Origin of the sequence: Streptomyces sp. NPDC002232 (assembly GCF_042890295.1) — a bacterium.
In the GTDB taxonomy this organism is placed as follows: Bacteria; Actinomycetota; Actinomycetes; order Streptomycetales; family Streptomycetaceae; genus Streptomyces.
In genome coordinates this window covers 393,993-451,663 of the sequence record NZ_JBIARV010000004.1, presented here as the reverse complement: position 1 = coordinate 451,663, position 57,671 = coordinate 393,993, and the positions used below count along the sequence as shown (strand labels likewise).

Sequence of the window (57,671 nt, the reverse complement as noted above, 5' to 3'; positions counted from 1 at the left end):
GGAGCCGGCCGCCCCGGCGGGGAGCGCCCTCGGCGGGGTTCTCGGCGTCCGGGGCGGTGGCGCCGGGGCCGCAGGCGGCGGTGAGGGAGAGGGCGGTGGCGCCGGTGGCGATGAGGAAGCCTCGGCGGGCGAGGCGGGAGCGGTCGGTGTTCATGCGGGGGTGTCTCCGTCACTGGGGTGGGGCGTGAGCCGGGCGACGAGGTGGAGGCGGTCGGCACGCGTGGTGCCGTGCGGGGCCTCGCCCTCGGTCCACGGCGGTGCGGTGCGGGGGCCGGGTCCGTCGTGCAGCGCGAGGACCTCGAATCCGGCGGTGGTGAGGAAGTACCGGATCTCCTGCGGGAAGAGGAGCCGCCAGGCCGAGTGCTGCTCCTGCGGGAGGGAGCCGTCGTCGGCGGTCCAGGTCCTTCGGCGGCGCAGGAGTTGTGCGCCGTGGTCGATCCACAGGGTGGTATGGGACGTGTACGTGGTGCCGCGCCGGGTGAAGGTCGCCGTGCGCGGGGCGTCGAGGAGTTCGGTGGTGCCGAGGAAGAAGGCCCCGTTGCGCATCTCCGCGACGAGCAGCCCACCGGGGGTGAGGTGGGCGCGGCAGCGGGAGAGGAAGGCGCCGAGGTCTTCGTTGGTGTGGCAGTAGAGCAGGGCGCTGTCCAGGCAGAGGATCGCGTCGAAGGGGGCGCCGAGGTCGAAGTCGCGCATGTCGGCCAGGTGGTAGCGGGGCCCGGGGTGGTGGGTGGCCGCGTGGGTCAGCATGGCCCGGGAGGTGTCGATGCCGGTGACGTCGTGCCCGGCCCGGTGCTGGAGCCAGGCGGCGTCGCGGCCGGTGCCGCAGCCGACGTCGAGCACGCGGGGACCGGAGTGATGGCGGGCCAGCACCTCCCCGGCCCAGCGGGCGGCGAGGCGTTCGGGGTCGGGGAAGCGTTCCTCGTAGAGCTCGGGGTGGTCGGTGAGCAGGTTGCCGCCGGGGGTGGCTGTCATCGGGTCTCCCTTCCCAGCCGGTCGGGGCGGGAGGGGACCGTCGGGTCGGGTGGCGCGGAGGTCCGCTCCACGGGCAGGAGGCGTCGCCTCCGGAGATGGGCGACGGCTCCGGCCGAGGCCAGGCCGAGGGCGAGACAGCAGGCGTGGGGCAGCCAGCTGAGGCCGGTGCGGCCCGCGGTGTCCATGGACCAGCCCACGGCCGCGCTGCCGACCGCCGCGGCGGCCCCTGAGACCGCGTAGAAGAGGCCGTAGGAGGTGCCGGTCAGGCTCGCCCGGCCGAAGGCCGGTATCAGCTCCAGCACGAAGGGCTGGGCCACCATCACGCCGAGGTGCAGGAGCAGCGCTCCGGCGAGCACGGGCAGGAGGTGCAGGGGGTGGGCGGTGGAGACGTCCGCCACGAGCATCGGGGGCAGGAACCCGATGCCCATGAGGCCCAGGCCGGTGGCGATCCAGCGGGGCCCGGTCCCCCGGGACTTCAGCGCGCGGGTGACGCGCAGCTGGAACGCCAGGTTGACGACGGTCCCGGCCAGGAAGAGCAGGCCGACCGAGCCGCTCCAGCCGGAGGCGTCGGCGGCCGTGCGGGGCAGCAGCAGGTAGAGCTGGGTCTCCAGGACGTACAGGCCGATCAGGGCGAAGGAGAAGGCCAGGAAGCGGCGGTCGCCCGCGACTTCGCGCCAGTCGCCGAGGACGCGGGTCTCGGGTTTCGGGACCTTCCGGGCGGGCAGAACCACCGACTGGGCGACGGTCAGGACGGCGAACACGCCGGCCGCGGTGACGGCGGCGGCCCGGAAGTCCACGAGCAGCAACAGGGTGCCGAGCAGGGGCCCGAGGAGTGCGCCGGTGGTGGCATAGACGTTGAAGAGGGCGAAGGCCTCGGCCTTGCGGTCGCCGGCCTCCTGGGCGACGTAGGTCCGCACGGCGGGGTTGAAGAGGGCCCCCGCGAGCCCGCTGAGTATCGACGCGGCGATCAGCAGGGGCAGGCTGTCGCCGAGGGCGAAGAGCCCGAATCCCAGCGTGCGCAGGGCGCAGCCCGTGATGATCACTCCGCGTGCGCCCAGCCGGTCGGCGGCCGAGCCGCCCAGCAGGAAGAGGCCCTGCTGGCTGAGGTTGCGCAGGCCGAGGACCGTGCCGGCGACGGCGGCCGAGAGGCCCAGGTCGTCGGTGAGGTGGGTGGCCAGGTACGGGATGAGCAGGTAGAAGCCGGTGTTGACACCGAGCTGGTTGACCAGCAGCAGGCGTACGGCGAGGGGAAAGTCTCGCGTCGCGCGGAGGAGCTTCACGTCCCGACCGCCCTGGGGGTGCGCCGGACTCCCAGCCCGTCCCGGGCCGGGGCGCGGACGGTGCCGTCCGTGCCGCCGATGCCGGTCCACGGGTCGTCGGCGAGCAGCAGGTGTCCGTCGAGGTCGACCCAGCGGGCGCGGTCGGCGAGGTGCACGGCGGGTGCGATGCCGAGGGAGCTGGCGGTGAGGCAGCCGAGCATGAGGTCGGTGCCGCTGCCGCGGAGCGCGTCGTGGATGCGCAGGGCGGCCCGCACTCCGCCGCACTTGGCGAGCTTGACGTTCACTCCGTGGACGAGTCCGGCGAGGGCGACGGCGTCGTCGTGGGAGACGGCGTCCTCGTCGGCGATGACCGGCACCGGGGACTCCTTCGCCACGCGGGCGAGCGCCTCGGGGTGTCCGGGGGCGATGGGCTGTTCCACGGCGGTGACGCCGAGGTCGGCGAAGCGCGGGAGGAGGTCGAGGGCCTGGCGTTCGGTCCAGGCTCCGTTGGGGTCGAGGAGCAGGCTCGCGCGGGGGGCTGCCGTGCGTACGGCTTCCACGCGGGCGAGGTCGTCGGCCGGGTCCGGTGATCCCGCCTTGACCTTGAGGGCGGTGAAGCCGCTCAGGGCGAGCCGGGCCGCCTGGGCGGCGGCCGGTGCGGGGGCGGTGATCCCGATCGTACGGGTGGTCGGTGCGGCCGGTGCGGTGTGCGTGCCCAGCAGCTGGTGGGCGGGCCGGCCGGCGCGCTTGCCGACCAGGTCGAGCAGGGCGGCCTCGACGCCCGCGAGCACACCGGCCGGCAGTGCGGGCAGGCCGGTCGGCGCGCCGGACATGTGCGCGTCCCAGGTGGTCTCGGGGTCGGGAAGGCGTGCGACGGCGGGGCGTGCCTCGGTGAGGTGCCGGATGACGCGAGGGGTGGGGAGGCCGAGGTGGTCGCTGCTGACCACCTCACCGTGGCCGGTCAGCCCGCCGTGTTGGATCGCGATCCGGACGGCGTCGCGGCGGGACATCACCGAGCGGGAGATCCGCAGCGGCTCGGCCAGGACGAGTTCGGTGGTCTGCCAGGTGAGCCTCATGCGGAACCTCCCCGCGTCGGTGCGGGCAGGTGCGGCCGGGGGGCGGCGAGCGGGTCGACGACGGTGCGGCAGCGGGTCCAGCCGACGGCCTCGGCGGCGTGCGGGTGGGCGATCTCCAGCGGGCGCGCGGACGGTTCGGCCCGGTCGAGGCCGTGCGCGTGGCAGAAGTCGTCGTCGTAGACGGTGCCGAGGTAGCGGTGCGGGCCGTCGGGGAAGACCGTCGCGACCACCGCGCCGGCCTCGACCCGGGCGGCCCAGGCGGAGACCAGGGCGACGGCTCCCGTGCTCCAGCCGCCGCTGACGAAGCCGGTGCGGGCGAGCCTGCGGCAGGCGTCGACGGCTTCGGCAGGGCCCACCCAGTGGACCTCGTCGAAGGCCCGGTGAGCGACGTTGCGCGGGTGGATGCTGCTGCCGAGTCCGCGCATGAGGCGGGGGCGAGCGGGCTGTCCGAAGATGGCCGAGCCGACGGAGTCGACGCCGATCACCCTCAGACGGGGCCAGCGACGGCGCAGCGGACCGACCAGACCGGCGCTGTGGCCGCCGGTGCCGACGCTGCACACCAGGACGTCCAGGTGGTCGAGCTGAGCGCAGAGTTCGGTGGCCATGGCGTGGTATCCGGCCGCGTTGTCGGGGTTGTTGTACTGGTCGGGCCAGTAGGCCTCGGGGGTCCGCACCAGGACTTCCCTGAGCCGGGCGATCCTGGCGGCCTGCCAGCCGCCCTCGGCGGCGGGCCGTTCCACCAGTTCCAGCCGCGCGCCGTACGCGCGGAGCAACTGCCGCATGGACGGTTCGAGTTCGCGGTCGGCGACGAGGACGACGGGATGACCGAGGGCCTGTCCGGCGAAGGCCAGGCCGAGGCCCAGGGTTCCGGAGGTGGATTCGACGACGGTGGCGCCCGGGCGGAGCTCGCCGCGCCGCCGGGCGCCGCGCAGCATGGAGACGGCGGACCGCGCCTTCATCCCGCCGGCGCCCAGGCCTTCGAGCTTGGCCCAGAATCCCGGGTGGGCGCAGGGCAGTTCGGTGCGGATCCGGGTGAGGGGGGTACGGCCGACGAGCGCCAGAAGGTCCGGGTTCGCGGCATGGGTCGGCGGACGGTGCGGCAGGGTCGCGAGGGTCACCGGGCGCCTCCGTAGCGGTGGATGACGCCCGGCCCGCCGTCGAGCCAGAAGAAGGGGTACGGCTCGGCCGAGACGGCGGTCACCCCCGCGCCGAGGAAGCGGGGCAGCACGGCGCTACCCGTCTGGGCGAACATGACCAGGGGCTTGCCGGTGGCCGCCGCGTGGTCCAGCAGGGGCTGGAAGGTGCCGTTCCCGAGGGTCATTCCGGAGGCGAGGACAGCATCGCAGTCCGCCAGCTCGGCGAGCGCGTCGGTCCGTACGGGCTCGCCCCATTCGGTGGTGCCGCCCTTGAGGTCGCAGGGCACGTATCCGGTGCCGCGCTCGCGCAGCCGTTCCAGCAGGGAGTTGACCACTCCGACGACCAGGACCCGGCGGATCCCGGTCGCCGGCAGCAGCTCGACCACGGCGCGGGCGCGGGCGCGGGACCGGTGCAGCGAGCTGCCGGCCGGCAGGGCGTGGGGGCGGGCGCCGTGCTCGGGGGTGTGGGGGCGCACCCGGCTCAGGTAGGCGTCGAGCGCGGCGATCCGCACGGCCGCCGTCGGGTGGGCGAGGAGCTCGGCCACCGAGGCTCCGACGCAGTCGTCGAGACCCGAGGCGGGCAGCGTTCCCGGCTCCACGGCGCAGGATCCGACGGCCGCGTCCAGGCGCAGGCTGAGCACCTCGTTGCGGTATCCGCCGTTCCGGCCGGTGTGCCGGACCGCCTGGGCGGTGGTGAAGGCGAGCGCGACGCGTTCCTCGGCCGGGTCGGTTCCGTAACTCCCCGTGCGTACCGCGCGGACGAGCTGGTCGAGGGTGCGCACGGCGGGCTCGCGCAGGGTGGGCGCGGTCATGCGCACACCGCCGCGGAGGGCTCGGCGCCCTGCTCCTCGTAGGCGGGGCGCAGGTGCGCGAGGAGCCGCTCGGCGGCCTCGCGGGCGCCATGGCCCAGGGTGTCGGCCGTCATGACGTGACCGAGGTACTCGTTGTTGCTGGTCGCGGCGCGTACGGCGCGGCCCGGTTCGGCGAGGTGGAGTTCCAGCACCTCGGGCCGGGCCCGGACCTCGTCCGCGCCCTGGATGCCGGTGAGGGTGCCGGTGGTGTCGGGGAGCAGGAAGGCGATGGCGGCGCTGCGCACGCCGGTGGGGCGCGGCGTGAGGTCGGGCACGCGGCCCAGCGCGACGTCGACGCACGCGGCGGCCAGGTCGACGCCCGTGACGTGCCGGACGAGTTCGGTGATGCGGTTGCCGGCCGGACGGGGGTTGACCTCGACCACCTTGGGGCCGTCGGCGGTGAGTTTGATCTCGGTGTGGCAGACCGCCTGGTCCAGGCCGAGGGCCTTCAGCGCGGCCACGGCCGTCTCGACCGCTTCGCGCTCCGCCCACGGCGCGATGCCCGCCGGGAACATGTGGCCGGTCTCGACGAAGGCGGGCGCCCCGCCGATGCTCTTGTCCGTGACGCCGACCACGCCGACGGCGCCGCCGGAGGAGACGGTCTCGACGCTGACCTCGGGGCCGGTGAGCAGTTCTTCGAGGAGGACGGAGGGTGCGCGGTCCTGCCCGCGCGCGTTGACCGGGAACTCGGCCAGCGCCCGGCAGGCGATGCGCAGCTCCCCCTCGTCGCGGACCTCGCGGACCAGCATCCCGGCGCACAGGTCCACGGGCTTGACCACCAGGGGGTAGCCGATCGTCCGGGCGGCGGCCTCGGCCCCGGCCGCGTCCGTACAGAGCGCGAAGCGGGGGCCCGGCACACCGGCCTCGGCCAGGACCCGGCGGGTCAGGTCCTTGCGGCAGGCCCCCTCGACGGCTTCGACGGCCGGCCCGGGCAGTCCCAGCCGGTCGGCGATCCTGGCCACGGCCGGCAGGTAGTAGTCGCAGGAGGAGACGACCCCGTCGAAGGCGAGCAGGGCGTGCAGACGTTCCAGGTGGGGCAGCAGCGCGTCCATGTCGTTGGTGTCCGCGGTGATGACGTTCCGCGCGGCCAGCAGCGGGTGCGGTCCTTCGGACCCGGCGCCGCGCAGGTAGTGGTGCAGGTCCCGGGTGACGAAGGTGAACTCGTGTCCGCCCTCCCCGATGGCCCGGGGCAGCAGCCTGCTCATCGACCCCACCCAGCTCTCGACAACCAGCAGATGCGCCAAGGGACTTCCTTTCACCATGCCGTCACGACGTGGGGCAGATCTGGGAAGCGGGCCGCCCGCCAGGGGCGCCCGCACCGAACAGGGAGGACGTTATCCGAAATCGTTTTCATTTCCAATAGTGGTTCTCACGTACCGAGGGGAGACAGAGAGACGCCGCCCGCAGCCAGGGGCTACCGTCAGAGCGATCCTGGATTTCGCATCACGGTGTGGTGATGCGTCTCGCAGGTCCGCAACCGCGACCGACCAGCCGACCTCGCGGCCGCCCCGCGTGTCGACCACCAAGTCCAGGAGCATCGCAATCTCGCGGATCAACGCTGCAAGCCTCTTGAGCAGGGGCAAGACAGGGCACCCCCTCCCCCGACATGCAACCGCCGGTTGGCGGGGCGGCCGTCGCGTGGTACGAACGGCTCCCCGAACTGACCGCGCGGGCCTGGCAAGAGGGCTGAGACTTCGAGGACAGGATTCAGCGCTGCCGCTGACGGGAAGCGTCATTCCGACCAGTGGCGTTGAAGGATCGGGGGCGTTCGGATGGTCGAGATTCGTGTGAGGTTCGACGGAGAGGCCGTGGACAGCGAGTCACTGGAGGAGTGGCTGCGTGCCGAGCCGCTGCTACAGGGGCGTGTCAGGCGGCCTGCCGTTACCCCTGAGCCGGGAAAAATGGGCTCGCCACTCGGGGAGCTCGTGGTCGGGGCTTTGATCTCGGGAACCGCCGGCTCCGTCATGACCGCGGTGGTGGACAGCATCGCGCGCTGGTTCCGCCGGCCGGGACGACGCAACTCCTCCGCGACCTCCGTCACGGTGGTGCTGGACGATCGGATCGTGACGTTGACCGTCGACGACGCGGGTGACGTGCAGAGGTCGCTCCAGCCGTCCGATCAGAGCGATGACAGTGCGCCGACGTCGACGTCGGACGCCGCCGGTGCTTAGCAGGCTTCCCGACCCGAAGCGATCCACCGCACTGCTGGTCGGTTCCGGCACCTACCGCCTGGGACGGCTGGCGACACGTCAAATACCAGCGACCACCAGAAATCTGGCCGACCTGGCCACAGCGCTGACCGACCCCGTGAACGGCGGCTTCGCTCGCGAGCGATGTGTCATCATCCAGGATCCGAGCGAACACACGGTCCTGACCACACTGGTCAGGCTGTTGGAAGACGCCACTGACACTTTTCTCTTCTATTACTGCGGCCACGGACTGCCCGGAAGACGCGCCACCGAGCTCTTCCTGGGACTTCCGGACACCGACATGGACGCCCCACTCTGGTGGAAGACCGCCCTGAACTATAATGACGTCCGTCGAGTACTGCTGGACCATTGCGTCGCCGCTAATCGGATTTCCATCATCGACTCCTGTTTTTCTGGACGCAGCCTGCGGGAAACCGCCTCGGCAGATATATCGGCCGCGCTCGAGATCAAGGGAACTTACACGCTGTCAGCGGTCGGAGACAACGAGCTCGCCTATGCGCCGGAAAACGGTAGATACACGGCATTCACTGGAGAACTGCTCACGCTGCTCAACGACGGCCTGCCCGGCGGCCCCGAGCTGCTCTCCATGGAGAACCTGCACCGGACCTTGGCGGCACGACTCACATCCGTCGACGTCAACGGACCGCAACAGGGAAACACCGGAACGACCGGTGCCCTGGCGCTGGCGCGGAACCCGACACCCCGGGAGGGCACGCCCGAGGAAACACTCCGCTCACCAGACCCTCCCCCCACGCCGCAGACGCAAGACACCACGCCCCGGCGTCGGGGTGGTTACACGAAGCAGCGGATCGCAACGACCATTCAAGCACTGGACCCCTCGAAGATCCGCGCCGAAATGGCGAGCCAGCTCACACCGAAAGTCATCGCCCGCGCCGTCGACGTCTTTGGGACCGACGAGGACGAGGAGATCATCGCGGTGGGTGTTCAGTGGCCTGAGCGGGGTCTGACGGACCGGCTCCTGGGATGGAACCGCAAAGAGAACGCCATGCCGGGCCTCAATTTCGCATTCACGACTCTGGGCCTTCGCTGTCACGGAAAGCTGTACCCGTATCATCACGTCTCACGCTTCACCGTGCACTTCGAGCCCGGCAACCAGCGAACCGTACCCGTATTCACGACCGGGCGAGTGTATTCCAGGACAGAAGGGACTCCGCCCGCCTGCTACCTCAAAGACCAGGACGGCAATACGCTCTTTCATGTCCAATTCTGGGAGAGATGGTCAGAGTTGATAGCCGCCATCGAATCAATGTGATTCCGACACATGTCGCGTCGCATGTCTGTCCGTCGTGTCTCGCTCACCCGCGGGGACCTGGGCCAGGCTCTACCTGGATGCGGCCCTGGATCCAGGCCTTGAACGCACGCCCGCTCTTCGAGCACTCTTCTCTCTGCTCGCGAGACCGCGGGCGGCGTCGGCGTGCCGGGCGGCAGGTGTCCGGCAGTTGGGAGAGGTCCGCATGACCACGCGCACTCCGCAGGAACTCGCCGTCCCCGTACGAGGGGGCGACCTGGCGGTGGCCCACTGGCCCGGGGAAGGTCCCGCGGTCATCGCCCTGCACGGCATCACGGGCAACAGCCTGTCCTTCGGCGCCGTCGCCGAACGGCTCGACGACGTCGACCTGTACGCCCCGGACCTGCGCGGACGGGCCGGCAGCGCCGACCTCCCGGCTCCGTACGGCATCCCCGCACACGTCGAGGACGTCCTCGCGCTCCTCGATCACCTGGGTCCGCGTCAAGCGCTGCTCCTCGGCCACTCTCTGGGGGCCTTCACCACCGCGGTCGCCGCCGCGCGGCACCCCGACCGCTTCCCGCGCGTGGTCCTCGTCGACGGCGGCCTCGGGTTCCCGATCCCGGGGGGCGCCGACATCGACGAGGTGATCGAGTCGGTCATCGGCCCGGCGATGCGCCGGCTCAGGGCGACTTTCCCGGACCGCGACGCGTACCGCGCGCTCTTCCGTGAGCACCCCGCCTTCGCGGCGCACTGGGGTCCGCACGTCGAGGCCTACGTGGACCGCGACCTGGTCGGCGAGGCCCCCGCGATGCGGAGCAGCTGCGCCCTGGACGCGGTCCGCGCCGACGGCGCGGGCCCCATCGGCGATCCCGAGACGCTGGGCGCCATCCACCGGCCGGAGGTGCGCGGCACCCTGCTGTGGGCGGAGCGGGGCGTGATGGACGAGCCGCAGGGGCTCTACGACGAGGAGCGCCTGGCGGCGGGCGGCCTGCCCCCGGACCGGATCGTCACCCGGCGGGTCGACGGCACCAACCACTACACGATCCTGTTCGCGGAGCACGCGACGGCGGCCGTCGCGGACGCGGTGCGCGCGGAACTGAAGCTGATGTAGCGGAGGAGGGGACGGCACCGCACCGGGGACGGCGCCGCTTTAAGGCCAGGCCGCGCCGAGGCCGGGCCGATTTAGGGCCGGGCCGATTTAGGGCCGGCCCGCGTCAAGGCCGGCCCGCGCCGAGGTCGGGCCGCCGGGGCAGGGGCCGCGTCGGCACCGCGCCGCCGTGGCTGAGTCCGCGCCGGGGCCGGGCCCCGACGCGGCCCCTCAGTCGACCAGCACCCCCGGATTCAGGATGCCCCGCGGGTCGAGCGCGCGCTTGGCGGCGGTCAGTGCGAGGGCGAAGGGCTCCGGGCGCTGGAGGTCGTAGCCCGGCCGGTGGTCACGGCCCACGGCGTGGTGGTGGGTGATGGTGGCCCGGTGACGGTGGAGCACCTCCCCCGCCACCGCCTTCAGCTCGTCCCAGAAGGCGACCTCGTCCCCGGGGCGGCCCGCGGCGAGCACGGTGAAGTAGGGCGCCGCACCGTCCGGATAGACGTGCGTGAGACGGCAGTTGACCGTGGCGGGATGGCCGGAGATCTTGCGCGCGGCCTCGCCGACCGTCCTGCGGACGTCCTCGATCAGGGCGGGGACGCGGTCCCAGGTGGCCGCCGTCTCGAAGGTCTCGGCCACCGCGCCCATCCGCGCCAGGCCGTCCCGCAGATAGGGCATCCGCAGGAACGCCGACCGCCACGCGCGCACCGCCCCGTCACCGGGAGCACCGCTCTCGGACGGTGCGCCCCGGCCTCCGTGGGAGCGTGCCAGGTCGACGGCGTGTGCGAGCCGGGCGTCGACCGGGGCCTCGGCGGACTCGAAGCCCAGGACGAGGACGACCGAGCCGTCCCGCGAGGCACCGGACAGCGCGGCCTCGCCGGAGTCGAGCAACCGGCAGTTGGCCGGGGCGAGGTCGGTCTGCGCGAGGGCGCGGACCGCCCCGAGCGCGGCGCCGAAGTCCTCGAAGGCCAGGGCGGCGGACGCCTTGTGGACCGGGCGGGCCTGGAGCCGCACCCAGGCCTCGGTGATGATCCCGAGCGCGCCCTCCGAGCCGAGGAACATCCGGTCGGGCGAGGGCCCGGCGCCCGAGGCGGGCAGTCGCCAGGACTCCGAGGTCCCGGCCGGGGTGACCACGCGCAGCGACTGGACGAAGTCGTCGATGTGCGTGCGCCCGGTGGCGTAGTGGCCGCCGGCCCGAGTGGCCAGCCAGCCGCCGAGGGTGGAGAACTCGAAGCTCTGCGGGAAGTGCCGGAGCGTCAGTCCGTGCGGACGCAGCTGGTCCTCCAGGCTCGGGCCGAGCGTCCCCGCCTGGATGCGGGCGGCCCTGCCCTCGGAGTCGACCTCCAGCACCCGGTTCATCCTGGTCAGGTCGAGGGAGAGCACCGCCCGGTGGCGGTCGCCCCGGTACTCGACCCCGCCCACGACCGAGGAACCGCCGCCGAACGGCACGACGGCGACGCGGTGCGCGCCCGCCCAGTCCAGGAGGTCGGCCACCTCCCGCTCGTCGGTCGGGTACGCGACCAGGTCCGGGATCCGGCCCGGACGGCCGCGCAGGGCGCGCGCGACGTCCCGGTACGCCTTGCCCATCGCGTGGGCCGCGCGGTCCGCGGGATCGGCGCTGATCAGCGGCGCCAGGCTCGCGGGCGGCCGGACGGCGGGCGCCCCGACGTCCAGATCAGCGACACGGGGTACGGGGAGCGGACGGGCCAGGGTGCCGGGCAGGAGGGCGCCCATCGCCTCGCACTCGGCGTCGTCGGGGTGGGCGTGCTCCCACCCCCAGCCCCACCAGGACCGGAGGGGGACGGTCGGGACCGACTGCGTCGTCGTGCCGGACATGGGCGCTCCAAAGGCGGCGAGTGAATTTACCAAGGGGTAAATTACTTACTGATAATATTCGCGCATGGCAACCCCCCGATCGAAGGCCGGCACCAAGGGCGTCCCCCGGCACCTGCGTCGGCAGCAGATGCTGGAAGCCGCTACCGAGGAGTTCGGAAGCCACGGCTACGCCGCCGCGTCCCTCGCCGCCGTCGCGGAGCGCGTCGGGGTCACCAAGACGCTGCTGCACCAGTACTTCGGCACCAAGGAGGACCTGTACGTGGCGTGCGTGACGCCCGTCGGGGACGGCCTGCTCGACGCGATCCGCACGGCCGTGGGCGAGGAGGGGGCGACGCCCGACACCCCCCTGCGGGTGCTCCGCGGCATCTTCGTCGCGCTGGAGGGGCGCAGGGAGGCGTGGTTCGTCCTCTACGACCGCTCCCTGCCGCCCGGCGGCGCGGGAGCCCGGACCGCGGCCTCCTACTGGGCGGCCGTCGACACGCTCGCGGCGGACGGCACCGCCGCGCTGCTGCGCGCCGCCGGCTCCGACGACCCGCTGGACGCCGACGCGCTCCGCCACGTCTGGACGGACCTGGTGGGCACCCTCGTCCGCTGGTGGATCAAGCATCCCGAGGAGACGCCGGAGGCCATGACCCGGCGCTGCGCCCGTCTCTTCACCGTCGCCGCCGCCCTCGCGGTCGACCCGGCACCCCCGAACTGAACGGGACGTCCGGGCGCCCCCTAGCCGACGCGCGCTCGCGGCGGACCCGCCGCCGCCCGTGCTGAACGGGACGCCCGAGAGTCCCCGAGCCGAACGGGATGTCCTGGCGCCCCCGAGCCGAACAGGACGTCCGGGCGCCCCCGAGCCGACCGGACGGGCCCGGAGGTCACTCCACCGTCCCCCACCACACCCCGCCCCCGGCGGCGGACGCCGCCGGATCCTCGGGCGTGCCCTCGCCGAGGGCGAGGCGGGTGACGATGCGGTAGCGGTCGCCCCGGTAGAGGGAGCGGACGTACTCCACCGGCCGGGCGTCCGCGTCGGAGGTGATCCGGTCGAAGAGGAGGGCGGGCGAGAGGACGGGCACCTCCAGGAGGACCGCCTCCTCCTCGCTGAGCACGGTCGGCTCGATGGACTGGACGGCGTGGGCCGGCCGGATGCCGCGCCGCTCGCGCAGATGGGCGTAGAAGCCGCCCTCCATGTCGGCGGCGGTGAGTCCGGGGACCAGGTCGGCGGGGACGTGCAGCTGCTCCAGGGCGATCGGCGCGCCGTCGACGTGCCGGAGGCGGGTCACGTGCACCAGTTCCGCCGCCGGGGAGATCGCGAGCTTGCGGCCGATCCGCGCCCCCGCCCGGGTGGTGCGGAGTTCGAGCACCGTGCTCGTCCAGCCGCCGGGGCTGCGGGGAGCGCCCGCCGGGTGGTCGTCGGCGACGAGCTCCTGGGTGATCTTGGCGGGGGCGACGAACATGCCCCGGCCGTGCTCCCGTACCAGCAGTCCGGTGGCGACGAGTTCGTCGACGGCGGCGCGCAGCGTGGGCCGGGAGACCTCCAGGGCGGCGCAGAGGGTGCGCTCGGAGGGGATGGCGTCACCGGGACGGCGGCCGTCGATCACCGCAAGCAGGTGCTCCCGCACCCGCGCGCGCTTCAGTTCCATGCCGTCCCCTCACCGGTGCGCCGTCCGCCCGCCGGTCAGTATGCATCCCCTTCGGTCGAGGACGTCACCAGGCCGTCGCGGGTGAAGTCGAGGCGGGAGACGATGCGGTAGCGGTCCCCCCGGTAGACGGAGTGGACGTACTCGACGGGCCGACCGAGGGTGTCGAGGGTGAGGCGCTCGATCAGCAGCGCGGGCGAGAGGACGGGGACGTCCAGGAGTGCGGCCTCGTCCTCGCTGACGACGGTCGGCTCGATCGACTGGGTGGCCTCCTTGACGTGGACCCGGTGGTGCTCCCTGAGGTGGTCGTAGAGGTCGCCCGCCTCGAGTTCCTCCGGGCTGAGCGCGGCGCCCACCAGGTCGGCCGGGATGTGCAGGTGCTCGATGGCCATGGGCGCTCCGTCGACGAGGCGGAGGCGTGCGACGTAGAGGAGCTCGGCGGCGGGCGAGAGGCGGAGCCTGCGGCCGATGCGGGCGCCGGCCCGGACGGTGGCGGACTCCAGGACGGTGCTGGACCAGTCGCCCGAGGCCCTGGGGACGGCGAAGGCCGTCTCCTCGGGGGCGAGTCGCTGGGTGATCTTGGCGGGGGCGACGAACATGCCCCGGCCGTGCTCCCGTACGAGCGCGCCCGTGGCGACGAGTTCGTCGACGGCGGCGCGCAGCGTGGGCCGGGAGACGCCCAGGGCGGCGCAGAGGGTGCGCTCGGAGGGGATGGGGTCGCCGGGCCCGAGGCCTTCGACGAGGCCGAGCAGGTGCTCCCGTACCCGCTCCCGCTTCAGCACCCCGCTGGAGGAGCCGTCCTTCATGCCACCCTCATCTCACTGGTCAACTGGTAAATCCGATACTAGCCGCACCGGTTGACCAGAGAACCCGTGAACGACCCATGTTTCTCAAGGGATTGACGGCCTCCTCCGAGCATGCCACCTTCTGCTCACACACCTGACCACTTGACCAATTGGTCAACCACGCATCGAGGTGCCCGTGAAGACTCGTCCCCTCGCCGGCTCCGTCGCCCTCGCGGCGGCCGCCGCCCTCACCGCCACGGCCTGTGGCGGATCGGGCGACCCGGCAGCCTCCGGCGGCCCGGAGAAGGTCACCGTATGGATCATGAAGGACAGCGTCACCGACGCCTTCCTCGACCGCTTCCGCACCGGCTTCGAAGCGGAGCACAAGGACATCGACCTGGACCTCCAGATCCAGGAGTGGGACGGCATCGGCGAGAAGGTCACGGCCGCCCTCGCCAGCAAGGACGCCCCGGACGTCATCGAGGTGGGCAACACCCAGGTCGCCCAGTACGCGGCGAGCGGCGGCGTCCGCGACCTCACCGACAGGACGGCCGAGCTGAACGGCGCGGACTGGCTGCCGGGACTCGCCGAACCGGGCAAGGTCGACGGCAAGCAGTACGGCATCCCCTGGTACGCCGCCAACCGGGTCGTGATCTACCACAAGGACCTGTTCGCCCGCGCCGGCGTTACCACTCCCCCGAAGACGCAGGCCGAATGGCTCGCGGTCACGGCGAAGCTGAACCGGGGCCGGACCCAGGGCATCTACCTGCCCGGCCAGAACTGGTACACCCTCTCCGGGTTCGTCTGGGAGGAGGGCGGCGACCTCGCCGTCAAGGACGGGTCCGGGTGGAAGGGAGCACTCGACTCCCCGCAGGCGCGCGCAGGCATGGACTTCTACCGGCGGCTCCAGTCCCTGGGCAAGGGTCCCAAGGACTCCGACGAGGCCAAGCCCCCGCAGGCCGAGGTCTTCGCCAAGGGCGAGGTCGCCCAGATCATCGCGGTACCGGGCGGCGCCAAGATCGTCGAGGAGATCAACCCCGCGCTCAAGGGCAAGCTCGGCTTCTTCCCGGTCCCCGGCAAGACCGCGGGCAAGCCCGGCGCGGTCTTCACCGGCGGCTCCGACCTGATCGTGCCGGAGGCGTCGACCCACCCCGAGGCCGCGTACGAGGTGGTCAAGGCGCTGGCCGGCGAGAAGTGGCAGACCGACATGGCCCGGACGATGAGCTACGTCCCCAACCGCACCTCGCTCGCCCGCGTGATCCAGGACGACGAGGGGACGGCCGCGATGGCCGCGGGCGCGGCGCAGGGCCGGGCGACGCCGAACTCCCCGCAGTGGGCGGCCGTCGAGGCCACCAACCCGATCAAGCAGTACATGACGGCGGTGCTCACCGGCACCGACCTCGCGCGGGCGGCCGAGACCGCCTCGCAGAGCATCACCAAGACCCTCGGCTCGTGAGCGGACCCGTGAGCCCGCCCGTGGAACGGCTCGGCGGCACACACGCCCCGGCCCCCGACGGTCGGTCCGAGGGAGGGACCGGCCGATGGACCGGAAGGCGGGCCGGAGGACGGCCCGGGGGACGGCAGGACGGGGCCGGCCGTCCCGCGGGCGGCCGCGGTCCGTCGGGACGGGGCGCCTTCTGGCCCTACCTCCTGGTCGCCCCCACCGTCCTCGGCGGTCTGCTCCTCCTCGGATACCCCTTCGCCCGGAACCTGGTGATCTCCTTCCAGCGGTACGGCCTCGGCGAACTCATCCGCGGCGAGGCCTCGTTCGTCGGGCTCGACAACTACCGGGCCGTGCTCGCGGACCCCGAGTTCTGGGAGGTCGTCCGGCGCACCTTCTGGTGGACCCTGGTCAACGTCGTCCTCATCATGGTGATCGCCACCCTGGTCGCGCTGATGTTGCAGCGGCTCGGCAAGCGGATGCGGATCTTCGTGACGACGGGTCTAGTCCTCGCGTGGGCCAGCCCGGTCATCGCCACCACGACCGTCTTCCAGTGGCTCTTCGCCTCGCGCCTCGGAGTGGTCAACTGGGTGCTCGTCCAGCTCGGGTTCGAGTCCTTCGAGGGCTACTCCTGGCTGGCGAACGGCCCCGCCGCCTTCACCGTCCTGGTCCTTCTGGTGGTCTGGCAGTCGGTGCCCTTCGCCGCGATCACCCTGCACTCGGCGCTGCTGACCGTCCCCGCCGAGCTGTACGAGTCGGCGCGGCTCGACGGCGCCGGCGGCTGGCGGATCTTCCTCTCGGTCACGCTCCCCCTGCTGCGCCCGATCTTCGGGCTCGTCCTCTGCCTGGAGGTCATCTGGGTCTTCCGCTGCTTCGCGCAGATCTGGGCCGTGACCAAGGGCGGCCCGGGCGAGGCGACGACCACCCTGCCGGTCTACGCCTATCGCGTGGCCCAGTCGCTGCACCGCTACGACCTCGGAGCCGCGGTCTCCACGCTCACCGTGCTCCTCCTCGCGGCCGTCCTGATCGCCTACTTCCGCCAGATGCTCCGACAGGAGGCCGACCGGTGACCCCGCGCGCCCTGCGCCGACTCCCCCTCAACACCGCGGCGGCGCTGGTCTTCGTCCTGGCCGTGTTCCCGGTGTACTGGATGGTGCTCACGGCCTTCCGGCCGACCCGCGACATCCAGTCCGAGACCCCGCGGTTCCTGCCCGTATCCGTCACCCTGGAGCATTTCCGGCACGCCGTGGCCGCCGACGGGTTCTGGATGTTCTGGCGCAACAGCCTGCTCGTGACCGCCGGTTGCGTCGTCCTCGCCCTCGTGGTGGCGCTCGCCGCCGCGTTCGCCGTCGCCCGGATGAACTGGCGCGGCCGGCGGGGCTTCATCCTCATGGTGTTCATCGCCCAGGTGGCGCCCTGGGAGGCCCTGCTGATCCCGATGTACGTGATCGCCAGGGACGCCGACCTGCTCGACCGGCTCGCGACCCTCAGCCTCGTCTACTTCATGGTCACCCTGCCCTTCACCATCGTGACCCTCCGCTCCTTCCTCGCCGCGGTCCCGCCCGAACTGGAGGAGGCGGCCCAGGTCGACGGGTGCACCCGCACCGCCGCGTTCCGCCGGGTGACCCTGCCGCTGCTCGCGCCCGGACTGCTCGCGACCTCGCTCTTCGGGTTCATCACCGCCTGGAACGAGTTCGCCTTCGCCAACATGCTCATCATCAAGAACCAGGACGACCGGACCCTGCCCGTCTGGCTGTCGTCCTTCTCGAACGTCTTCGGCACCGACTGGGGCGCCACCATGGCCGCCTCCACACTCTTCGCCCTGCCCGTCCTCGTCCTCTTCCTGGTCCTGCAGGGCCGGGTCGCCGCCGGAATGACCGGCGGAGCCGTGAAGGGATAACCCACCTCGATGCCCCAGCCCCGACTCGTTCCCGAACCCTCCCAACTCCAGCCGCTACCCGGCACGTTCACCTTCGACGCGGCGACCGCCCTCAAGGTCTCGCCGGGCGCCGAGGGCGCCGCGGGACTGCTGCGCACCCTGCTCGGCCCGGCCACCGGCCTGCCGCTGCCCTCCCGCGCGGACGGCTCCGTCGTCCTGGCGCTCGACCGCGCCCTCACCGGTCTCGGCGAGGAGGGATACGGCCTGACCGTCGGCGCCGAGGGCGTCCTGCTGCGGGCCGCCCGGCCCCAGGGACTCCTCGCCGGCGTGCAGACCCTCCGCCAGCTGCTGCCCGTCGAGGCCCTGCGCGCCGAACCCGTGGCGGGCGTCGCCTGGTCGGTGCCCTGCGTGCAGATCACCGACATCCCGCGCTTCCCCTGGCGCGGCTCCATGCTCGACGTCGCGCGGCGCTTCCGCCCCGTCTCGTACCTGCGGCGGTACGTCGACCTCCTCGCCCTCCACAAGCTCAACGTCCTCCACCTCCATCTCACCGACGACCAGGGCTGGCGCATGCCGGTCGCGGCGCTCCCGCGGCTCACCGAGGTCGGCGGGCTGCCGCACGGTGGGGCCTACACCCGGGCGGAACTCACCGGACTGGTGGCGTACGCGGCGGAGCGGGGCGTCACCGTCGTGCCCGAGATCGAGATGCCGGGGCACGTCCGCGCGGCGCTCGCCGCCTACCCCGAGCTGGGCAACCACCCCGGCCGCCGCTATGAGGTCTGGGACCGGTGGGGCGTGTGCGACACGATCCTCGGCGTCCACGACGGCGCCCTCGACTTCTGCCGCACGGTCCTGGACGAGGTCATGGAGGTCTTCCCCTCCCCGTACGTGCACATCGGCGGCGAGGAGTGCCCCGCCACCGAGTGGCACCACGCCCCGGCCGCGCTGCGCAGGGCCGCCGAGGAGGGCCTGCCGGGACCCTCCGCCCTGCACGGCTGGTTCATGGAGCGGATCGGTCGCCATCTGCTCGACGCGGGCAGGCTGCCGCTGAGCTGGACGGAGAACGGCGCGGACCTCCCGTCGTACTTCACCGTCATGCCCTGGCGCGACGCCGACCACGGGCGGACGGCCGTCCGGCGCGGGCACCGCGTCATCATGGCGCCCCATCGCACCACCTACCTCGACTACCCCCAGTCGGCCAGCCCCGCCGAGCCGCCCGGCCAGGCCGGCGAGGTCGTCGACCTGCGGACCGTGCACGGCAACGAACCGGCTCCGGCCGACTGGACCCCCGAGGAGGCCGCCCAGGTCCTCGGCTCCCAGGTGCAGTTGTGGACCGAGTACGTGCCCACTACCGCGCACGCCGAGTACCTGACCTTCCCCCGGCTCTGCGCGCTCGCCGAGGTCGTCTGGACCGGACGCCACGACTGGCCGGGCTTCCAGGAACGCCTGCGGCACCACAGGACACGGCTCGACGCCCTCGGGGTGCCGCGCCGGCTGCCTCCCACGCCCGCGGCGGCGGTCCTCACGCCCGCGCCGTGAGCGCGCGTGCCCACCCCGCGCCCGGACCCGCCCGTGCCGGGCCCCACCCCGCGCACCCCTCCCCGCCTGCTCGTACGCCGGTCCCGTCCGCGCGTACGTCAGCCGCACCACCCGTCCGCACCTCCGCCCCACCCCGTCCCAGGAGAGGAATCACCATGAACGACCCCACCCGGACCAGGAACCTGCGGATCCGAGCCGCGCTCGCCGTCGCCGCGGTGACCGGGCTCGGCGCCACCGCTCTCACCGCCCTCCCGGCCGCCGCCGCCGGTGAGGCCCTCACCGTTCAGTACCGGCAAAGCTCGACTGGCGGCGACCAGGTCGAGCCCTGGCTCAAGGTGGTCAACACGGGCGCGTCGAGCGTGCCGCTGAGCCAGGTCAAGGTCCGCTACTACTTCAAGGCCGACGCGGGAGCCTCGTACACCTACGCCTGCTCCTGGGCCGTGAACGGCTGCGCGAACCTCACCGGCACCTTCGGCACCCTCGCCCACCCCACCGCGACCGCCGACCGCTACCTGGAGGTCGGCTTCACCGCCGGCGCCGGCTCCCTGGCGCCCGGCGCGGACACCGGCGACATGCAGCTGCGCTTCCACCGGTCCAACTGGCAGTCGCTGAACCAGAGCGACGACTACTCGTTCGGTCCGGCCCAGACGACGTACGCCAATTGGTCCAAGGTCACGGCGACCGTGGGCGGCGTGCAGGTCTGGGGCACCGCGCCGGTCGGCAACGAGCCCACCCCGACGCCCACCGACCCCACCACGCCCCCGACCACCCCGCCGCCCACCGGGGCCGCGCTCTTCGACGACTTCGACTACACCGGGCACACGGACCCGGCCCTCGTCGCCCATGGCTGGAGCGTGCGCTCCAACTCCGGCGGCCCCGGCGTGCCCGGCGCCACCTGGGCCCCCGAGAACGTGACCTTCGCCAAGGACGGCACCAACTCGATCATGAACCTGCGGACCTCGACCGCGGGGACCGGCGAGTCCACCCGTCACACCGAGATCCTCACCCGTGCCTCCAAGTTCAAGAACGGGACCTACGCGGCGCGCGTGCGCTTCTCCGACGCGCCGCTCTCGGGCCCGGACGGCGACCACCTCGTCCAGACCTTCTTCACCATCAACGACCTCAAGGCCCCGATGGCCGACGACTACGCGGAGTACGACTTCGAGTACCTGCCCAACGGCGGCTGGGGCGAGCCCGCCAACATCCTCTACACGACCTCGTGGGAGACCTACCGGCCCGACCCCTGGGAGGCCGTCAACCAGCACTCCGAGTCCCGCACGAGCCACGACGGCTGGCACGACCTCGTCCTGACCATCGACGACAGCGCGATCGTCTACTACGTCGACGGCCGGGAGTTCGGCCGGCACGACGCCCGCTACCTTCCCGAGCGCCCCATGTCCATCAACTTCAACCAGTGGCTGATCGACCTGGCCGGCCAGACGTCGACCGCTCCCCGCGCCTACGACCAGAAGGTCGACTACGTCCTGTACGTCAAGGACCAGGTGCTCACACCGGCCCAGGTGGCCGCCAAGGTCGGCGCCTACCGCTCCGCGGGCACCACCTTCGAGGACGGCGTCCCCGCCGCGCAGTGACTCCGGCGGGGCCCGGTCCGCACCGGACCGGGCCCCGCCGCGGGCCGTCCGGAGGCCGGTGGCGGGCGCGCCCGTCACCGGCCGTGCGCCCCCCGTACACGCCGTGCACGGTCGACGCCCCCTCCGCGCCCCCTTCCCGATATGTCCGAATCACCCCCGCCTGGACGTGAAGCACCTCACTCTCCGTAAGCCTTTCCGCATGGAACGGAGGGGCCAGGGCAGGGGGCCGAATCACCGGGCGACCGGCAGGGGGACTCGGAGAACGGAAGGCCAGACACAACGTGACCGCAGCACGACAGACCATTCATGTGGGCGGAGAGTGGCGCGCAGCCCTGTCCGGAGCCACGCGCGAGATCCTCGACCCCGCCGACGCGACGCCCTTCGCCGTCGTGGCCGAGGGCGGCGTCCAGGACACGGACGACGCCGTGGCCGCGGCACGGGCCGCCTTCGACGACGGTTCCTGGCCCCGGACGACGGCCGCCGAGCGCGCCGCCCTGCTGCGACGGGTCGCCGACCTCCTCAAGCGCGACCGCGAGCTGATCGGCGCGCTGGAGAGCCAGGACGCCGGCAAGACGCTGGAGGAGGGCCGCGTCGACGTCGACTGCGTCCGCGACGCCTTCCTCTACTTCGCCGACCTCGTCGCGAACGAGGACGCCGGCGGCCGGATCGTCGACGCCGGGTCCGAGGACATCCGCAGCGTCGTCGTCCACGAGCCGGTCGGGGTCTGCGCCCTGATCACGCCGTGGAACTATCCGCTGCTCCAGGCCAGCTGGAAGATCGCGCCCGCCCTCGCGGCCGGCAACACCTTCGTGATCAAGCCCAGCGAGATCACCCCGCTGAGCACCGTCGTCCTGGTCGAACTGCTCCTGGAGGCCGGACTTCCGCTCGGCGCGGCCAACATCGTCACCGGCCCCGGAGACACCGTCGGCGCGCGGCTCGCCGAGCACCCCGACGTCGACCTCGTCTCCTTCACGGGCGGGCTCGTCAGCGGCACGAAGGTCGCCAGGGCCGCCGCCGACAGCGTGAAGAAGGTCGCGCTCGAACTCGGCGGCAAGAACCCCAACGTCGTCTTCGCCGACGCCTGTGCGACGCCCGAGGACTTCGACACCGCCGTCGACCAGGCGCTCAACGCCGCCTTCATCCACAGCGGCCAGGTCTGCTCGGCCGGCTCCCGGCTCATCGTCGAGGAGTCGCTGCGCGAGCGCTTCGTCACCGAACTCGCCCGTCGCGCCGCGCACATCCGGCTGGGACGCGGCACCGAGGACGGCGTCGAGTGCGGGCCGCTGGTGTCCGCCGCCCAGCTGGCGAGGACCGAGGAGTACGTCGCCTCCGCCCTGGCCGAGGGCGCGGTCCTGCGCGCCGGCGGCGAGCGGCCGGACGGCCCCGGCTACTTCTACCGGCCCACGGTCCTCGACCGGTGCGACCGCGGCATGCGGGTCGTCCGCGAGGAGGTCTTCGGGCCCGTCCTCACCGTCGAGACCTTCCGCACCGAGGCGGAGGCCGTCGCCCTCGCCAACGACACCGAGTACGGGCTCGCCGGAGCGGTGTGGACCTCGGACGAGGAGCGCGCCACCCGGGTCGCGGCCCTGCTGCGCCACGGCACGGTCTGGATCAACGACTTCCACCCCTACCTGCCGCAGGCCGAATGGGGCGGCTTCGGGAAGTCCGGCATCGGCCGTGAACTGGGCCCCAGCGGCCTCGCCGAGTACCGCGAGACGAAGCACGTCTACCGGAACCTCGCCCCGCGCCCCGTGCGCTGGTTCGCGGGCCAGACGCGGAAGGACCAGGCATGAGCGACCAGCACGTGTACGACTACGTCGTCGTCGGCGGCGGCACGGCCGGTTCGGTGATCGCCTCCCGGCTGACCGAGGACCCCGACGTCTCCGTCGCCGTCATCGAGGGCGGACCCAGCGACGTCGGACGGGACGACGTCCTCACCCTGCGGCGCTGGATGGGACTGCTCGGAGGCGAGCTGGACTACGACTACCCCACCACCGAGCAGCCCCGGGGCAACTCGTACATCCGGCACAGCCGCGCCCGGGTGCTGGGCGGATGCTCCTCGCACAACACCCTCATCGCCTTCAAGCCCCTCCCGTCCGACTGGGACGAGTGGGCCGAGGCCGGTGCCGAGGGCTGGGACGCCGCGGCCATGGACCCCTACTTCGCCCGGCTGCGCAACAACATCGTCCCCGTCGACGAGGCCGACCGGAACGCCATCGCGAAGGACTTCGTCGACGCGGCGCGGAGCGCACTCGGAGTGCCGCGCGTGGAGGGCTTCAACCGCGCGCCCTTCGACGAGGGCGTCGGCTTCTTCGACCTCGCCTACCACCCGGAGAACAACAAGCGGTCGTCCGCCTCGGTGGCCTACCTCCACCCGTTCCTGGACCGGCCGAACCTGCACATCGCCCTGGAGACCTGGGCGTTCCGCCTGGAGTTCGAGGGGACCCGCGCGACAGGCGTGCACCTGCGCACCAAGGAGGGCACGGAGCACGTCGTCCGCGCCCGGCGCGAGATCCTCGTGTGCGCGGGCGCCGTGGACACCCCGCGCCTGCTGCTGCACTCCGGGGTGGGTCCGCGCGCCGACCTGGAGAAGCTCGGCATCCCCGTCGTGCACGACCTGCCGGGCGTGGGGGAGAACCTCCTGGACCATCCGGAGTCGGTGATCGTGTGGGAGACCCACGGCCCGATCCCCGAGAACTCGGCGATGGATTCGGACGCGGGTCTGTTCGTCCGCCGGGACCCGGCGGCCGAGGGGCCGGACCTGATGTTCCACTTCTACCAGATCCCGTTCACCGACAACCCCGAGCGGCTGGGCTACGAACGGCCCGCGCACGGCGTGTCGATGACCCCCAACATCCCCAAGCCGCGCAGCCGCGGCCGGCTCTACCTGACGAGCGCCGACCCCGAGGACAAGCCGGCCCTCGACTTCCGCTACTTCACCGACGAGGACGACTACGACGGCAGGACGCTCGTCGACGGGATCCGGATCGCCCGGCGGATCGCGGCGAGCGAGCCGCTGGCCGGATGGCTGAAGCGCGAGGTGTGCCCGGGTCCCGAGGTGACCTCCGACGAGGAGCTCAGCGCCTACGCCCGGCAGGTCGCGCACACCGTCTACCACCCCGCCGGCACCTGCCGGATGGGCGCCGCCGACGACGAACTCGCCGTGGTCGCACCCGATCTGCGGATCCGGGGCCTGGACGGCATCCGCGTCGCCGACGCGTCCGTCTTTCCGACGATGACCGCCGTCAATCCCATGATCGGCGTGCTGATGGTCGGCGAGAAGTGCGCCGACCTGCTGGCAGGGAGGAACCGATGAACACCTCGTACGCTCCGACCCGCACCACCACCTCGGCCGAACCCTCCGAGGGGTCCGTCTTCTCCGTACGCGGCCTGTGGAAGGTCTTCGGCCCGAAGGCCGACCGCGTGCCGGCCGACCCGGAGCTCGCCGGGCTCGACGCCGCCGAGCTGCGCGAGCGGACCGGCTGCACCGCCGCCGTCCGCGACGTCTCCTTCGACGTCGGCAAGGGCGAGGTCTTCGTCGTCATGGGCCTCTCGGGCTCGGGCAAGTCGACCCTCGTGCGCTGCCTGACCAGGCTCATCGAGCCGACCTCGGGCACGATCGCCATCGACGGCGAGGACGTCCTGTCCATGGACTCCGGCCGGCTCCGCGAGCTCCGCCGCCACCGGGCCGCGATGGTCTTCCAGCACTTCGGGCTGCTGCCGCACCGCACGGTGCTCGACAACATCGCCTACGGGCTGGAGATCCAGGGCGTGGGGCGCGGCGAACGCCGCGAGCGGGCGGCGGAGTTCGTCAGCAAGGTCGGTCTGGAGGGCATGGAGCAGCGCCGCCCGGCCCAGCTGTCCGGCGGTCAGCAGCAGCGGGTCGGTCTGGCCCGCGCCCTGGCCGCGGACCCCGAAGTCCTTCTGTTCGACGAGCCGTTCAGCGCGCTGGACCCGCTCATCCGCCGGGACATGCAGGAAGAGGTCGTCCGCCTGCACCGGGAGGAGGGACGCACGATGGTCTTCATCACGCACGACCTGAGCGAGGCGCTCAAGCTCGGCGACCGCATCGCGCTGATGCGCGACGGCCGGATCGCGCAGATCGGCACACCGGAGGAGATCGTGGGCTCCCCCGCCGACGACTACGTCAGGGACTTCGTCCGGGACGTGCCGCGCGAGCAGGTGCTGACCGTCCGCTCGGCGATGCGCCCCGCGCTCGCCGACGAGGCCGGGTCCGGTCCCGCGCTCACCCCGGGCGCCACCGTCCAGGAGGCCATCGAAGCCGTCGCCCGGACGGGCGAGAACGCGCGGGTCGTGGACCACGGCCGCTGCCTCGGCGTGGTGGACCACGCGGGACTGCTGCGGGTGGTCGCCGGCGTCCCCGCCGCACCGGGAGAGGCGGTGGCCTGATGTACTCGCACACCACGTGGCCGCCGCCGTGCGGCACGCCCGGTGACGGCGCCCCCCGGGAACGCCTCACTGGGCACCTCAGCCCCTCCCCCGGCTCCTCGGACCCCGCGCGTCACGCCGGACGCACAGTCGGCGCGGCGGACGGCGGGCGGACGGACCGCACCGCGGCCCGGTCGGCCGACGGGTGGGCGTACGCACACCTCCTCCGCCGGTGCGCGGACGAGAGGCCGTCCCGCGTCCGGTCCGCGCACCCGACGCGGGGCGGGCGGACGGACGATCCTGGCCTTCGCCGGTCCGCCGACCGGACGCGCGGCGCGGGGCGGTGGGTGCGATGACCGTGACCGCTCCTCCCGCCTCCGCCCGCCGCGCCTCCGCCACCTCCGGAACGGCCGCCGCCCGGCCCGGCCTGCGGCACGCACTCACCCGTCACCGGGGCCCGCTGATCGCCGGGGCCACGGCCCTCGCGCTCCTCCTCGGCGCCGTCCTCCTGGGCGGCGGCGGCTGGCCCGGAGCGCTCTCCGTCGACCTGTCCGCTCCGCTCGAACGCGGCAGCGACTGGATCATCGGCAACCGTGACAGTCACCCGCTGTTCCTCTACTTCCTCGGCCACGTGAGCAACGCGGTGGTCCTCGCGGTCCGCGCGGTGTACCTGGTGCTGCTCGCCGTCGGCTGGGCCGGCGTCACCGCCGCCGTGGGCCTGGTGGCCTGGCGGGTCGCCGGAATCAGGCTGGCCCTGGTGTCCGTCGCCGCGTTCGGCCTCTGCGGCCTGCTCGGCATGTGGGTGCCCACCCTCCAGACGCTCGCCCTGATGGTGGTCGCCGTCGCCGCTTCGGTGCTGCTCGGCGGCCTCCTCGGGCTCGCCGCCGGTCTCTCGGACCGCATGCACCGCGTCCTGCGCCCGGTCCTCGACACCATGCAGGTGCTGCCGGCCTTCGCGTACCTGCTGCCGGTCGTCCTCGTCTTCGGCATCGGCGTGCCCGCGGCCGTCCTCGCGACCGTGGTGTACGCCGCCCCGCCCATGGCCCGTCTCACCGCGCTCGGACTGCGCGGCGCGGACGCCGGTGTCATGGAGGCGGTCGCGTCCCTCGGCGCCACCGGCCGGCAGCGGCTGCTGACCGCCCGGCTCCCGCTGGCCCGCCGGGAGCTCCTGCTCGGCGTCAACCAGTCGATCATGATGGCCCTCGGCATGGCCGTGATCGCGTCCGTCATCGGGGCCGGCGGCCTCGGCGACCGCGTCTACCAGGCGCTGGCCTCCGTCGACGTCGGTGCCGCGCTCGCCGCCGGTGTGCCGGTCGTGCTGCTCGCCATCGTCCTGGACCGCGTCACCGCCGCGGCGGGCGAGCGCGTCGGCGCCGCTCCCGGCCGACGGACCGGGCTCGGTCCGGTCCTCGCCCTCGCGGTGACGGCGGCCGTCGCCGTCGCGGGTCGGCTGACCGACCGGCTGTCCTGGCCGGAGTCCTGGACCGTCGACATCGCCGAGCCCGTCAACCGGGCCGTCGACTGGATGACCGCGCACCTCTACTCCGGTGTGCCCGTCGTCGGCGGCACCGCCGACTGGGCCGGGCGGTTCACCACCTGGGTCCTCAACCCCCTGCGCGACGGTCTGCAGTGGCTGCCCTGGTGGGCGGTCCTGGTGACGGTCGCCGCCCTCGCCCTGCTCATCGGCACGTGGCGCACCGCCGCGACGGCCGTGCTCGCCATGGCGGCGATCGGTGTCCTGGGTGTCTGGGACCCGGCCCTCGACACCCTGTCGCAGGTGCTGGCCGCCGTCGCCGTGACGCTGCTGCTCGGCGTCCTCCTGGGCGTCGCCGCCGCCCGCAGCGCCCGCCTGGGGCGGGCCCTGCGCCCGGTGCTCGACGTCTTCCAGACCATGCCTCAGTTCGTGTACCTCATCCCCGTCGTCGCCCTCTTCGGCGTGGGCCGGGCCCCGGCGGTCGCGGCCGCCGTGGTCTACGCGCTGCCCGCCGTCGTACGGATCACCGCGGAGGGGGTGCGCGGGGTGGATCCGTCCGTGATGGAGTCCTCGCGGTCCCTGGGCGCGACCGGGCTCCAGCAGCTCTTCCACGTCCAACTGCCCCTCGCGCGGCCCGCGCTGCTGCTCGCCGTCAACCAGGGCGTGGTCCTGGTGCTCGCCGTGGTCGTCATCGGCGGCCTGGTCGGCGGTGGCGCGCTCGGTTACGACGCGGTCTTCGGTCTCGCCCAGGGCGACCTGGCGACCGGTCTGGTCGCCGGCGCGGCGATCGTCTGCCTCGGCCTGACGCTCGACCGGGTCACCCAGCCGACGGAACGCCGCGCCCACGCCGGAAAGGGGGCCTGAGATGGCTCGCACACGTCTCGCCGCACTCGTCACCGTGGCCGCCCTCGCGGCCGGTCTCACCGGCTGCGGCGCCGCCGACATGACCCGGCAGGCCTCCCCGTACGCCGACGCGAAGGGCTCCCGCACGGTGACCCTGTCCGTGCAGTCGTGGGTGGGCGCCCAGGCCAATGTCGCCGTCGCCCAGTACCTGCTGGAGCACGAGCTCGGCTACCGGGTGGACACCGTCCAGATCGACGAGGTGCCCGCCTGGGACGCCCTGAGCCAGGGCCGGGTCGACGCCATCCTGGAGGACTGGGGCCACCCGGACGAGGAGAAGCGGTACATCGACGACAAGGGGACGATCCGGCGGGGCGGCGACCTCGGGGTGACCGGGCACATCGGCTGGTTCGTGCCGACGTACTTCGCCGAGAAGCACCCGGACGTCACCGACTGGAGGAACCTGAACCGGTACGCCGACGCCTTCCGCACCGCGGAGAGCGGCGGCAAGGGCCAGCTGATGGACGGTTCCCCGTCCTACGTCACGAACGACAAGGCGCTCGTGGAGAGTCTGGACCTCGACTACCAGGTCGTCTTCGCGGGCTCGGAAGCGGCGCAGATCACGCAGATCAAGCAGTTCGCCAAGGAGAAGAAGCCGTTCCTGACCTACTGGTACAAGCCCCAGTGGCTGTTCGAGAAGGTCCCCATGACGGAGGTGAAGCTGCCGCCCTACAAGGAGGGCTGCGACGCCGACCCGAAGAAGGTGGCCTGCGCGTACCCGCACACGCCGCTCCAGAAGTTCCTCAACGCTCGCTTCGCCGAGGGCGGGGGTGACGCGGCCGCGTTCCTGAAGAAGTTCCACTGGACGACCGACATGCAGAACGACGTCGCGCTGATGATCGCCGAGGAGAAGCTGTCGCCGCAGGAGGCGGCCGGCCGGTGGGTGAAGGAGAACGAGTCCACCTGGCGGGCGTGGCTCCCGTCCTGACGACGGGCGGACGGCCCCCGTCGCCCCGGACCGCCCGCCCACTCGCCGTGCGGGCTCCCCGGCCGTGACGCCCCCGAGCGGCCCCGTCTCCCGCCCGCTACGGCGGCGGGGCGGGGCCGCTCGGGCGCGTGCCGGGGTCGCGCCGGGCGAGCAGGTCGGTGATCAGAGCGAGCGGAGGCCACGCGCGGCGGCCCTGGCGTGCGACGGCGTGCGCCCGGAGCTCGACGTGGGGGTCGGCGAGCGGGACCAGACGGACCGCGGGAAAGGTCGGTGTGGCGACCGGCAGCAGTCCCACCCCGAGCCCCGCGGTGATCATCCCCTGGACGAGGTCGAGGCTGTCCGCCCGGTGGGTGATCCGGGGCGTGAACCCGGCCATCGACGCGAGCGTGCGGACGACCGTCTCGTCCGCGGTGTGACGTGAGTTGACGATCCAGTCCTGGTCGCGGAAGCGGGCGAAGACCTCCGGGGCGGCCGCGCCTTCGGGCACGTCGGCGCGCGACGGGACGCCGAGGCCCCAGGGCGCGGTCCACAGGGCAGTGGCGTGGACCGAGGGGTCGGGGGCCGCGGGCGCGAGGTTGTAGTCGTAGGTGAGCGCGAGGTCCGTCTCGTCGGCGGCCAGCAGGGCCAGTGCCTCGGGGGGCTCGTGCTCGCGGACGAGGACGTGCAGCCGGGTGTGGCGGGTGGCCAGCTCGGTGACCAGCGGCAGGAGGTGCAGGCGGACGGCGGTGGCGAAGCCCGCCACCCGCAGGGTCCCGTTCGGCTCGGCGCCGGGGGCCAGGTCCAGACGGGCGGCTTCGACGGCGGCGACGATCACCGCGGCGTGCTCGGCCAGCCGGCGGCCGGCCGGGGTGAGCCGGACCCGTCGCCCGTCCGGCTCGATCAGGTCGACGCCCATCTCCCGGGCGAGGACGCCGAGCTGCTGCGAGACGGTCGAGGTGGTGGTGCCCACCACGTCCGCGACCTCGCGCATCGAGCCGAGCCGGGACAGTTCCATGAGCAGACGCAGGCGCCGTGTCTCCATGGACTCATTGTCCAGGATCGTCGAACGGAACGTTCATGATCGGCACGTGGACACGAATGGTGTAGGGGACATTCACTGGGTCCATGAGTGTGCCGAAGCCTTCCCGCCGCCCCCGTCCGAGTGCCGCCCGGACGGGGTTCCTCATGGCGGTCACGTCCATGTCCACCGTCCAGCTCGGCTCGGCCCTGACCGTGCCGCTGTTCGGCCAGCTGGGCGCGTCGGGCACGGCGGGACTGAGGCTGGGGTGGGCCGGGGTGCTCCTGCTCGTCCTGGTCCGGCCCCGGCGCCGCGACTTCGACCGGCGGGACCTGACGGCCTGCGGCGTGCTCGGCGTGGCGACCGCGGGCATGATGCTCTTCTTCATGCTCGCCCTCTCCCGGCTGCCGCTGGGCACCGCGAGCGCCCTGGAGTTCCTCGGTCCGCTGGCGGTGTCCCTGTACGGGCCCGGGCACGGCCGCAGGGCGTGGACGGCCGCGGCGGCGCTCGGCGTCGTGCTGCTGACCGAGCCCTGGCACGGTCGGCTCGATCTGCTCGGCGTGGGCTACGCGCTCGCCGCCGCGGCCTGCTGGGCGGCGTACATCCTGCTGACCCAGCGCGTCGGCGACCGCGTCACCGGTCTGAAGGGGCTGGCCGTGTCGATGCCCGTCGCGGGCGTCCTCGGTCTGCTCGTCGCCGCGCCGACCCTCGCGGTCCACGTCACCTGGCCGACCCTGTGGATCATGCTGGCCCTGGCCGCGCTGAGCCCCGTGCTCCCCTTCGCCCTGGAGTTCCTCGCCCTGCGCCGCCTGACGACCTCGGCCTTCGGCACCCTGATGAGCCTCGAACCGGCCATCGCCCTGCTCGTCGGCTTCCTCGTGCTCGGCCAGAAGCCCGGCCTGGCGTCGGCCACCGGCATCGTCCTCGTGGTCGTCGCCGGCATCGGAGCCACCCGCACCGGCGCCCGCCCCACGACACCACCGGAGCCCCTCGCGCCGCACGACCCCCGGACGCGCGTCCAGGAACTCTCCTGACACACGCGTCCGGGGGGACCGGCCGGAGACACCCCGCGTCGCCCGCCGGTCGTCGTCCGCGGGGTCAGGGGCGGGCCGTGAGGTAGCCGCCCATGGAGGTGAAGTACTCCGTCGCGGGGAGTTCGCGGCCGTCGTGGGTGCGGACCCGGGTGATCGCGAGGCCGTGGTTGCGGCCGGTGCGGGCGTCCGCTCCGGCGACGACCACCACGCCCTCGCCCTCGCGGTAGAAGATGCGGCCGGGCGTGCCGCCGTAGCGGCCCTCGGACACGACGGCGGAGAGGACCTCCAGGCGCTCGCCCTTGTGGAAGGTGAAGGCGGCCGGGTACGGCGCCGACTGGGCGCGCACCAGGCGCTCCAGGGCGTCGGCGGGCCAGGCCCAGTCGATCCGGATGTCCTCTTCGGCGCGCTTGTGGAAGAAGCTGGCGCGGGACCGGTCCTGGCGGGTGAACTCGGTCTCGCCGGACGCGATCCGGTCCAGGGCGCCGATCGTGACGGGGGCGATCAGGTCGACCGTCTTGTGGAAGAGGTCGGTGGCAGTGTCCGTCGGGCCGACGGCGACGGCGCGCTGGTCCACGATGTCGCCGGCGTCGAGCACCTCGTCCATCATGTGCGCGGTGACGCCGACTTCGGTCTCCCCGTTGATGAGGGCCCAGATCAGCGGCGAGAAGCCGGCGTACTTCGGCAGCAGCGAGTCGTGGACGTTGAGCGTGCCGTGCTTCGGCAGGGTGTAGATGCGCGGCGGGATCCAGGTGCGCCAGTTGTTGGCGACGATGATGTCCGGGTCGGCCTCCTTGAGCCGCTGGAAGAGCTCCTCGTCGTCGGGACGGTTGCGGATGACGACGGGAACGCCGTTCTCCTCGGCGAGTTCGGCGACCGAGTCGCTCCAGATCTTCTCGTAGGCGTGCTCGCTCTTGGGGTGCGTCACGACCATCACGACGTCGTGCTCGGAGTCCAGGAGCGCCTTCAGGGTGCGATGGCCCCAGGTCTGATAACCGAACATGACGACCCGCATGGGGGTTCCTCCTCAGAAGAGCGAAATGACAAGGGCTAAGTAAAGCAAGCCTTACCTAACGACGCAACGCTCCAGATTCTGGGCCTAATTGACCGAAGGATGGCCCATTTGACCGTTTTGTCTTGTCGACAGCCTCGACTGGATCAGGTTAGCTTTACCTAAGTTCCGCTCGGCTGCCGGTCACCGGTGCGCCTGGACTCCCCCTTTTCCCCCACCCGACAGAACGCCCGACAGGCGGCTGTCCCGCACGAACGGGAGTGACATGTCACAGGCTCTTCCTGGCGACGCACCACTGATCCACGACCTGATCGGCATCGGCTTCGGTCCGTCGAACGTCGCGATGGCGATCGCGCTCAGCGAGCACAACGCCCGCGTGGGAAGGCATGAGGCGGTCACCGCCCACTTCTTCGAGCAGCAGCCCGCCTTCGGATGGCACCGCGGCATGCTCATCGACGACGCGACGATGCAGGTGTCCTTCATGAAGGACCTCGTGACGCTGCGGAACCCCACGAGCGAGTACAGCTTCCTCTGCTACCTGCAGAGCAAGGGCCGCCTGATCGACTTCGTCAACCACAAGAACCTGTTCCCGCTCCGGGTGGAGTTCCACGACTACTTCGAGTGGGCCGCGGCGAAGGTCGACGACATGGTGTCGTACGGCCACCAGGTCGTCGCCGTCGAACCCGTCGTGCACGACGGCGTGGTGGAGTACCTCGACGTGACGGCCAGGTCCGGCGACGAGGTCGTCGTCCACCGGGCCCGCAACGTCATCATCGGCACCGGACTGCGCCCCCTCATGCCCGAGGGCGTCGAGCGCACCGACCACGTCTGGCACAACTCCGACCTGCTCGCGAAGGTGGAGGGCCTGGAGGGCAAGGATCCCGCCCGCTTCGTCGTCGTGGGCGCCGGCCAGAGCGCCGCCGAGAACGTGGCCTACCTGCACCGCCGCTTCCCCGAGGCCGAGGTCTGCGCGGTCTTCTCCCGCTACGGCTACAGCCCGGCGGACGACAGCAGCTTCGCCAACCGGATCTTCGACCCGCAGGCCGTCGACGAGTACTTCACCGCGCCGGAGGACGTCAAGAACCGGCTGATGGCCTACCACGGCAACACCAACTACTCCGTGGTGGACATCGACCTCATCGACGACCTGTACCGGCAGTCGTACCAGGAGAAGGTGCTCGGCACCGAGCGCCTGCGCTTCCTGAACGTCTCCCGCCTCACGGACGTCAAGGAGACCGCCGACGGGGTCCGCGCCACCGTCAAGTCCCTGGTCACCGGCGAGGAGAGCCTGGTCGACGCCGACGTCGTCGTCTGCGCCACCGGGTACCGGCAGGCGGACGGCCTGGGCCTGCTCGGCGAGGTGGCCGACCGCTGCCACCGCGACGACCTCGGCCGGGTCCGCATGGAGCGCGACTACCGCGTGGTCACCGACCCCGAACTGCGCTGCGGCATCTACCTCCAGGGCGGGACCGAGCACACCCACGGCATCACCTCCTCCCTGCTGTCGAACACCGCGATACGCGTCGGCGAGATCCTGGACTCGGTCCTCGAGCGCGGCCGCACGGCCGTGGCCGAAGCGGCCCGGCCCGTCGCGGAAGGCGCCGACAGCGCGGTCCGCTAGTCGCCTTCCGCCGCCCTGCCGTGCCTGTGGTGTGGTTCACACCGCGCCGGGCACGGCATCGGCATGTACAGCCCCGCACGCGAAAGGAACGTCCGTGCCCTCTGACAGTCGGCACCGCACCGCCGGTCCGCCCCTCGGCCCGCAGGAGGTGCCCGTGAGGGCCGCCGGACCTGCCGGGATAACGTACGCCGACATGGGCACGACTACAGTTGAACGTCCCGCGCCGGCGCGGACCTCGGAAGCACGGCGGCGGCGGATCACGGGGCTGGTCATCATCCTCGCGGTCCTCGTGGTCGGCGCGGTGGCCTCCGTCGCCGTCGGCGCGCGCGCGTTGAGTCCGGCCGAGGTGTGGCACGGTCTGTTCGCGGGGCCGGACCCCGATCAGAAGCTCACGGAGATACGTCTCATCGTGCAGACCGTACGGGTGCCCCGGACGGTCCTCGCGATCGTGGCGGGCATCGCGCTGGGCGTCGGCGGGGCCCTGATCCAGGGCTACACCCGTAACCCCATCGCGGACACCGGTCTGCTGGGGGTGAACACCGGCGCCTCGTTCGCCGTCGTGGCGGCCATCTCGCTGTTCGGGTTCACCGATCCGTTCCAGTACGTCTGGTTCGCCTTCCTGGGCGCCGCGCTCGCCGGTGTGGTCGTGTTCGGCCTGTCGAGCATCGGCCGGGGCGCCGGCAATCCGCTGACGCTGGCTCTGGCCGGGCAGGGCGTCACGGTGTTCCTCGCGGCCATGACGACGGCGGTCGCGCTGTCGGACAAGGCGGCGCTGAACGCCCTGCGGTTCTGGAACGCCGGCTCGGTGGCCGGTGTCCCCTTCGGGGTCATCTGGCCGGTGACCGCGTTCGTCGCGGTCGGCCTGGTGCTGGCCCTGGCCACCCTCCCGTCCGTCAACCTGCTCAACCTGGGCGACGACGTGGCCCGGGGACTGGGCGTGAACATCACGCTGATCCGGACCGTCGGGATCATCGCCATCACGCTGCTCGCGGGCGCGGCCACGGCGGCGTGCGGGCCCATCGCCTTCCTCGGGCTCATGGTGGCCCACCTGGCCCGGTACCTGGCCGGGCCCGACTACCGCTGGCTGGTCCCCTACGCCGGTCTGCTGGGCGCGGTCGTCCTCCTGCTCTGCGACGTCGTGGGGCGTCTGGTCGTGCGGCCGGGCGAGCTGGAGGCGGGCATTCTCGTGGCCCTCCTCGGCGCCCCGTTCTTCGCGGTCCTGGTCTGGCGAGGGAAGTTCAAGAGCGCATGAACGTGACGACGACGAAGAGTTCGATGACACCGGGTCTGCGACTGGGCCGGATGTCGTTCGCGTGGCGGCCGAGGGTCGCGCTGGTCACGCTGGTGCTGGCGGTCGCGGCGTTCCTCGGCTTCTGCCTCTCCATCGCCGTGGGCGACTTCCCCATCGGCCTGTCCCGGGTGGTCTCCACGCTCTTCGGCCTGGGCGAGCGGGTGGACGAGTTCGTGATCATGGACCTGCGCCTGCCGCGGGCCATGGCCGGCCTGGTCGTGGGGATCGCGCTGGGGGTGTCGGGCGCCCTCACCCAGTCCATCGCCCGCAATCCGCTGGCCAGTCCGGACATCCTGGGCATCACCAGCGGCGCCAGCGCGGTCGCCGTGTCCATGGTGACGCTGTCGGGGGGCGCGGTGACGGCCGTCGCCGGCTCCGTCGGCCTCCCCGTGGCGGCGCTCGCGGGCGGCCTCGGTACCGGACTGCTGGTGTACTTCCTGGCCTGGCGGCGCGGCGTCGACGGCTTCCGGCTCATCCTCATCGGCATCTCGGTCACCGCCGCGATGGAGGCGCTCACGACGTGGCTGCTGGCCCGCGCCGACATCCGTGACGTGGCCAGGGCCCAGGCGTGGCTGGTCGGTTCGCTGGACAACCGCTCGTGGGACGAGGTCCGGGTGGCCCTCTGGGGCACCCTCGTCATCCTGGCCGTCGTCGCGTGCGTCGCCTTCCAGTTCAAGCCCCTCCACTTCGGCGACGACGTGGCCGCGGGCCTGGGCGTGCGGTACGCGCTGGTGCGCGCGGTCCTGCTGCTCTGCGCGGTCCTCCTGGCCGGAATGGCGGTGGGCGCCGCCGGACCCGTCCCGTTCGTCGCCATGGTGGCGCCGCAGGTGGCGATGCGTCTGACGAAGTCCCCGACCCCGCCGTTCGTCGCCTCCGGCATGGTCGGGGCGGTGCTCCTGATCGGCTCGGACCTCGTCGCGCGGACCGCCCTGCCCATGACTCTGCCCGTCGGTGTGGTCACCGCGGCCTTCGGCGGCCCCTTCCTCGTCTACCTCCTGGTGCGAGCCAATCGCCACTAGGTGATAGAAAGGTTAGGCAAGCCTAATCAAGGGGGAGTCTTGGTCACTCACTTCACCACCGAGATCCGGTCCGGGGCGGACGCCCCTCGGTTGGCAGCCAGGGGGGTCACGGTCGGCTACGGCGACCGGACCGTCATCGACACCCTGGACGTGGACATCCCCCGAGGGGTGGTGACCACGATCATCGGCCCCAACGGATGCGGCAAGTCAACCCTGCTGCGCACCCTGTCGCGGCTGCTCAAGCCGTCCCGGGGGTCCGTCGTGCTGGACGGCGAGGACATCGCCCGGCTCAGGACCCGGGACGTGGCGAAGAAGCTCGGGCTGCTGCCGCAGACCCCGGTGGCGCCGGAGGGGCTGACCGTGGGCGACCTGGTGGCCAGGGGCCGGCACCCGCACCAGAGCTGGCTGCGGCAGTGGTCCTCGGACGACGTCTCCGTCGTGGAGCGGGCGCTGGCCATGACCGGGGTGTCCGATCTGGCCGACCGCCCGGTCGACTCGCTCTCCGGCGGCCAGCGCCAGCGCGTCTGGATCTCCATGACGCTCGCTCAGGGCACCGATCTGCTCCTGCTCGACGAGCCCACGACCTATCTGGACCTGGCGCACGCGCTCGACGTGCTCGACCTGGTCGACGACCTGCACGAGTCGGGGCGCACCGTGGTCATGGTGCTCCACGACCTCAATCTGGCCGTCCGCTACAGCGACAACCTGGTCGTGATGAAGGCGGGTTCGGTCCTGGCCCAGGGGCACCCGCGCGACGTGGTGACCGCCGAGCTGCTGCACGAGGCCTTCGGTCTGCGCGCGCTGGTGGTCGAGGACCCGGTGGGCGACCGGCCGCTGATCGTGCCGATCGGGCGGACCCATGTCCAGAGTCCGGGCAGCTGAGACCCAGGACGTTCAACTTAGGCTAGGCTTACCTCATTAGCTCAAGGTAAGGTTTGCCTGCCCTTAAGAGGGCCGCAGCGAACAGCATGAAAGCAAGGGAATCCGGATGCTCCTCGATCGAACGACGCGTATGAAGCCCTGGCAGCGAGTGGCGGCCACCGTGTCCGTCGCGGCCCTCGGCGTAGGACTTCTGACGGGCTGCGGCTCCGACTCGGCCGACAAGGACAAGAAGAGCGACGGCGCCGGTGCCCCGGCCGCCAACGGCGCCTTCCCGGTCACGGTTGAGCACGCGTTCGGATCCACCACGGTCAAGGAGGCCCCCAAGCGGGTCGTGACCGTGGGCTACACCGACGACCAGTCCGTCCTGGCCTTCGGCATCAAGCCGGTCGGCATGGTCGACCAGTACCCGAACCCGGCGGGCAAGAGCCCCGACATCAACACCCAGTGGCCCTGGGTCAAGAAGCAGTGGGGCGACGCCAAGCCCGAGGTCATCATGAACAACGGTGACGCCGGTCCCAACTTCGAGAAGATCGCCGCCCTGCGGCCCGACCTGATCATCGCGGTGTACTCCGAGGTCGACAAGGCCGCCTACGACAAGCTGTCGAAGATCGCCCCGACCGTCGGCCGCACCAAGGCCGAGAAGGAGCCGTTCAGCGCTCCGTGGCAGGACAACGCCCTCCAGATCGCCAAGGCGCTCGGCAAGGCCGACGAGGGCCAGAAGATGATCCAGGGCATCGACGACAAGCTGGCCTCGGTCAAGAAGGCGCACCCCGAGTTCGCGAACCAGAAGGCCGTCGTCGTGTCCTGGTACAAGGACGCGGTCAACCCCTTCACCACCACCGACGTGCGCGGCCAGATCCTGACCGGCATGGGCTTCAAGGGCCAGCCCGAGATCGACAAGATCGCCGGCGGCAAGTTCTCCACCGCGCTCTCCCCGGAGCGCATGGACCTCATCGACGTCGACCGCGTGTTCGTCGTCAACGACAAGGCCGACACGGACGCGCTGAAGAAGTTCGACCTCTTCACGAACCTGAAGGTCACCAAGAACAACAAGGTCTCGTACGTCCTCGACAGCGAGGGCCCGGCGGCCGGTGCGGCCATCTCGCAGGCCACGCTGCTGTCCATGCCGTACGCCATCGACGAGCTCGTCAAGTCGGTCGGCTAGGTGTGAGCGTCACCGACACGCGTCCCGTCCCGGTCACCACTCTGCGCACGACGACCGGCCGTGAGGCAGCCCGTTGGGTCGCGGCACTCTGCCGCAGGACCCCGTGGCTGACGGCCGCCACCGTGCTCAGCACGGTGGCCGGGGCGGCGCTCCAGATGCTCCCGGTACTCCTGATCGGCAAGGTGGTCGACGGAGTGGTCGAGGGCGAACCGCGCTCAGCCCTGGTCTCGACCGGGGTGTTGATGGTGGCCGCCGCGCTCCTCGGCGCGGCGGCCACCGCGCTGTCCACGTACCTGATCGGGCGGCTCGGCGCCGACCTCCTCGCGCAGCTGCGCGAGGGCGCCGTCCGGGCCGTCCTGGGCATGCCCAGCGCCCGCGTCGAGCAGGTGGGCCGGGGCGACGTGCTCTCCCGGGTCGGCGACGACGTCGCCGTGCTGTCCCGGGGCATCCGTTCGGCCATCCCCACGGTCTTCTCCGCGGGCGTGCTGGTGGTCGTCGCCACGATCGGCATGTTCGGGCTCGACTGGCGGCTCGGTCTGGCGGGTGCGTGCGCGCTGCCGGCCTACGGCCTGGCCCTGCGCTGGTACCTGCCCCGGTCCGCCCCGCTCTACCGCGAGCAGCGCGGCGCCCAGGCCGACCGCGCCCAGGCGCTGATCAGCGGCCTGAACGGAATCGAGACCGTACGGGCGTACCGGCTGGAAGAGACCTTCCGCGACAAGGTCGACACCGACTCGCGCCGGGTCCGGGACCTCGGCATCAGGGTCTTCCACTTCTTCGGCCGGTTCGTCGGCAGGGAGAACCGCGCGGAGTTCATCGGCCTGGTGCTGATCCTCGTCGTCGGCTACGTCCTGCTGGAGACCGGGTCCGCCACCCTCGGCGAGGTGTCGGCGGCGCCGCTGGTCTTCCACCGGCTCTTCACGCCGCTGGGCGCCATCATGTTCACCTTCGACGAGGCCCAGAAGTCGGGCGCGAGCCTGACGCGGCTCGTCGGCGTGCTGGCGGAGCCCTCGGCGGAGCGGCTGGTGGGCGACTCGACCGCCGCGCCGCGGGACGGGGAACCGTACCCGGTGGCGGTGGACGGTCTCACGTTCACCTATCCCGGCTCCGAGGAGCCGGTCCTGCGGGACGTCAGCCTCGCCATCCCGGCGGGCGGTTCACTGGCCCTGGTGGGCGCGACGGGCGCCGGCAAGACGACCCTGGCCGCGCTCATCGCCGGAATCGAGACCCCGCAGGCCGGGTCGGTACGCATCGGCTCGACCGATCTCGCCGATCTGGACGAGGTCGGGGCGAGGGCGCTGGTGAGCGTGCTGACCCAGGAGACCCACGTGTTCTCCGGGCCGCTCGCCGAGGACCTCAGGCTGGCGGCGCCGGAGGCGACCGACTCCGAACTGAGGGACGCGCTGCGCACCGTGGGCGCCCTCACCTGGGTCGAGGCGCTGCCCGAGGGGCTGTCGACTCCGGTCGGCGAGAGCGGCGAGCGGCTGGACGGCACGCAGGTCGCCCAGATCGCCCTGGCGCGCCTGGTGCTGGGGCGGGCTCCGGTGGTGGTGCTCGACGAGTCGACCGCCGAGGCGGGCAGCGAGGGCGCCGCCGAGCTGGAGCGGTCCGTCCAGGCCGCCTGTGCCGGCCGCACCACGCTGTTCGTGGCCCACCGGCTGACGCAGGCGATGGCCGCGGACCGGATCGCCGTGCTCGACGCGGGGCAGGTCGTGGAGCAGGGCACGCACGAGCAGTTGGTGGCCCTGGGCGGGCGTTACGCACGGCTCTGGCAGGCCTGGAGAGACGGTAGTTAGGTCAACCTAATTTAGGTTAGGCTGACCTTAGTACCTTGGAAGGGTGTTGAGTCTTCGATGATGGAACCGAGCGCTCGTCTCGTGCTGATCTCCTCCGCGCGTCTGGCCGATGTGCGCCGGCGCTCCGGTGGCTACTCCGACCGGACCGTCGCCGCGGCCTGTGCCGTCGCACTGGCCCACTGGGCCACGGGCGAGAGCCCGGAGGGCATCAGCCTCTCCCCCGGCGTCATGTTCGCGGACGTCCTGGGATGGGTCGACAACGGCGGCGGCGCGCCCGGCGGTTGGACGGTCGGCGAAGCCGCCCCCGACGGCATGGCCATCACCGTGCCCGAGGGGGTCTCGGTGTCCGACGCGCAGCTCGCGCTGGACGACCTGACCGACTTCCCCGACCGGCCCCTCGGCACCATCAGCCCGTCCGACGCGACGGAGCGGCTCAAGACCCTGGCCGAGTGGAACGACACCGACGCCGACCGGGTCCGGCCCACCCTCGTGGAGATGTTCCGCGAGCAGGCGCGGCTCAGGCCGGACGCGGTCGCCATCGTCGACGAGCACCGGACCCTGACCTACCGCGAGGCGGCGGAGCGGTCGGCCCAGCTGGCGCACCACCTGATCGAACGCGGCCTCACCGCCGAGCAGGTCGTCGGCATCTCGCTGGGCCGCTCCGCCGACATGGTCATCGGTCTGCTCGGCGTCCTCCAGGCCGGCTGCGCGTTCGTGCCGCTGGATCCCCAGTGGCCCGCCGCCCGCCGCGCCGTCGTCATCGACGACGCGGGCGTCGTGGCGCAGCTCAACGACTCCGGTGAGCACGACGCCGCCGAACCGGCCGCGATCGCCGTCGACCTCGGCGACTGGCGGTACGGCGGCTACTCCGCAGAGGGCACGGGGATCGTCAGCCACGGCGACTCCCTGGCCTACGTGATCTTCACCTCGGGCTCGACCGGCCGCCCGAAGGGCGCCATGATCCGGCACGAGGCGATCAGCGAGCGCCTGCTCTGGCAGGTGAACGAGATCCTGGGCTTCGGCGTCGACGACGCCTCGCTCTTCAAGGCGCCGCTGTCCTTCGACATATCCATCAACGAGGTCTTCCTCCCCCTGGTGTGCGGCGCGCGGCTCGTGGTGCTGCGCCCCGGCGGCGAACGCGACCCGCACCACCTGCTGGGCGTCATCGCCGAGCAGCGCGTCACCTTCACCTACCTCGTCTCGTCCATGCTGGACGTGCTCCTGGAGATGGCGGGCGACTCCGGACGGCTCGACAGCCTGCGGCACGTCTGGTGCGGCGGCGAGGTCCTCACGCCCGAGCTGTACGAGCGCTTCCGCACCAAGCTCGACGGCATCCCGATGTACCACGGCTACGGTCCGGCCGAGACCACGATCGGCGTCTCCCACGTCATCTACCGCGGCGAGGCGGAGCGCCTGTCGACCTCGATCGGCAAGGCCAACCCCAACACCCAGCTGTACGTCCTGGACGACGAGCTGCGCCCGGTCCCCGTCGGGGTCGGCGGCGAACTCTACGTGGGCGGCTTCCTCCTCGGCCGGGGCTACGTGGGCGCGCCCGGCCTGACCGCGTCCCGGTTCGTGGCGAACCCCTTCGCGGACGACGGTTCGCGGCTCTACCGGACCGGTGACCTCGCCCGGTTCGCCCCGGACGGATCGCTGGACTTCCTCGGCCGCGCCGACAACCAGGTCAAGATCCGCGGCATGCGGCTCGAACTGGAGGACGTCGAGGCCGGTCTGGCCGAGCACCCCGACGTACGCCACACCTGCGTCGTCGCGAAGAAGAACAGCGCGGGCGGCACGTACCTCGTGGGCTACGTGATCCCGGCCGCCTCGGCCGCCGACCTGAAGGCCGACCAGGTCAAGGCCTGGGCCACGGCGAACATGGTGGAGTACATGGTGCCCACCCACGTCGTCGTGATGCGGGAGTTCCCGCTCACCCCGAACGGCAAGCTGGACCGGCGGGCACTGCCCGAGCCCGAGGTCGTCACGGGCTCCTTCGTCCGGCCCTCCACCGACGAGGAGCGCCTGGTGTGCGCGGCCGTCGCGTCGGTCCTCCGGCTGGAGGAAGTGGGCGTCGACCAGGACTTCTTCCAGCTCGGCGGCGACAGCATCCTCGCCATCTCGCTGCTGAGCGCGCTGCGCGAGGCGGGCCTCTACGTCACCGCGGGGCAGATCTTCGGCAACAGCGTCCTGGGCGCACTGGCCGCCGTGGCCGGCCGCGAGGACGTGAACGGGGTCGACCACGGCGACGTGGCGACGGGTACCGTCGTCGGCTCGCCCATCGTGCAGTGGCTCGGGGAGACCACGGACGCGATCGACGGCTTCGTGCAGTCGGTCGTCCTGAACACCCCGGCGGACCTCACCGCCGAGGGCCTGGACGCCGTCCTCACCTCCGTCGTGGCCCGGCACGACATGCTGCGCGCCCGGCTCGTACGCGGCGACCGGTGGAGCTTCGACATCCCGGAGGCCGACGGCGTCACGGCCGGCTGGCAGGAGAGCGAGGAGCCGCTCGACGCGTGCGCGGCCCTGGCGACCGAGGGGCTCGACCCGGACAACGGCGTGATGCTGCGGGCCGTGTGGCGCCGCGCGGCCCGCCAGCTGGTCGTCGTCGTCCACCACGTGGTCGTCGACGGAGTGTCCTGGCGCGTCCTCATGGACGACCTGGCGACCGCCTGGCGCCAGTACTCCGCCGGCGGGACGATCGAGCTCCCCCCGGTGGGCACGTCCTTCCGCCGCTGGACGCAGCTGCTCGCGAGCGCCGACTTCGACCGGGACCGCGCCGCCTTCGACAGGCCGCTCCCGGGCCCCGACGCCCCCCTGGGCAGGCGGGCGCTGTCCGAGGCCGACACGGTCGAGCGGGAACGCGTCCGCACCTTCACCGTCGGACCGGAGCTGACCACCGCGCTGCTGGGCGAGGTCCCGGCCCGGTTCCACGCGGGCGTCAACGACGTCCTGCTGACCGCGCTGGCCGTCACGCTGGCCCGCCGGCGCCGCGACCTCGGCCAGGAGCAGACCTTCGCGCACATCGAGCTGGAGGGCCACGGACGCGAGGGCCGCCACGTGGCCGCCGCGGGCGGCCCCGAACCGGACCTCTCGCGCACCGTGGGCTGGTTCACCACGCTCTTCCCGGTGACCGTGGACCCCGGCGCGACCGAGGACTTCACCGCTCCGGACTACCTCGCCACGGCGCTCAAGGCGGTCAAGGAGGACCTCGCCCGCGTGCCGGGCAACGGTGTCTCCTACGGCGCCCTGCGCTACCTGGGCGACTCCGCCTTCAGCGCGCCCGCGCCGCAGGTCCTGTTCAACTACCTGGGCCGCTTCGACGCGGGTGCCACGGGGGACTGGCAGCTCTCGGGAACCACCGGGCAGCTCGGCGAGAAGCGCGACCCGCGGATGCGCCTGCCGCGCGCCCTGGAGTTCAACGCGATCGCCGAGCCCGCCGCCGGTGGCGAGTACGAGCTGGTCACCACCCTCTCCTGGCCCGACGGCCTGTTCGAGGACCAGGACATCGAGACGCTGGGCCGCTACTTCCGGGAGGCCCTCGCCGGGCTCGCCGCGCTCGACCAGGGCGGCCACTCGCCCAGCGACTTCCCGCTGGTGCGACTGACCCAGGACGACGTCGACGCCCTGGACGGCCCCGCGCTGCGCGACGTCCTGCCCCTGACTCCGCTCCAGGAAGGCCTCTACTTCCACTCGGTGTTCGACGAGGACTCCGCGGGCAGCTACGTCGAGCAGCAGCTGCTGACCCTGGAGGGCGACCTCGACGCCGAGCGGCTCGCGACGGCCGCCACCCGGCTGCTCGCCCTGTACCCGAACCTCGCCGCGCGGTTCACGGCCCTCGCCGACGGCCGGGTCGTCTCCGTCCTGGAGAGCGGCGCGGTGGCGCCGTTCACCCGGATCACGCGCCCCGGGATCACCGACGAGGAGATCCGCGACCACGCCGAGCGGGACCGCCGGGCCGGGTTCGACCTGGCCACCGGCCCGCTGATGCGGTTCACCCTCTTCCGCGACCCCGAGTCGGGCCGGAACGTCCTGGTGCAGACCGTGCACCACATCATCGCCGACGGCTGGTCGGTGCCCCCGATGCTGCGTGCGCTGCTCGCCGAGTACCACGCGCCCGGCACCGTCTACCCGCTGGGCGGCTTCCCGGACTACGTGGGCTGGCTCGCCGGCCGTGACGCCGACGAGAGCGACCGGGTGTGGGGCGCCGAGCTCGACGGCCTCGCCGGCCCCTCGCTGGTGGCCAGGGAGCACACCCCGTCCGACCGATTCGCCGACCTCTCGGTCGAGCCCGCGGACGACGTCGACGCGGCCGTCCGGTCGGCCGGTGTGACCCTGAGCGTGGCCGTGCACAGCGCCTGGGCCCTGACCCTGGGCGACATCCTGCGGTCCGAGGACGTGGTGTTCGGTTCCACCGTCTCCGGCCGCGACGCCGACGTGCCCGGCATCGGGGACATGGTCGGCCTCTTCATCAACACCGTGCCGCTGCGGGCCCGGTGGGCCGCCGGCACCACGGCGCGCGAGCTGCTGGCGTCGGTGCGCGAGCACCAGGGCGCGGTCCTGCCGCACCAGCACGTGTCGCTGGCCCGGATCGGCCGCCAGGCCGGCGTCGGCTCCCTCTTCGACACCCTCGTGGTGTTCGACGTGGCCACGGACGTCGCCGCCCTGGCCCGTCCCGGCGACGCGCTCCGCGTCACGGAGCTGGTCAACGAGGGGGCCCCGCACTACCCGCTCACCCTGGTCGTGGAGCGGGCCCTCGACGGACGCCCGCGCTTCAACCTGATCTACGACGGCGAGCTGCTGCGCGAGAGCGGCGCCCAGGACATCCTGCGCCGGTTCACCCAGGTCCTCACCGGCCTGCTGGAGAGCCCGGACGCCCCGGTCGGCACACTCGTGCCGCAGGGCACCCGGGCCCCCGCCCGGATCGAGCCGGTCACGCTCGGCGGTCTCTTCGACGCCGCGGCGCGCCGCGACCCGTCGGCCACCGCCGTCACCCAGTGCGGCCTCGACGGCGGCACCCGGTCCCTGACGTACGGCGAGCTGGCCGCCGCCAAGGACGAGCTGGCCGCCGCGCTGCGCGCGTCCGGGGTCGGGCCCGGCCGACGGGTGGCCGTCGCCGTCCCGCGCACCATCGAGCAGGTCGTCGCGCTGGTCGCGATCGTCAGCGCGGGCGGCGCGTACGTACCGCTCGACATGGCGTACCCGGACGAGCGGCTGGAGTACGTCCTCGCGGACGCCGCTCCGCAGGCCGTCCTGGTCGACCCGGCCCAGCGAGAGCGCTTCACCGCCCTGCTGGAGCGGGCGGGCGTCGCGGCCCGCGTGCTGGTGCAGGGCGACGAGCTCCCGCGCGGGGAGGCGGAGGCCCCATCGGACGAGGCGAGCTGGCACGACCCCGCGTACGTGATCTACACCTCCGGTTCGACGGGCCGTCCCAAGGGCGTCGTCGTCCCGCACTCCAGCGTCGTGGCACTGCTGGCCAACACCCAGCCGGACATGGGCTTCGGACCCGACGACGTGTGGGTCCAGTTCCACTCCTACTCCTTCGACTTCGCGGTCTGGGAGCTGTGGGGCGCGCTGGCCCACGGCGGCGAGCTGCTGGTCCCGGACTACGGGCTGACCCGTTCCCCGGTGGACTTCCACCGGCTGGTCCGGGAGCGCGGGGTGACCGTGCTGAACCAGACGCCGTCCGCCTTCTACCAGTTCGTCGAGGCCGACCGGCACGCGGGTGAACCGCTGCCCGCACTGCGCCGCGTGATCTTCGGTGGCGAGGCCCTGGACCTCGGGCGGCTGCGCGGCTGGGTCGACCGCCACGGCACCGCCTCGCCCGAGCTGGTCAACATGTACGGGATCACCGAGACCACCGTGCACGTGACCCACCGGGTGCTGACCGACGACGACTTCGCCCTCGGCGACGACGTCAGCCCCATCGGCGGACCCATCCCCGGCCTGGTCACGTACCTGCTCGACGACCGGCTCCGTCCGGTGCCGCCGGGCCAGGTGGGCGCCATCTACGTGGCCGGCGACCAGGTGTCCCTCGGCTACCTGGGCCGCCCCGGCCTCACCGCGGGCCGCTTCGTGGCGAACCCGTTCGCGAACGACGGCTCCCGCATGTACCACACGGGTGACCTCGCCCTCCGCGCCCTCGACGGCGAGCTGGAGTTCACCGGCCGCGCCGACGACCAGGTCCAGCTCAAGGGCTTCCGCATCGAGCTCGGCGAGGTCGAGTCCGCCGTGCGCGGCCTCGACGGCGTCGTCGACGTGGCCGTCACCGTCGCCGACAGCGGCGACCACCTGGTCGCGCACGTGGTCGGCCGGGTCCCCGGCGACCTGTCCACGCTCCTCGCCGCCAAGCTGCCCGTGCACATGGTGCCGGGCCGGGTCCTGACCGTGGACGCCCTGCCGCTGACCGTCAACGGCAAGCTGGACCGCAAGGCCCTCCTCGCGCGGGCCGCGCGGGACGACGCCCCGGTGACCGCGACGGACTCCGCGCTGTCCTCGCTCGTCGGCATCTTCGCCGAGACGCTGAACCAGCCCGACGCGCACGCCGGGACCGACTTCTTCGGCGCCGGCGGCGACAGCATCGTCGCGATCACCGTGGTCAACCGGGCCCGCGCGCTCGGCCTGCCGATCGCTCCCCGCGACGTGTTCCTGCTCAAGACGCCGCGGGCCCTGGCCGAGCACCTCGCGACGCTCGCTCCCCCGGCCGGGGCGGCCGGCACCACGCCGCCGCCCGCGCGCCGCGAGGACGGCCCGGTCGTGCCGACCCCGATCATCCTGCGCCAGCGCGAACTGGGCGGCTCCCTCGCCCGGTTCGCCCAGGCACGGACGGTCCAGGTGCCCGAGGGCACCCCGCACGCCGACGTCGAGCGCGCCGCGAGCGCCGTGGTGGCCGCCCACCCCGCCCTGCGGATGCGGATGGACACCGAGCACGGCGTCTGGACCCTGCGGACCGAACCGGCCGGCGCGGTCGAGGTGGTCTCCGCCGACACCGCCGACGCCGAGGCCGCCGCGAACGAGGCGGCGGGGCGGCTCGACCCCGTGTCGGGCGAGGTCGTCGCGTTCACCCGGCTCGGCGCGACCGGCACCCTGGTGATCACCGTGCACCACATCGCGGTCGACGCGGTGTCCTGGCTGATCCTCCTGGACGACATGGCGGCCGCCCTGCGCGGAGAGTCCCTCGCACCGGCCACCACGTCCTACGCCGAGTACGCGGAGGCGCTCGCCCTGCGGGCCGCCGCCGACACCGGGGACCTCGACCGCTGGGTCCGGTCCCTCCAGGCTCCGCCGCTGCTGCCCGCCGTCGGCGGCCTGCGCGAGACCACGGTCGTGCTGCCGCCCGAGGTGAGCGACGTGGTGACGCGTACGGCTCCCGCCGCGCTCGGCGTCGCCCTGACCGAGCTGCTGTGCGGCGCGCTGCGCACCGCCCTCACCCGGGTCCAGGACTCCCCCACCGATCTCGCGATCGAGCTGGAGCGGCACGGCCGCGTCCCGGCCGCCGAGCACCACGACTACTCCCGTACGGTCGGCTGGTTCACGGCCATCGCGCCCGTCCGGCTCACCCCGCACACCGACCCCGTCACGGCCGCCCGCGAGCTCGCCGAGCGGCAGCCCGACGAGGCCGGACACGTCGCCTACGGCCGGCTGCGGTACCTCAACCCGCAGACCGCGCCGCTGCTGACGGCACGGCCGCAGGTGCTGTTCAACTACCTCGGCCGGGGCAGCGAGTCCCAGGCCCCGCACATCACGGATGGCGACCAGGGCAGCCCGTACGCCGTGGAGGTCAACGCCTGGACCGACGCGGCCACGGGCAGCCTGCACGCCGCGTTCACCCTCGCCGATGAGGTCTCCGACGAGATCACCGCGCACTGGCTGCGCGCACTGGAGACCCTCGCCGACGCCGCCGTGACGGCCGAGCGCACCGCACCGGTCTCCCCGCTCCAGCGCGGCCTGTTCTTCCAGGCCCAGATGGCGGGCTCGGCCGGACACTACGTCGCGCAGAACTGGTTCGCCTTCGACCGCCGCCTGGACACCGACGCACTGGCCGAGGCCATGGCCGCGGTGATCGCCCGGCACCCCGTCGTCGGGGCGGGCTTCGCCACCGGCGAGGACGGCCACCCGGTCCAGGTCCTCAGGGCCGGGCGGAGGATCGGCGTCCGCACGGTCGAGCTGTCCGGTGAGGCGGAGGTGGAGGAGCTGCGCGTCCAGGACCGCAACACCGGTTTCGACCTCGCCGACCCGCCGCTGATCCGGCTCACCGTGGTCCGGCTGCCGGACGGCCGGGACGGGCTGCTCTTCAGCTACCACCTGCTGCTGTGGGACGGCTGGTCCCGCGAGATCGTGCTGCGCGACCTGTTCACCGCGTACGAGGCCGTCCTCGCCGGCAAGCAGCCGGACACCACCCCGGCCACGCCCTCCTTCGAGGAGCACGCACGGGCGCTCGCCGCGAAGGACCAGGCCGCCTCCGAGCGGTTCTGGGCCGGGCACCTGGCCGGTCTCACCGGCCCGACGCTGCTGGCCGGGCCCTCGCCGACGCTGACGGAGGACCTGCCGCCCGCGCTCGTCCACACGCTCTCCGCCGAGCAGTCGGACCTGCTGCGGGACGCGGCCAGGGTCCACGGCGTCACCTTGAACTCGGTCCTGACCGGCGCGTTCGGCCTGCTCCTCGGCGCCCACACCGGGCGCTCCGACGCGGTGTTCGGCGTGACGGTCTCCGGCCGCGAGGGCGAGGACCTGTCCGGCATCGTCGGTGTGCTCCTGAACACCGTGCCGATGTGGACCCGGGCCCGGCCGGACGACACCGTCCGGGACTACCTGTCCGCCGTGCAGGCCGCGCGGGTCGACGCCATGGAGCACGAGCACCTGGGCCTCGGCGAGATCCAGCGGGCCAGTGGCCACGACGCCCTGTTCGACAACCTGTTCGTGCTCCAGAACTTCCTGGACATGGACGCCTTCGACGAGATGAACGCCCGTCACGGCATCACGGCGGTGAAGTCCGACGACTCCACCCACTACCCGTTCACCTGGGTCGTGACGCCCGGCGACCGGCTCACGGTCAAGCTGGAGCACCGCCACGGGGACGGCGACACCGCACGCCGCCTCCTCGACGACTACGTCCGGGTGCTGACGGACCTGGCCGGCGCGACCGGCCCGGTGGGTGCCCTGCGCGGCCTCGGCCCGGTGCCCGGGCCCGGCGTGCGGACGGACATCGGCACGGACACCGTCGTGGACCGGTTCGACGTGGCCGCGGACCGCTCCCCGGAGCGGACCGCGCTCGTCTCCCACGGCGCGAGCATGACCTTCGCCGAGCTGCGGGACCGCAGCCGGGCGCTGGCGGGCGTGCTCGCCGGGCGGGGGATCGGCCCGGAGCGGACCGTCGGTCTCGCGCTCCCCCGGTCGCTGGACTCGATCGTGGCCCTGTTCGCCGTGCTGCGCACGGGCGCCGCGTACGTGCCGCTGGAGCTGGACCACCCCGACGAGCGGATCGCCTCGATCGTCGCGGACGCCCGACCGGACGTGGTCCTCACCGTCAGCTCGGTGTCGCCCCGGCTGACCGGCGACCTGATCGAGCTGGACCGGCCCCTGCCGGCGGCCGAGCCGTTCACGACGTTCGCCCCGGAGGACCCGCTGCGGCTGCGGCACCCCGCGTACACGATCTACACGTCCGGCTCGACCGGCAGGCCCAAGGGCGTCGTCACCGAGTACGCCGGCCTGACCAACATGCTGATCAACCACCAGCGCCGGATCTTCGAGCCGGTCCTGGCCGAGCACGGCGACCGTGTCTTCCGGATCGCCCACACCGTGTCGTTCGCCTTCGACATGTCGTGGGAGGAGCTGCTGTGGCTCGCGGACGGACACGAGGTGCACGTCTGCGACGAGGAGCTGCGCCGTGACGCGCCGCGGCTCGTCGAGTACTGCCTGGAGCACGGGATCGACGTCGTCAACGTGACGCCGACCTACGCCCAGCAGCTGGTGGCCGAGGGTCTGCTCGACGACCCGGCCCGGCGCCCCGCGCTGGTGCTGCTGGGCGGCGAGGCGGTCACGTCGGCGCTCTGGCAGCGGCTCGCCGCGACGGAGGGGACCGTCGGGTACAACCTGTACGGCCCCACCGAGTACACGATCAACACCCTGGGCGTCGGGACGTTCGACTGCCCGGACCCCGTGGTGGGCGTGGCCATCGACAACACGGACGTGTTCGTGCTGGACCCGTGGCTGCGGCCGGTTCCGGACGGCGTCCCCGGTGAGCTCTACGTCTCGGGCGTCGGGATCGCCCGCGGCTACCTCGGACAGCCGGGCCAGACCGCGCACCGGTTCGTCGCGTCCCCGTTCGGCGAGCCCGGGGAGCGGATGTACCGCACCGGTGACCTGGTGGTCCGCCGGCCCGACGGGAACCTGAACTACCTGGGCCGCAGCGACCAGCAGGTCAAGATCCGCGGCCACCGGGTCGAGCTGGGCGAGGTCGAGGCCGCGTTCAGCGCGCATCCGGCGGTGCGGTTCACCGCCGCGGTCGCCCAGCCCGACCCCCAGGTCGACGGCGCCTACCGGCTGGCCGCGTACCTCGTGCTCGACGGGGCGGAGCTGGCGGCGGTCGCCGCCGAGGTGGGGGCCGCGCTGCCGGACTTCATGCGCCCGACGCACTACGCCCAGGTCGACGCCATCCCGCTCACGGTGAACGGGAAGGCCGACACCAAGGCCCTCCCCGAGCCCAAGCCGCTGGGAGCGCTCACCACTTCGGGCGAGCGCGGCCCGGAGACCGAGACCGAGACCGTGGTCTGCGAGTTCTTCGCCGAGACCCTGGACCTGGACGACGACGAGGTCAGCGCGGTCGGTGACTTCCTTTCCCTCGGGGGACACTCCATGCTGGCCGTACGACTGGTCGGACTCCTGCGCAGGGAGTTCGGCCCCGTGATCACGATCCGTGATCTCTTCACCCTTCGGACCCCGGAAGCGATTGCACGCCACATCGATGAAAACTCCTGACGCGCAGCGATCCCGTCGACCGGGATCCGACATCCTCCGGACCGCCATACGCCGCAATGTCGGTGCCATGGCCTGGGGCACCCTCCTCATGGGCCTCTACCAAGCGGGTGAGACGGCCTTCCCGATCGCGCTCGGCCTGATCGTCGAGCACACGATGAGGGACCGCAGCCCGGCATCGCTCGCCGTGGCGATCGGCGCGCTGGCCGTGATCATCACGGTCGTGTCGCTGTCGTGGCGGTTCGGCATGCGCATCCTCCAGAAGGCCAACACGACCGAGGCCCACCGCTGGAGGGTGCAGGTCGCGGCCTGCGGCCTCCAGCCGGTGGCCCGGGACACGGGCCTGAAGTCCGGCGAGGTCCTCACCATCGCCACCGAGGACGCCGACCAGACCGCCGACATCGTCGAGGTGGTGCCGATGCTCATCAGCTCGATGGTCGCGGTGCTGATCGCGGCGGTGGCACTGGGCACGGCGAGCCTGCCCCTCGGCCTGCTGGTCATCGTGGGAACCGTCGCCATCCTCTCGGTCCTCAGCGTCATGTCGAAGCGGATCGGCAGCAGCACCAAGGAGCAGCAGGCCCGGGTGGCGCGGGCGGCGGCGAAGGTCGCCGACCTGATCTCCGGCCTGCGCCCGCTGCACGGCTTCGGCGGCAACCACGCGGCGTTCCGCTCCTACCGCCGGGTGAGCACGGAGGCGAAGGAGCAGGCGATCACCGTCGCCCGGGTGAACGGCGCCTACGCGGGCACGGCGTTGGGACTGAACGCCGCGCTCGCCGCGTCGGTGACCCTGATGGCCGGCTGGCTGGCCTTCGACCGGCAGATCAGCATCGGTGAGCTCGTCATGGCCGTGGGCCTGGCGCAGTTCATCATGGAGCCGCTCCGGCTGTTCTCGGACATGCCGAAGTACGTGATGATGGCGCGCGCCTCGGCGGAGCGGATGGCCCTGGTGCTGTCCGCCCCGCCGGCGGCGGACGCCGGGACGCTGCTTCCGGAGCCGGGCGGGGACCTCGAGATCGACTGCGTCCGGTACGGGGCCCTGCAAGGGGTCAAGTTCCAGGTGCCGGCCGGCGAGTTCACGGCGATCACCTGCTACCAGCCGGGTGCGGCGGCCGATCTCGCGTCGGTGCTCGGGCTGTCGGTGTCCCCGGAGGCCTACGAGGGAGTGGTGCGGCTCGGCGGCAGGCGCCTCGCGGAGCTCTCGGTCGAGTCGGTCCGCGAGCACCTGCTGGTGAACCCGTACGACGGGGAGATCTTCGCCGGCACGCTCCGGTCGAACATCGACCCCTCGGGGACGAGCCGTTCGGTGCCCGAGGCCGTCGAGGCGTCGATGCTGACGGACGTGGTCGCGCTGCACCGGCAGGGTCTCGACTACGAGGTCCGTGACCGGGGTGCGAACCTCTCGGGCGGTCAGCGCCAGCGGCTGTCCCTCGCCCGGGCCCTGGCGGCCGACAGCGAGGTGCTCGTCCTGCGCGACCCGACGACGGCCGTGGACGCGGTGACCGAGCAGCTCGTCGCCCGCAACCTCGCGAAGCTGCGCCGGGGCCGCACCACCGTGGTGTTGACCAGCAGTCCGGCCCTGCTGGACGCCGCCGACCGGGTCCTCGTCCTCGACGAGGGCGTCGTGACGGCCGACGGCACCCACCGCGGACTGCTGGCCTCCGACGAGGCGTACTGCCTGGCCGTGACCAGGTGATCTGAGGGGCAGAGGAAAGGGGCCAGGGCCCGGCGGATCGCCGGGCCCTGGCCCCTTTTCGTACGTGTCAGGCGAGGGCCCAGGCGACGTCCCTGAGCAGGGCCTGACGCCAGCCCGCCCGGTCGTGGTGGGAGGCCGACCGCGAGGTGCGCACGGTCGCGCCGGCCTTCTCGGCGAGTTCCTCGACGCGTTCGCAGTGGGGATGCATGCGGCTCTCGTGCTCGCCGAGGTCGAAGGCGATCCGCAGTCCGGCGGGGACCGGGCGCTCGCGCAGGCGGGCGGCGACGACGCCGCCGACGGGACCGGCCAGGGGGTCCGGGAGGTCGGCGGCCTCGGGCGTCCACCAGAACGAGCCCGACTGGCAGGCCACGCGGGACACCAGGTCCGGGAACTCCAGGGCGGCGTACGTCGCGCTCAGCCCGCCGAGACTCTGCCCGGCGACGACCAGCCGGTCCAGGTCCACCGGGACCCCGCAGCCGGCCACGAGGGGCAGGAGTTCGTCCCGTATCGCCTCCCACAGCTCCGGCCGGCACCCGAACTCGGCGAGACGGTCCTTGGCGGGTACGAAGACCAGGGTGACCGGGGGCATGTCGCCGGCGGCGGCGGCCGCGTCGAACGCGGTCATGGCGGGGTGCAGGTGCAGCCAGTCGTCCCCGTCGAGGAGCAGGACCGCGGGGCCGCCGCCGGCCACGGGGTGCACGCGGACGGTGCGTCGTCCGCCGAGCCGTTCGCTCGCCCAGCGGATCCGGGTGCGCGGCAGGGGCAGTACGTCGTCGGGGCCGACGGACGGCCAGTGCGGCTGGGGCGGGGCGTCCGGGGTGGCGGTGAGGGACCGTTCGCCGCCCGCGCCGACCGGGTTGAGCGGGTCGGCGTACAGCTCGTCGTCCGCGCGGAACTGGTAGGTGACCCGGAGGCGCGCGGGCACGCTCACCTCCGCGTACCAGCAGTCCGTCTCGTGCCACCGGGCCAGGCGCACCGGATCGGACCAGCTCTCGAACTCGACGGCCGCCGGGCTTCCGCGCCACAGGAAGAGGGCGGTCCAACCGCCGTATCCGGCGGGGGTGTACGCGGGCGCCTGGGCGGCCGCCCAGAAGGCGTCGGTGCCGGGGGTGTCCGGAAGGCCGAAGGCGGCGAAGGGGCTCTCGGGGAGGGTCGGCGGGCCGGAGGGGTGCGGGGTCATCGCCGGGCCTCCCGAGGGGTCTCGGGGAGCGGGGACGAGCCGCGGGAGCGGGACTTGGCGCCGTCCTGGGTCCGCGCCCGTTCGCGTGCGCGCATCGGTGCCTCCTTGTGAGGGAGAAGGGGAAGGGTTAAGCTCTACGATTAGGCGAGCCTAACCTAAGTATCAGGTCCTACCGCCTCGCCTCTCCCCCATCCGATCACCGCCCCCGACACCAGCGTGCCCCGGGGCCCCAGGAGGAACCACACGATGAGCACCAACCCCTTCGACGACACCGACGGCCGTTTCCTCGTGGTGGTGAACGGCGAGGGCCAGCACTCTCTCTGGCCGTCCTTCGCGGAGGTGCCCGGAGGGTGGGACGTGGCGCTCGCCGAGACCACCCGCGAGGCGTGCCTGGAGTTCATCGAGGCCAACTGGACCGATCTGCGCCCCCGTTCCCTCGCGGCCGTCGTCGAGGCCTGATCCCGGGGCGGCCGCCCCGGCGCCACCGCGACCGGCGCCCGCCGGCCCCTCCCGCAACGGACGGACTGCCCATGCTGTGCACGAGGCTGACGAACGCGAACGTCGTCACCATGGATCCGGCCCGGCCGACCGCCCGCGAACTGGGCATCTGGCGGGGCCGGATCGTGGGCCTGGACGAGACCGTGGCCTCCCTGCCCGCCCGTGAGGTCGTCGACTTGCAGGGCGCCACCGTGCTGCCCGGCTTCATCGACAGCCATGTCCACCTCGCGTGGACGGGATTGAAGCAGAGCGCTCCGAGCGTGGCCCCGTGCGAGCGGGTGGCCGACGTGCTCGCGGCCGTCGGGCGGGCGACCTCCGGCACGGGAGCGCCCGGCGACTGGGTGGACGTGATGGGCTACGACCAGCGGGCCCTGGGCCGTCATCTGACCGCCGCCGAACTGGAGACGGTCAGCAACGGCCGCAAGGTGTTCCTGATGCACGACTCGGGCCACGGATGCGTGGTCAACCGTGCGGTCCTCGACCTGCTCCCCCGCGACGTCCCGCACCGGGACGGGTTCCTGGCCGAGGGCGCGATGGCGGCGGTGCGGCGCCTCCGGCTGCCCTACGCCCAGACCGACATCGCCGACGCCGTCGAGCGCGCGGCCCGCACCTGTCTCGCCGAGGGCGTGACCGCCGTCGCCGAGGCGGGCATCGGCGGCGGCCTGCTGGGCCACAGTCCCGTCGAGCTGGGCGCCTACCAGCTCCTGCGGGACGAGGGACGACTGCCCCTGCGGGTCCAGCTCATGGCCGCCGGCGACACGCTGCGCCCGCGCGAGGCGCACGAGAGGGACGGTCTGCCCCGCGCCCTGGACCTGGGCATGCGCACCGGGTTCGGCGACGACTGGCTGTCGCTCGGGGCCCTCAAGATCTACACCGACGGCGGCATGATGGCCCGCACCGCCGCGCTCACCGCCCCGTACGCCGGGACGGAGAACGTCGGCGAGTTGCAGGACGACCCCGAGCGTCTGACCCGCCTCATCGTGGACGGCCATCTCGCAGGCTGGCAGCTCGCCGTCCACGCCATCGGCGACCACGCGGCGGATCTCGCCCTCGACGCGCTGGAGCGGGCGCAACTGCTGCGCCCCCGGCCGGACGCCCGGCACCGGATCGAGCACGCCGGGCTGATCCGTCCGGACCAGCTCCCGCGCTTCGCGCGCCTGGGCCTGAGCGCGGTCGTGCAGCCGACGTTCCTCCACTCCTTCGGGGACGACTACGCGCGCGTGATGGGCGAGGAGCGGGCGGCCTGGATGTACCGCGGGCGGGGGTTCCTGGACCACGGGGTGACCCTCGTGGGGAGCTCGGACCGCCCCGTCACCGACGGGGCGCCGCTGCGCGCCGTCCAGTTCATGGTGGAGCGCGCCTCCCGCACCGGCCGGGCGATCGGACCGGACGAGGCGGTCACCGTCGACGAGGCGCTCCGCGCCTATACGGTCGGCGGCGCGTACGCCTGCCGGTGGGAGGACTCCGCCGGCACCCTCACCGAGGGCAAGCGGGCCGATCTGGCCGTCCTGGGGGACGACCCCCGACGGGTCGATCCGTCCCGGATCGGCGACATCGAGGTCCTCGCGACGTTCGTGGACGGACGCGAGGCGACGGAGACGGGAAAGCTGTGAGCACACCGACGGACGCGCTGGAGCGGTTCGCTCCCCTGTGGGAGACGCAGGCCGACTCCCCGCGCTGGGTGATCTGGCGCGCGGGACCGGGTGATTGCCTGGTCTTCGACCGGGAGTTCAACGTGCCGTACGACGTGGACGACGCGGTGCTCGGCGAGGTCCTGCGCCGGATGCGCGAGGCGGGCCTCCCGGAGACCGACGCCTACCCGGGCCGGCCGTGCGGCTAGCCGGCGGACCGAGCCCGGCGGAGGCGCTGCCGAGGGAAGCCGTGCCGTTTGACGGACTGCCGGTGGACGCCGTGCCGATGGAAGGGCTGCCGGTGGACGCCGTGCCGATGGAAGGGCTGCCGGTGGACGCCGTGCCGATGGAAGGGCTGTCGGTGGACGGGCTGCCCGCCCCGTTCGCCCCGGGGCTGTGGACGGTGCGGGTCAGCCGCTACGCGGCCCGGGCGCGGGAGTGGGAGGGGCTGCTCGACCCCACCGAGCGGGCGCGTCTGGGCGCCTTCGCACGCACGGCCGACCAGGACCGGTACCGGGTCGCCCACGGGGTACTGCGGCTGCTGCTGGGACGGAGGCTCGGTCAGGATCCGGCGGACGTCCGCCTCGTCCGCGAGCCGTGTCCGGGCTGCGGCGAGCCGCACGGCCGGCCCGCGGTGCCGGGCGCCCGGCCGCACTTCTCGCTCTCCCACGCCGGGGACGTCGTCCTGGTGGCGTTCGCGGACGCGCCCGTCGGCGTCGACGTCGAGCGGTGGCCGTCCCCCGGCCTGGCCGCCGACGTCGCGGAGGCCCTGCACCGGGACGAGCGGGCCGAACTGGCGGCGCTGCCCGCCGCCGAGCGCCCCGCCGCGGTCGCCCGCTGCTGGGCGCGCAAGGAGGCGTACCTCAAGGGGGTCGGAATCGGTCTCGGCGAGGACCCCGGCCGCACGTACGTGGGCACCGGTGCCGCTCCCGCCGCCCCGCCCGGATGGTCCGTCACCGACCTGCCGACGCTGCCCGGTTACGCGGCGGCGCGCGCGGTCAGGACGTCCGGCTTGGCTCAGACGATCAGGTAAGGCTAACCTTACTTCGACCGTTCCGCCGGTGCCGGGTCGGCGGCCCGCCGCCACCCGGAACCCGTCCGGGGACCCCCGCGCCCGGGAACGGTGCGACCTGAGGAAGGAACGCCTTGACCACGGCCCTGCTGCCCCCCGCCGCCCTGCCGCCCCGCACTTCCGCCGCACTGCGGCACTGTGCCCCCGAATGCGCGGTGCGCCCGGCGCACGCGGGCGACGGCCCCGCGCTCGCAGCCCTGTCCCGGCCGTTCGTCCGCCTGGGCGCGCTCCGTGAACGCCCCCTCTCCCTCTACCTGTCGAGGTCGTCGGACTTCCTCGTCGCCCAGGCCCCCGACGGAAGTCTCGAAGGGTGCGTCGGGCTGAGCGAGCACGCCGCCGACGGAGTGCTGTACAACTTCTGCGTCGCCTCGCACCGTCAGGGCTCGGGCATGGGCGGGCGCCTCCTGCGGGCCGCGTTCGCGCGGGCGCGCGAGCGCGCGCTCTCGACGCTGTTCACCGCGACGACCGGAAGCGGCCGGCTCTTCCTGGGGCACGGCTTCCTCCCGGCCTCCCCCGAACTGGCCCCGGCCGCCTGGGCGCGGACGCTGGACCCCGGTCGCAACGCGAAGGTCCTCGCCCGCAGCCTGTAGACGCCGAAGGGGCGGATCCCTGTCGCGGGGCCCGCCCCCTCGGACACGGCCTTGCCGGCCGTGAGGGTCATCGGATGCGACGACGCCTCACGACCGGCGCACCGGCCCCCTGTTGTCGGTCTTGTCGCGGGAGCAGTCCTGTCGCTGGGGGCGGTCCTGCCGCTGTTGTCAGTGCTGTCGCTGTTTCGATCCGCCCGCTGTCGTCAGTCCTGTCGCGCCGGACGTCCCGGACGGACCGCCGCCGCGACCGCCCCGGCCAGCTCCTCCACCTCGGCCGCCGCCAGGCGCGAGACCGTGATCCGTATCCCGGGCGCCGCGTCCACCCGGAAACGGGCACCGGGCGCGACCGCCCACCCCGCCGTCAGGAGCCGGGTCACCGCCCGGGTCTCGTCGGGGACCGGCACCCACACGTTGAGCCCGCTGCGCCCGTGGGCCGGGACCCCTCGACGCGCCAGCGCCGCGATCAGGACGTCCCGCCGCTCGCCGTACGACCGCGCCACGGCGGCGCCGTCCATCGTGCCGCTCTCCCACAGGTCCGCGACCGCGTACTGGAGCAGCCCGCTCACCCAGCCGGGACCGAGCCGGTGCCGCCCCGCCACGCGGTCCGCCGTGACCGGGTCCGCCGTGCACACCGCGAGCCGCAGATCGGGGCCGTACGCCTTCGCGGTCGACCGTACGAACGCCCAGCTGCGGGTGGCGCCCGCGAGCGGGTGCGGCGGCTGCTCGACGATGCCGTACCCGTGGTCGTCGTCGATCACGAGGACGTGCGGATGCCGGGACAGCCGCTCGCGCAGTGCGGCCGCGCGCGTCGCGGTCAGCACCGCACCGGTGGGGTTCTGGGCCCGGTCGGTCACGATCAGGGCGCGCGCGCCCACCTCGAGGGCCGCGGCCAGGCTCTCCGGGCGCGGCCCGTCGTCGTCGACGGCCACGGGCAGCACCCGCAGGCCCATCGCCGGTACGAGGTCGTGCAGGGCGGCCCAGCCGGGGTCCTCGACAG

The 57,671-nt window shown here is 72.9% G+C and carries 42 protein-coding genes (2 of these 42 cut by a window edge); 28 read left to right on the top strand and 14 right to left on the bottom strand.

Features of this window, described 5'->3' with window-relative positions:
* The 7 genes in view from ACFYXU_RS19995 to ACFYXU_RS19965 are tightly spaced (each overlapping or abutting the next) and all read right to left on the bottom strand, a layout consistent with a single transcriptional unit that may run on beyond the window.
* Positions 1 to 154: the beginning of an ABC transporter substrate-binding protein gene (locus ACFYXU_RS19995; protein WP_389458951.1), read on the bottom strand. The gene continues 1,412 nt to the left of window position 1, outside the view; the window shows 154 of its 1,566 coding nt (coding positions 1–154); the start codon lies at positions 152 to 154; its stop codon lies beyond the left edge, outside the window.
* Positions 151 to 972, bottom strand: a complete 822-nt coding sequence (locus tag ACFYXU_RS19990) for a class I SAM-dependent methyltransferase (RefSeq protein ID WP_389458949.1) — start codon at positions 970 to 972, stop codon at positions 151 to 153. The genes ACFYXU_RS19995 and ACFYXU_RS19990 overlap by 4 nt, the downstream gene beginning before the upstream one ends.
* Entirely contained in the window at positions 969 to 2,252 is a 1,284-nt protein-coding gene (locus tag ACFYXU_RS19985) for an MFS transporter (protein ID WP_389458946.1), read from the bottom strand. Before ACFYXU_RS19985 ends, ACFYXU_RS19990 begins: the two co-directional genes overlap by 4 nt.
* Positions 2,249 to 3,307: a dipeptide epimerase gene (locus tag ACFYXU_RS19980; protein WP_389458943.1), complete on the bottom strand. Its 1,059-nt coding sequence runs from the start codon at positions 3,305 to 3,307 to the stop codon at positions 2,249 to 2,251. Before ACFYXU_RS19980 ends, ACFYXU_RS19985 begins: the two co-directional genes overlap by 4 nt.
* A complete protein-coding gene (locus tag ACFYXU_RS19975) occupies positions 3,304 to 4,425 on the bottom strand; it encodes a PLP-dependent cysteine synthase family protein (RefSeq protein ID WP_389458940.1) in 1,122 nt (373 codons plus the stop codon). Before ACFYXU_RS19975 ends, ACFYXU_RS19980 begins: the two co-directional genes overlap by 4 nt.
* Positions 4,422 to 5,255 (bottom strand): Rossmann-like domain-containing protein, encoded by an 834-nt coding sequence (locus ACFYXU_RS19970; protein ID WP_389405923.1) that lies wholly within the window; start codon positions 5,253 to 5,255, stop codon positions 4,422 to 4,424. Before ACFYXU_RS19970 ends, ACFYXU_RS19975 begins: the two co-directional genes overlap by 4 nt.
* Positions 5,252 to 6,538, bottom strand: coding sequence for an ATP-grasp domain-containing protein (locus ACFYXU_RS19965; protein ID WP_389458938.1), 1,287 nt, complete (start codon positions 6,536 to 6,538; stop codon positions 5,252 to 5,254). Before ACFYXU_RS19965 ends, ACFYXU_RS19970 begins: the two co-directional genes overlap by 4 nt.
* Before the next feature lie 528 nt (positions 6,539 to 7,066).
* Between ACFYXU_RS19965 and ACFYXU_RS19960 the strand changes: the two genes are divergently transcribed.
* The 3 genes from ACFYXU_RS19960 (at position 7,067) to ACFYXU_RS19950 (ending at position 9,864) form a co-directional block, all read left to right on the top strand.
* Positions 7,067 to 7,465 (top strand): hypothetical protein, encoded by a 399-nt coding sequence (locus tag ACFYXU_RS19960; protein WP_389458936.1) that lies wholly within the window; start codon positions 7,067 to 7,069, stop codon positions 7,463 to 7,465.
* Positions 7,458 to 8,777, top strand: a complete 1,320-nt coding sequence (locus ACFYXU_RS19955) for a caspase domain-containing protein (RefSeq protein WP_389458934.1) — start codon at positions 7,458 to 7,460, stop codon at positions 8,775 to 8,777. The genes ACFYXU_RS19960 and ACFYXU_RS19955 overlap by 8 nt, the downstream gene beginning before the upstream one ends.
* 202 nt (positions 8,778 to 8,979) lie before the next feature.
* The gene (locus tag ACFYXU_RS19950; protein ID WP_389458932.1) at positions 8,980 to 9,864 is read left to right on the top strand and encodes an alpha/beta fold hydrolase; all 885 of its coding nucleotides are present in this window, start codon (positions 8,980 to 8,982) and stop codon (positions 9,862 to 9,864) included.
* Between the two features lie 207 nt (positions 9,865 to 10,071).
* On the opposite strand, the gene ACFYXU_RS19945 is transcribed toward ACFYXU_RS19950, so the two are convergent.
* Positions 10,072 to 11,673 (bottom strand): FAD-binding oxidoreductase, encoded by a 1,602-nt coding sequence (locus ACFYXU_RS19945; RefSeq protein ID WP_389458930.1) that lies wholly within the window; start codon positions 11,671 to 11,673, stop codon positions 10,072 to 10,074.
* Between the two features lie 64 nt (positions 11,674 to 11,737).
* Here ACFYXU_RS19945 and ACFYXU_RS19940 point away from each other — a divergent pair, with 64 nt between their 5' ends.
* Complete coding sequence (locus ACFYXU_RS19940) at positions 11,738 to 12,373, top strand: TetR/AcrR family transcriptional regulator (protein ID WP_389458928.1); 636 nt, start codon at positions 11,738 to 11,740, stop codon at positions 12,371 to 12,373.
* Positions 12,374 to 12,539: 166 nt separating this feature from the next.
* Here the strand turns inward: ACFYXU_RS19940 and ACFYXU_RS19935 are convergent, their stop codons facing one another.
* Both ACFYXU_RS19935 and ACFYXU_RS19930 read right to left on the bottom strand, forming a co-directional pair.
* Entirely contained in the window at positions 12,540 to 13,304 is a 765-nt protein-coding gene (locus ACFYXU_RS19935) for a GntR family transcriptional regulator (protein WP_389458926.1), read from the bottom strand.
* A gap of 35 nt (positions 13,305 to 13,339) precedes the next feature.
* Complete coding sequence (locus ACFYXU_RS19930) at positions 13,340 to 14,107, bottom strand: GntR family transcriptional regulator (protein ID WP_376511525.1); 768 nt, start codon at positions 14,105 to 14,107, stop codon at positions 13,340 to 13,342.
* 175 nt (positions 14,108 to 14,282) lie between these two features.
* On the opposite strand from ACFYXU_RS19930, the gene ACFYXU_RS19925 reads away from it, so the two are divergent.
* From ACFYXU_RS19925 to ACFYXU_RS19880, 10 genes are all read left to right on the top strand, one after another.
* The gene (locus tag ACFYXU_RS19925; RefSeq protein ID WP_389458923.1) at positions 14,283 to 15,542 is read left to right on the top strand and encodes an extracellular solute-binding protein; all 1,260 of its coding nucleotides are present in this window, start codon (positions 14,283 to 14,285) and stop codon (positions 15,540 to 15,542) included.
* A gap of 194 nt (positions 15,543 to 15,736) precedes the next feature.
* On the top strand, positions 15,737 to 16,597 hold the full coding sequence (locus tag ACFYXU_RS19920) for a carbohydrate ABC transporter permease (RefSeq protein WP_389459646.1): 861 nt from the start codon (positions 15,737 to 15,739) through the stop codon (positions 16,595 to 16,597).
* Entirely contained in the window at positions 16,594 to 17,427 is an 834-nt protein-coding gene (locus tag ACFYXU_RS19915) for a carbohydrate ABC transporter permease (protein WP_361849838.1), read from the top strand. The genes ACFYXU_RS19920 and ACFYXU_RS19915 overlap by 4 nt, the downstream gene beginning before the upstream one ends.
* A gap of 9 nt (positions 17,428 to 17,436) precedes the next feature.
* Complete coding sequence (locus tag ACFYXU_RS19910) at positions 17,437 to 18,945, top strand: beta-N-acetylhexosaminidase (RefSeq protein WP_389458921.1); 1,509 nt, start codon at positions 17,437 to 17,439, stop codon at positions 18,943 to 18,945.
* 155 nt (positions 18,946 to 19,100) lie between these two features.
* Positions 19,101 to 20,537: a cellulose binding domain-containing protein gene (locus tag ACFYXU_RS19905; protein ID WP_389458919.1), complete on the top strand. Its 1,437-nt coding sequence runs from the start codon at positions 19,101 to 19,103 to the stop codon at positions 20,535 to 20,537.
* Positions 20,538 to 20,818: 281 nt separating this feature from the next.
* Positions 20,819 to 22,330, top strand: a complete 1,512-nt coding sequence (locus ACFYXU_RS19900; RefSeq protein WP_389458917.1) for an aldehyde dehydrogenase family protein — start codon at positions 20,819 to 20,821, stop codon at positions 22,328 to 22,330.
* Positions 22,327 to 23,853 carry a GMC oxidoreductase gene (locus tag ACFYXU_RS19895; protein ID WP_329858622.1) on the top strand — a complete coding sequence of 509 codons (1,527 nt, stop codon included), beginning with the start codon at positions 22,327 to 22,329 and terminating at the stop codon, positions 23,851 to 23,853. Before ACFYXU_RS19900 ends, ACFYXU_RS19895 begins: the two co-directional genes overlap by 4 nt.
* Positions 23,850 to 24,947 carry a glycine betaine/L-proline ABC transporter ATP-binding protein gene (locus tag ACFYXU_RS19890; protein ID WP_389405935.1) on the top strand — a complete coding sequence of 366 codons (1,098 nt, stop codon included), beginning with the start codon at positions 23,850 to 23,852 and terminating at the stop codon, positions 24,945 to 24,947. Before ACFYXU_RS19895 ends, ACFYXU_RS19890 begins: the two co-directional genes overlap by 4 nt.
* A gap of 331 nt (positions 24,948 to 25,278) precedes the next feature.
* Positions 25,279 to 27,264 (top strand): ABC transporter permease subunit, encoded by a 1,986-nt coding sequence (locus ACFYXU_RS19885; protein WP_389458915.1) that lies wholly within the window; start codon positions 25,279 to 25,281, stop codon positions 27,262 to 27,264.
* 1 nt (position 27,265) lies between these two features.
* Complete coding sequence (locus tag ACFYXU_RS19880; RefSeq protein ID WP_389458913.1) at positions 27,266 to 28,228, top strand: ABC transporter substrate-binding protein; 963 nt, start codon at positions 27,266 to 27,268, stop codon at positions 28,226 to 28,228.
* 97 nt (positions 28,229 to 28,325) lie between these two features.
* Here ACFYXU_RS19880 and ACFYXU_RS19875 read toward each other — a convergent pair whose 3' ends face one another.
* A complete protein-coding gene (locus tag ACFYXU_RS19875; RefSeq protein ID WP_389458911.1) occupies positions 28,326 to 29,249 on the bottom strand; it encodes a LysR family transcriptional regulator in 924 nt (307 codons plus the stop codon).
* Between the two features lie 143 nt (positions 29,250 to 29,392).
* Between ACFYXU_RS19875 and ACFYXU_RS19870 the strand changes: the two genes are divergently transcribed.
* The gene (locus tag ACFYXU_RS19870) at positions 29,393 to 30,259 is read left to right on the top strand and encodes a DMT family transporter (protein WP_389458909.1); all 867 of its coding nucleotides are present in this window, start codon (positions 29,393 to 29,395) and stop codon (positions 30,257 to 30,259) included.
* Positions 30,260 to 30,323: 64 nt separating this feature from the next.
* Here ACFYXU_RS19870 and ACFYXU_RS19865 read toward each other — a convergent pair whose 3' ends face one another.
* Positions 30,324 to 31,271: a methionyl-tRNA formyltransferase gene (locus tag ACFYXU_RS19865; RefSeq protein ID WP_361391606.1), complete on the bottom strand. Its 948-nt coding sequence runs from the start codon at positions 31,269 to 31,271 to the stop codon at positions 30,324 to 30,326.
* A 262-nt stretch (positions 31,272 to 31,533) separates the two neighbouring features.
* Here ACFYXU_RS19865 and ACFYXU_RS19860 point away from each other — a divergent pair, with 262 nt between their 5' ends.
* From ACFYXU_RS19860 to ACFYXU_RS19825, 8 genes are all read left to right on the top strand, one after another.
* Positions 31,534 to 32,889, top strand: a complete 1,356-nt coding sequence (locus ACFYXU_RS19860; RefSeq protein ID WP_329858629.1) for a lysine N(6)-hydroxylase/L-ornithine N(5)-oxygenase family protein — start codon at positions 31,534 to 31,536, stop codon at positions 32,887 to 32,889.
* 193 nt (positions 32,890 to 33,082) lie between these two features.
* A complete protein-coding gene (locus tag ACFYXU_RS19855; protein ID WP_329858630.1) occupies positions 33,083 to 34,141 on the top strand; it encodes an iron ABC transporter permease in 1,059 nt (352 codons plus the stop codon).
* The gene (locus tag ACFYXU_RS19850; RefSeq protein WP_376515966.1) at positions 34,138 to 35,199 is read left to right on the top strand and encodes a FecCD family ABC transporter permease; all 1,062 of its coding nucleotides are present in this window, start codon (positions 34,138 to 34,140) and stop codon (positions 35,197 to 35,199) included. The genes ACFYXU_RS19855 and ACFYXU_RS19850 overlap by 4 nt, the downstream gene beginning before the upstream one ends.
* A gap of 39 nt (positions 35,200 to 35,238) precedes the next feature.
* Positions 35,239 to 36,081, top strand: coding sequence for an ABC transporter ATP-binding protein (locus ACFYXU_RS19845; RefSeq protein WP_376515968.1), 843 nt, complete (start codon positions 35,239 to 35,241; stop codon positions 36,079 to 36,081).
* A 106-nt stretch (positions 36,082 to 36,187) separates the two neighbouring features.
* On the top strand, positions 36,188 to 37,246 hold the full coding sequence (locus ACFYXU_RS19840) for an iron-siderophore ABC transporter substrate-binding protein (RefSeq protein ID WP_376515970.1): 1,059 nt from the start codon (positions 36,188 to 36,190) through the stop codon (positions 37,244 to 37,246).
* Positions 37,247 to 37,248: 2 nt separating this feature from the next.
* Entirely contained in the window at positions 37,249 to 39,039 is a 1,791-nt protein-coding gene (locus ACFYXU_RS19835) for an ABC transporter ATP-binding protein (protein ID WP_376515972.1), read from the top strand.
* A gap of 57 nt (positions 39,040 to 39,096) precedes the next feature.
* Positions 39,097 to 50,013: an amino acid adenylation domain-containing protein gene (locus tag ACFYXU_RS19830; RefSeq protein WP_389458906.1), complete on the top strand. Its 10,917-nt coding sequence runs from the start codon at positions 39,097 to 39,099 to the stop codon at positions 50,011 to 50,013.
* Positions 50,000 to 51,703, top strand: a complete 1,704-nt coding sequence (locus ACFYXU_RS19825) for an ABC transporter ATP-binding protein (protein ID WP_389458903.1) — start codon at positions 50,000 to 50,002, stop codon at positions 51,701 to 51,703. Before ACFYXU_RS19830 ends, ACFYXU_RS19825 begins: the two co-directional genes overlap by 14 nt.
* Positions 51,704 to 51,770: 67 nt before the next feature.
* On the opposite strand, the gene ACFYXU_RS19820 is transcribed toward ACFYXU_RS19825, so the two are convergent.
* A complete protein-coding gene (locus ACFYXU_RS19820; protein WP_389458901.1) occupies positions 51,771 to 52,883 on the bottom strand; it encodes an alpha/beta fold hydrolase in 1,113 nt (370 codons plus the stop codon).
* Positions 52,884 to 53,129: 246 nt separating this feature from the next.
* Here ACFYXU_RS19820 and ACFYXU_RS19815 point away from each other — a divergent pair, with 246 nt between their 5' ends.
* The 5 genes from ACFYXU_RS19815 (at position 53,130) to ACFYXU_RS19795 (ending at position 56,674) form a co-directional block, all read left to right on the top strand.
* Positions 53,130 to 53,342, top strand: a complete 213-nt coding sequence (locus ACFYXU_RS19815; protein ID WP_329858638.1) for an MbtH family protein — start codon at positions 53,130 to 53,132, stop codon at positions 53,340 to 53,342.
* 71 nt (positions 53,343 to 53,413) lie between these two features.
* Positions 53,414 to 54,994, top strand: a complete 1,581-nt coding sequence (locus ACFYXU_RS19810; protein ID WP_389458899.1) for an amidohydrolase — start codon at positions 53,414 to 53,416, stop codon at positions 54,992 to 54,994.
* Positions 54,991 to 55,221 carry a hypothetical protein gene (locus tag ACFYXU_RS19805; RefSeq protein WP_376515981.1) on the top strand — a complete coding sequence of 77 codons (231 nt, stop codon included), beginning with the start codon at positions 54,991 to 54,993 and terminating at the stop codon, positions 55,219 to 55,221. Before ACFYXU_RS19810 ends, ACFYXU_RS19805 begins: the two co-directional genes overlap by 4 nt.
* Positions 55,222 to 55,262: 41 nt before the next feature.
* The gene (locus tag ACFYXU_RS19800) at positions 55,263 to 56,045 is read left to right on the top strand and encodes a 4'-phosphopantetheinyl transferase family protein (RefSeq protein ID WP_389458897.1); all 783 of its coding nucleotides are present in this window, start codon (positions 55,263 to 55,265) and stop codon (positions 56,043 to 56,045) included.
* 113 nt (positions 56,046 to 56,158) lie between these two features.
* On the top strand, positions 56,159 to 56,674 hold the full coding sequence (locus ACFYXU_RS19795; protein ID WP_376515985.1) for a GNAT family N-acetyltransferase: 516 nt from the start codon (positions 56,159 to 56,161) through the stop codon (positions 56,672 to 56,674).
* 203 nt (positions 56,675 to 56,877) lie between these two features.
* Here ACFYXU_RS19795 and ACFYXU_RS19790 read toward each other — a convergent pair whose 3' ends face one another.
* Positions 56,878 to 57,671: the 3' portion of an aminotransferase class I/II-fold pyridoxal phosphate-dependent enzyme gene (locus ACFYXU_RS19790; RefSeq protein ID WP_389458894.1), read on the bottom strand. It continues 550 nt past the right edge of the window; the window shows 794 of its 1,344 coding nt (coding positions 551–1,344); its start codon lies beyond the right edge, outside the window; its stop codon occupies positions 56,878 to 56,880.

Excerpts from the sequence above, each read along its gene's own strand:
- ACFYXU_RS19970 (WP_389405923.1), bottom strand. The coding sequence starts at position 5,255 with ATGACCGCGCCCACCCTGCGCGAGCCCGCCGTGCGCACCCTCGACCAG.
- ACFYXU_RS19905 (WP_389458919.1), top strand. The coding sequence starts at position 19,101 with ATGAACGACCCCACCCGGACCAGGAACCTGCGGATCCGAGCCGCGCTC.
- ACFYXU_RS19870 (WP_389458909.1), top strand. The coding sequence starts at position 29,393 with ATGGCGGTCACGTCCATGTCCACCGTCCAGCTCGGCTCGGCCCTGACC.
- ACFYXU_RS19825 (WP_389458903.1), top strand. The coding sequence starts at position 50,000 with ATGAAAACTCCTGACGCGCAGCGATCCCGTCGACCGGGATCCGACATC.
- ACFYXU_RS19935 (WP_389458926.1), bottom strand. The coding sequence starts at position 13,304 with ATGGAACTGAAGCGCGCGCGGGTGCGGGAGCACCTGCTTGCGGTGATC.
- ACFYXU_RS19960 (WP_389458936.1), top strand. The coding sequence starts at position 7,067 with ATGGTCGAGATTCGTGTGAGGTTCGACGGAGAGGCCGTGGACAGCGAG.
- ACFYXU_RS19990 (WP_389458949.1), bottom strand. The coding sequence starts at position 972 with ATGACAGCCACCCCCGGCGGCAACCTGCTCACCGACCACCCCGAGCTC.
- ACFYXU_RS19895 (WP_329858622.1), top strand. The coding sequence starts at position 22,327 with ATGAGCGACCAGCACGTGTACGACTACGTCGTCGTCGGCGGCGGCACG.
- ACFYXU_RS19815 (WP_329858638.1), top strand. The coding sequence starts at position 53,130 with ATGAGCACCAACCCCTTCGACGACACCGACGGCCGTTTCCTCGTGGTG.
- ACFYXU_RS19855 (WP_329858630.1), top strand. The coding sequence starts at position 33,083 with ATGGGCACGACTACAGTTGAACGTCCCGCGCCGGCGCGGACCTCGGAA.
- ACFYXU_RS19860 (WP_329858629.1), top strand. The coding sequence starts at position 31,534 with ATGTCACAGGCTCTTCCTGGCGACGCACCACTGATCCACGACCTGATC.
- ACFYXU_RS19880 (WP_389458913.1), top strand. The coding sequence starts at position 27,266 with ATGGCTCGCACACGTCTCGCCGCACTCGTCACCGTGGCCGCCCTCGCG.
- ACFYXU_RS19865 (WP_361391606.1), bottom strand. The coding sequence starts at position 31,271 with ATGCGGGTCGTCATGTTCGGTTATCAGACCTGGGGCCATCGCACCCTG.
- ACFYXU_RS19950 (WP_389458932.1), top strand. The coding sequence starts at position 8,980 with ATGACCACGCGCACTCCGCAGGAACTCGCCGTCCCCGTACGAGGGGGC.
- ACFYXU_RS19850 (WP_376515966.1), top strand. The coding sequence starts at position 34,138 with ATGAACGTGACGACGACGAAGAGTTCGATGACACCGGGTCTGCGACTG.
- ACFYXU_RS19945 (WP_389458930.1), bottom strand. The coding sequence starts at position 11,673 with ATGTCCGGCACGACGACGCAGTCGGTCCCGACCGTCCCCCTCCGGTCC.
- ACFYXU_RS19875 (WP_389458911.1), bottom strand. The coding sequence starts at position 29,249 with ATGGAGACACGGCGCCTGCGTCTGCTCATGGAACTGTCCCGGCTCGGC.
- ACFYXU_RS19885 (WP_389458915.1), top strand. The coding sequence starts at position 25,279 with ATGACCGTGACCGCTCCTCCCGCCTCCGCCCGCCGCGCCTCCGCCACC.
- ACFYXU_RS19830 (WP_389458906.1), top strand. The coding sequence starts at position 39,097 with ATGATGGAACCGAGCGCTCGTCTCGTGCTGATCTCCTCCGCGCGTCTG.
- ACFYXU_RS19820 (WP_389458901.1), bottom strand. The coding sequence starts at position 52,883 with ATGACCCCGCACCCCTCCGGCCCGCCGACCCTCCCCGAGAGCCCCTTC.
- ACFYXU_RS19890 (WP_389405935.1), top strand. The coding sequence starts at position 23,850 with ATGAACACCTCGTACGCTCCGACCCGCACCACCACCTCGGCCGAACCC.
- ACFYXU_RS19980 (WP_389458943.1), bottom strand. The coding sequence starts at position 3,307 with ATGAGGCTCACCTGGCAGACCACCGAACTCGTCCTGGCCGAGCCGCTG.
- ACFYXU_RS19810 (WP_389458899.1), top strand. The coding sequence starts at position 53,414 with ATGCTGTGCACGAGGCTGACGAACGCGAACGTCGTCACCATGGATCCG.
- ACFYXU_RS19940 (WP_389458928.1), top strand. The coding sequence starts at position 11,738 with ATGGCAACCCCCCGATCGAAGGCCGGCACCAAGGGCGTCCCCCGGCAC.
- ACFYXU_RS19930 (WP_376511525.1), bottom strand. The coding sequence starts at position 14,107 with ATGAAGGACGGCTCCTCCAGCGGGGTGCTGAAGCGGGAGCGGGTACGG.
- ACFYXU_RS19840 (WP_376515970.1), top strand. The coding sequence starts at position 36,188 with ATGCTCCTCGATCGAACGACGCGTATGAAGCCCTGGCAGCGAGTGGCG.
- ACFYXU_RS19910 (WP_389458921.1), top strand. The coding sequence starts at position 17,437 with ATGCCCCAGCCCCGACTCGTTCCCGAACCCTCCCAACTCCAGCCGCTA.